The organism is Collinsella sp. AF29-7AC (genome assembly GCF_003475665.1).
In the GTDB taxonomy this organism is placed as follows: Bacteria; Actinomycetota; Coriobacteriia; order Coriobacteriales; family Coriobacteriaceae; genus Collinsella.
Map to the genome: position 1 here is coordinate 1 of NZ_QRQX01000009.1, position 57,671 is coordinate 57,671.

General features: G+C 59.5%; 42 protein-coding genes and 1 tRNA gene. 37 read left to right on the forward strand and 6 right to left on the reverse strand.

The genetic code is table 11. From position 1 onward, the window contains the following. Positions 1–167: 167 nt before the first annotated feature. Both DWZ15_RS05325 and DWZ15_RS05330 read left to right on the forward strand, forming a co-directional pair. Positions 168–2,609 (forward strand): lipopolysaccharide assembly protein LapB, encoded by a 2,442-nt coding sequence (locus tag DWZ15_RS05325; RefSeq protein WP_118449819.1) that lies wholly within the window; start codon positions 168–170, stop codon positions 2,607–2,609. 92 nt (positions 2,610–2,701) lie between these two features. Continuing rightward, positions 2,702–2,792 (forward strand) — tRNA-Ser (locus DWZ15_RS05330). A 323-nt stretch (positions 2,793–3,115) separates the two neighbouring features. Here the strand turns inward: DWZ15_RS05330 and DWZ15_RS05335 are convergent. Then, the gene (locus DWZ15_RS05335) at positions 3,116–4,456 is read right to left on the reverse strand and encodes a D-alanyl-D-alanine carboxypeptidase family protein (RefSeq protein WP_157758021.1); all 1,341 of its coding nucleotides are present in this window, start codon (positions 4,454–4,456) and stop codon (positions 3,116–3,118) included. Positions 4,457–4,653: 197 nt separating this feature from the next. Between DWZ15_RS05335 and DWZ15_RS05340 the strand changes: the two genes are divergently transcribed. The 19 genes from DWZ15_RS05340 to larD all read left to right on the forward strand — a co-directional run bounded on the left by DWZ15_RS05340 (position 4,654) and on the right by larD (position 31,389). Continuing rightward, entirely contained in the window at positions 4,654–5,349 is a 696-nt protein-coding gene (locus DWZ15_RS05340) for a response regulator transcription factor (RefSeq protein WP_117736216.1), read from the forward strand. Positions 5,350–5,374: 25 nt separating this feature from the next. Then, positions 5,375–6,613: a sensor histidine kinase KdpD gene (locus DWZ15_RS05345; protein WP_118449821.1), complete on the forward strand. Its 1,239-nt coding sequence runs from the start codon at positions 5,375–5,377 to the stop codon at positions 6,611–6,613. Between the two features lie 103 nt (positions 6,614–6,716). Next, positions 6,717–7,592, forward strand: a complete 876-nt coding sequence (gene pstB, locus DWZ15_RS05350; protein ID WP_199410983.1) for a phosphate ABC transporter ATP-binding protein PstB — start codon at positions 6,717–6,719, stop codon at positions 7,590–7,592. A 64-nt stretch (positions 7,593–7,656) separates the two neighbouring features. Further along, positions 7,657–8,385: a response regulator transcription factor gene (locus DWZ15_RS05355; RefSeq protein ID WP_089572665.1), complete on the forward strand. Its 729-nt coding sequence runs from the start codon at positions 7,657–7,659 to the stop codon at positions 8,383–8,385. 3 nt (positions 8,386–8,388) lie between these two features. After that, positions 8,389–9,813, forward strand: coding sequence for a cell wall metabolism sensor histidine kinase WalK (locus DWZ15_RS05360; RefSeq protein ID WP_118449823.1), 1,425 nt, complete (start codon positions 8,389–8,391; stop codon positions 9,811–9,813). 195 nt (positions 9,814–10,008) lie between these two features. After that, on the forward strand, positions 10,009–10,665 hold the full coding sequence (locus DWZ15_RS05365) for a YveK family protein (protein WP_055250503.1): 657 nt from the start codon (positions 10,009–10,011) through the stop codon (positions 10,663–10,665). 2 nt (positions 10,666–10,667) lie between these two features. After that, positions 10,668–11,405, forward strand: a complete 738-nt coding sequence (locus tag DWZ15_RS05370) for a CpsD/CapB family tyrosine-protein kinase (RefSeq protein WP_117736214.1) — start codon at positions 10,668–10,670, stop codon at positions 11,403–11,405. Positions 11,406–11,422: 17 nt separating this feature from the next. Further along, positions 11,423–12,073, forward strand: coding sequence for a tyrosine-protein phosphatase (locus tag DWZ15_RS05375; protein ID WP_055250497.1), 651 nt, complete (start codon positions 11,423–11,425; stop codon positions 12,071–12,073). 39 nt (positions 12,074–12,112) lie between these two features. Beyond that, entirely contained in the window at positions 12,113–12,613 is a 501-nt protein-coding gene (locus DWZ15_RS05380; protein ID WP_055250496.1) for a GNAT family N-acetyltransferase, read from the forward strand. Positions 12,614–12,815: 202 nt separating this feature from the next. After that, positions 12,816–14,840 (forward strand): molecular chaperone HtpG, encoded by a 2,025-nt coding sequence (gene htpG / locus DWZ15_RS05385; protein WP_055250494.1) that lies wholly within the window; start codon positions 12,816–12,818, stop codon positions 14,838–14,840. Positions 14,841–15,323: 483 nt separating this feature from the next. Then, positions 15,324–18,089, forward strand: coding sequence for a YhgE/Pip domain-containing protein (locus DWZ15_RS05390; RefSeq protein WP_233544643.1), 2,766 nt, complete (start codon positions 15,324–15,326; stop codon positions 18,087–18,089). Further along, positions 18,090–20,279 (forward strand): YhgE/Pip domain-containing protein, encoded by a 2,190-nt coding sequence (locus tag DWZ15_RS05395; protein ID WP_118449827.1) that lies wholly within the window; start codon positions 18,090–18,092, stop codon positions 20,277–20,279. Between the two features lie 201 nt (positions 20,280–20,480). Then, a complete protein-coding gene (locus DWZ15_RS05400) occupies positions 20,481–21,464 on the forward strand; it encodes a DMT family transporter (RefSeq protein WP_117637368.1) in 984 nt (327 codons plus the stop codon). A 117-nt stretch (positions 21,465–21,581) separates the two neighbouring features. Next, positions 21,582–22,877 carry a M20 family metallopeptidase gene (locus DWZ15_RS05405; protein WP_118449829.1) on the forward strand — a complete coding sequence of 432 codons (1,296 nt, stop codon included), beginning with the start codon at positions 21,582–21,584 and terminating at the stop codon, positions 22,875–22,877. Between the two features lie 39 nt (positions 22,878–22,916). Continuing rightward, the gene (locus tag DWZ15_RS05410; protein ID WP_118449831.1) at positions 22,917–24,221 is read left to right on the forward strand and encodes an MFS transporter; all 1,305 of its coding nucleotides are present in this window, start codon (positions 22,917–22,919) and stop codon (positions 24,219–24,221) included. 304 nt (positions 24,222–24,525) lie between these two features. Beyond that, a complete protein-coding gene (hisS, locus tag DWZ15_RS05415) occupies positions 24,526–25,839 on the forward strand; it encodes a histidine--tRNA ligase (RefSeq protein ID WP_117645931.1) in 1,314 nt (437 codons plus the stop codon). A 258-nt stretch (positions 25,840–26,097) separates the two neighbouring features. Continuing rightward, positions 26,098–28,911 carry a phosphoenolpyruvate carboxylase gene (locus DWZ15_RS05420; protein ID WP_369833234.1) on the forward strand — a complete coding sequence of 938 codons (2,814 nt, stop codon included), beginning with the start codon at positions 26,098–26,100 and terminating at the stop codon, positions 28,909–28,911. Positions 28,912–29,330: 419 nt separating this feature from the next. Further along, complete coding sequence (gene larA / locus DWZ15_RS05425; protein ID WP_117647964.1) at positions 29,331–30,608, forward strand: nickel-dependent lactate racemase; 1,278 nt, start codon at positions 29,331–29,333, stop codon at positions 30,606–30,608. A 49-nt stretch (positions 30,609–30,657) separates the two neighbouring features. Beyond that, positions 30,658–31,389 (forward strand): D/L-lactic acid transporter LarD, encoded by a 732-nt coding sequence (larD, locus tag DWZ15_RS05430; RefSeq protein ID WP_117765423.1) that lies wholly within the window; start codon positions 30,658–30,660, stop codon positions 31,387–31,389. Positions 31,390–31,692: 303 nt separating this feature from the next. Here larD and DWZ15_RS05435 read toward each other — a convergent pair whose 3' ends face one another. The 4 genes from DWZ15_RS05435 to serB form a co-directional block, all read right to left on the reverse strand. Next, the gene (locus DWZ15_RS05435; RefSeq protein ID WP_118449835.1) at positions 31,693–32,232 is read right to left on the reverse strand and encodes a TetR/AcrR family transcriptional regulator; all 540 of its coding nucleotides are present in this window, start codon (positions 32,230–32,232) and stop codon (positions 31,693–31,695) included. Positions 32,233–32,234: 2 nt separating this feature from the next. After that, on the reverse strand, positions 32,235–33,152 hold the full coding sequence (locus DWZ15_RS05440) for a LarC family nickel insertion protein (protein WP_118449837.1): 918 nt from the start codon (positions 33,150–33,152) through the stop codon (positions 32,235–32,237). Between the two features lie 10 nt (positions 33,153–33,162). Continuing rightward, the gene (gene larB / locus DWZ15_RS05445; protein WP_118227178.1) at positions 33,163–33,945 is read right to left on the reverse strand and encodes a nickel pincer cofactor biosynthesis protein LarB; all 783 of its coding nucleotides are present in this window, start codon (positions 33,943–33,945) and stop codon (positions 33,163–33,165) included. Positions 33,946–34,059: 114 nt separating this feature from the next. Beyond that, positions 34,060–34,695 carry a phosphoserine phosphatase SerB gene (gene serB, locus DWZ15_RS05450; protein ID WP_118449839.1) on the reverse strand — a complete coding sequence of 212 codons (636 nt, stop codon included), beginning with the start codon at positions 34,693–34,695 and terminating at the stop codon, positions 34,060–34,062. A 256-nt stretch (positions 34,696–34,951) separates the two neighbouring features. On the opposite strand from serB, the gene aspS reads away from it, so the two are divergent. Continuing rightward, positions 34,952–36,739 carry an aspartate--tRNA ligase gene (gene aspS, locus DWZ15_RS05455; RefSeq protein ID WP_118227174.1) on the forward strand — a complete coding sequence of 596 codons (1,788 nt, stop codon included), beginning with the start codon at positions 34,952–34,954 and terminating at the stop codon, positions 36,737–36,739. Between the two features lie 305 nt (positions 36,740–37,044). Here the strand turns inward: aspS and DWZ15_RS05460 are convergent, their stop codons facing one another. Continuing rightward, entirely contained in the window at positions 37,045–38,061 is a 1,017-nt protein-coding gene (locus DWZ15_RS05460) for a LacI family DNA-binding transcriptional regulator (RefSeq protein ID WP_118449841.1), read from the reverse strand. Between the two features lie 376 nt (positions 38,062–38,437). On the opposite strand from DWZ15_RS05460, the gene DWZ15_RS05465 reads away from it, so the two are divergent. The 15 genes from DWZ15_RS05465 (at position 38,438) to DWZ15_RS05535 (ending at position 57,610) form a co-directional block, all read left to right on the forward strand. Further along, positions 38,438–41,446: a glycoside hydrolase family 2 TIM barrel-domain containing protein gene (locus tag DWZ15_RS05465; protein ID WP_118449843.1), complete on the forward strand. Its 3,009-nt coding sequence runs from the start codon at positions 38,438–38,440 to the stop codon at positions 41,444–41,446. Between the two features lie 3 nt (positions 41,447–41,449). Further along, the gene (locus DWZ15_RS05470) at positions 41,450–41,905 is read left to right on the forward strand and encodes a hypothetical protein (protein WP_117736198.1); all 456 of its coding nucleotides are present in this window, start codon (positions 41,450–41,452) and stop codon (positions 41,903–41,905) included. Positions 41,906–42,058: 153 nt separating this feature from the next. Then, on the forward strand, positions 42,059–43,522 hold the full coding sequence (locus tag DWZ15_RS05475; protein ID WP_118449845.1) for an amino acid permease: 1,464 nt from the start codon (positions 42,059–42,061) through the stop codon (positions 43,520–43,522). A gap of 420 nt (positions 43,523–43,942) precedes the next feature. Further along, entirely contained in the window at positions 43,943–44,191 is a 249-nt protein-coding gene (locus DWZ15_RS05480) for an HPr family phosphocarrier protein (protein WP_117634215.1), read from the forward strand. Positions 44,192–44,376: 185 nt separating this feature from the next. Further along, positions 44,377–44,619 (forward strand): FeoA family protein, encoded by a 243-nt coding sequence (locus tag DWZ15_RS05485; protein ID WP_231500839.1) that lies wholly within the window; start codon positions 44,377–44,379, stop codon positions 44,617–44,619. Positions 44,620–44,658: 39 nt separating this feature from the next. Further along, entirely contained in the window at positions 44,659–44,880 is a 222-nt protein-coding gene (locus DWZ15_RS05490; RefSeq protein ID WP_006234774.1) for a FeoA family protein, read from the forward strand. Between the two features lie 123 nt (positions 44,881–45,003). After that, on the forward strand, positions 45,004–47,331 hold the full coding sequence (locus tag DWZ15_RS05495) for a ferrous iron transporter B (protein WP_118449847.1): 2,328 nt from the start codon (positions 45,004–45,006) through the stop codon (positions 47,329–47,331). 175 nt (positions 47,332–47,506) lie between these two features. Beyond that, the gene (locus DWZ15_RS05500) at positions 47,507–47,707 is read left to right on the forward strand and encodes a hypothetical protein (protein WP_117634210.1); all 201 of its coding nucleotides are present in this window, start codon (positions 47,507–47,509) and stop codon (positions 47,705–47,707) included. 102 nt (positions 47,708–47,809) lie between these two features. Beyond that, complete coding sequence (locus DWZ15_RS05505; RefSeq protein ID WP_118449849.1) at positions 47,810–49,759, forward strand: NAD(P)/FAD-dependent oxidoreductase; 1,950 nt, start codon at positions 47,810–47,812, stop codon at positions 49,757–49,759. Positions 49,760–50,126: 367 nt separating this feature from the next. Then, entirely contained in the window at positions 50,127–51,380 is a 1,254-nt protein-coding gene (locus DWZ15_RS05510) for an ATP-binding protein (protein ID WP_158555275.1), read from the forward strand. A 540-nt stretch (positions 51,381–51,920) separates the two neighbouring features. After that, a complete protein-coding gene (locus tag DWZ15_RS05515) occupies positions 51,921–52,613 on the forward strand; it encodes a GntR family transcriptional regulator (protein ID WP_117736193.1) in 693 nt (230 codons plus the stop codon). Positions 52,614–52,733: 120 nt separating this feature from the next. Beyond that, a complete protein-coding gene (locus tag DWZ15_RS05520; RefSeq protein ID WP_158572501.1) occupies positions 52,734–53,756 on the forward strand; it encodes a LacI family DNA-binding transcriptional regulator in 1,023 nt (340 codons plus the stop codon). 134 nt (positions 53,757–53,890) lie between these two features. Beyond that, complete coding sequence (locus tag DWZ15_RS05525) at positions 53,891–55,228, forward strand: glutamine synthetase family protein (RefSeq protein ID WP_118449853.1); 1,338 nt, start codon at positions 53,891–53,893, stop codon at positions 55,226–55,228. A gap of 50 nt (positions 55,229–55,278) precedes the next feature. Then, positions 55,279–55,941 (forward strand): response regulator transcription factor, encoded by a 663-nt coding sequence (locus DWZ15_RS05530; protein WP_006234733.1) that lies wholly within the window; start codon positions 55,279–55,281, stop codon positions 55,939–55,941. Positions 55,942–56,149: 208 nt separating this feature from the next. Next, positions 56,150–57,610, forward strand: a complete 1,461-nt coding sequence (locus tag DWZ15_RS05535; RefSeq protein WP_118449855.1) for a S1C family serine protease — start codon at positions 56,150–56,152, stop codon at positions 57,608–57,610. Positions 57,611–57,671 lie beyond the last annotated feature (61 nt).

The following is a 57,671-nucleotide window of genomic DNA, read 5'->3' on the forward strand; positions in this document are numbered from 1 at the left end:
CACCATTTGAGATTAAAGCTCCCGGCAACGGGGGCTTTTCTTTTACGCCAGCTTGAGTGCTTTCGTCCAAAGGGACGATTTCCTGTCGACTCGTGTAAGATTCCGAGTAGATGTCGCGACTTATTCGCGACCACTCCTTCTCAAGCGACCGATCAGGGTGATATTTCGTGGCAGAGCGTCCGACATACAAGCTCAGGTTTCTCGATCCCAAGAAGCGCTTTCCGGCGATGCCCGAGCAGCCTGCGGGACGCTCGTATGGCGTGGTCTGGAAACTCTTTGGCGAGGATCAGCATGAATCTTGTTATGTCGTCGAATTCGTTGGCAAAAGCCGTGTGTCGCTTTTGGGCTACGTAAGCGTTTCGGGTGAGGTGTACAAGGTGGACCGCCCCGTCAGCGAGGCTCCGCTGCCCAACGATCCCGACATGGAACTGGTCCTTGACGAGTCGGACTCCGGTATTGGTGAGATTATGGTGAGGGGAGCAAACGGCACGATGCGCGTGCGCGCGCGAACCGTCGGCTCTCCCGAAGGTCCCATGCGCGAACAGTCCGATCACGAGACATGGAATTCGACCCGCTCCCTTCCTTACGGTGAGTTCATGGCATCGATGTTCCTGCGCTACGTGATATTCGCTGACTCCGAAAATACCATTGCGAGCACGGCGGACGCCGACGGACTCGACGAGGGTATGCAAAACGTTGTCGACAAGATCAAGCTCGTAAAGTTGCCCGAGCCGGTCGAGGTGTTTTTGGGCTTTAACACGACACCGCTACCTGACGCTATCGAGACGCTGCTCTACCGCGTTGACCATGCCGAGAATCCGAGCGGTATCGAGCGCTATGCCGCCGCCCTTATGAGTGAAATTGACTTGCCTCGCTTGCGCACCATCGCCGCTAAGTCCGAGATGAGCCTGGCTCGCATCGATCGCTCAAAGCTTTTCTATCTCAATTTTGATCGCAGCCTGCTGGACCAGGACGAGATTGACATGCTGCTTGCCATCGAGTGCCGTCTTAACCGTCTCTCCGGCATCCTTGAGCACATCGGGGCCGGATTGGTCCCTGCGGCATCCTCGCCGAGCCTTGAGGGCTGCGCGCTCTTTGATGCGTGGCATATCGCCAAGACGACCAACGATGTTCCCCGACCGCTTGATACGGCCTCGAGCGATAACCCGTGGGGCAAACCGGGTACGGTGGCTTGCCAGCCGGGCGGTGAGTGGGATGTGCGTACCCGCTTCGCGCGTATTGTCGAGGCACTTAACGTGGTCACGCGGCTCGACTATACCTATCGGGCAAACGTTGCCGAAGGGATCATGCTCGTTCGGTTTGGGCAGTCTGTCGTTGATGCCATGCCGCAACGTGAATACGACGCTCAAGATGACGCCTGGCGCGAGTTGGACGAGGACGCGCGTGCGATCTGGGCCGCGGAGCACGATGCGCGCGTGGCACTCACGCTTGCGGCAGCGTGTTTTGCCGCGGGCACCTGCATCACGCGCTGCTATGTGCAGATTGCTGCTCCCGACAGTGAGCAGGGCGAGTGCGTTGTTGCAACGTATTTCTTTGGGCGCGCGGCCTATCTGGCCGATTGCGTGCCTGTCGCCAAGGATCTTGAGAGCATGGACATGGACGATATGCCGTGCAAGCGTGTGCTTGAGGCATATGAGTCAACCGCTCCGGAGACGATTGAACCTGCGGAGGTTCATGCTCGTCCGCGTGATGACCATCGCATGCTGCCGCCGGCGCTGCGCGATCTGCTGCTTGCCGATACGGCTGACGAGCTGGAGGTCATGGAAGAGGACGACGACCCATACGTGGCCCGTGTTGTTGAATTGCGCGAGCAGGCAAAAGTCGACCGTACAGGTGCTTTTGAAGGCTTTTCCCGTCTTGTTGAGGAGTTGGAGGCTAAGTGCGCCGTCGCCGAGCTTTTGGCGACAGGTCCGGTTCAAACGCAGTTTTGCGATAACCAGCTGGTGCGCATGGTGCTACCGGTGTTGGAAGAAGACCGCTCTGTGCGAATCCTTCGTGCGCCCGATGCGCTGTACTTTGCCCAGCACGAGATCTGCAGCTTTTACGCCGAGCAAGAGGACTTTGAACGAGCACTGCCCGAGGTGCGCCATCTTTACGATCTGGCGCGCTCGTCCATGCAGTCGCACTTTGCGCTCATCAACGTGCTTGCGCGTCTGGAGCGCTTTGACGAGATTATCGAGGTGGCGCGCCACGGCCTACGTATTGCCAGCGATCGTTCTGCAATCGGCTACCTGTTCTATCGCTTGGCGTTTGCCTATTGGAATTGCGATCAGCTCGACCTGGCGCTGGCTTGTTACCGTCTGGTGCCGCGCGGCGAGGAGTCGGGCAGCAGCGCGCTGGAAGAAATGCAGGGCCTTATGAACGAGATGGGCGTCAGCGAGCCTCCGACGTTCGAGGAAGCGGTCGAGACCATCCACAAGGCTGGACTAGAGCTGCCGCCAGTGTCTGCCGTGACGAATCAGCTGGCAGATGCCGCTGTGCAACTGGTCGATAACGGTTTCTTTTTCCTGGCGCGCGGTTGTATCTTCCAAATGTGGCGCACCATGGGCAACGACGAGCTCGGCTCCCTCAACCGCTCGCTGGGGTAGGCGAAGCTTTCAAGAAGGAAGGGCTGCTAGGCAATTAGAAAATTTCCTCTTGCTCATCCTTGGCTGTTTGGTTACTATAGAACGGCTGTTACGGAGAGCTGACCGAGAGGCCGAAGGTGCTCGCCTGCTAAGCGAGTATGCCCCAAAAGGGCATCTGGGGTTCGAATCCCCAGCTCTCCGCCAGTACGAATTTGAAGAAGGGTCCCATTTGGGGCCCTTTTTATTATCAAGAATGGCGGCTGGGGATTCGAACCCGAGAGGGCACGGGCGTTAAGCAAACGCGAAAGCGTTTGTAGCCCGTGGGCGAAAAGCCGCCAGGCTTTGAAGCCGGAGGGCATGCGCAGCATGCCCGGACATCCCCAGCTCTCCGCCAGTATGAATTGAAAGAAGGGTCCCATCTGGGGCCCTTTTTTGGTGCGGAGAAAGGAGGCTGGGGATTCGAACCCTCAAAAAAAGGAGGCATCCTTTCGGACGCCTCCTTTCAGTGGACTTATTATTCTTGCGCCCTACACCTCGGGCGCCTTGGCGACGGTCTCGCTTTCTGCCGTGAGTGGGCGGTTGTCGATGCGACGGCCCAAGCGATCGAGCTTCACGAGCAGCCATTCAATGGGATTCGGCCCTGCGCCTTCCTCGTCGGCAACCAGGTCCATGACGGCGATCTTGGTGCCGTCCTGCTTGAGCGTGACGCTACCCACCTTGTCGCCCACATGCACCGTGCCCGAAAGATCGTCGTAGCTAACCTTTTCGGTCACCTCGCCGGCAAGGGAAAACACGGTCGCTTGCGCCGTGGGATCGGCGAGTGTGGCGTCGATCGTCTTATCCGTCCAGTCGGTTTGGCCAATGCGCGCCATAAGCGGGTTGCCGTTGGCGGTCTTTTCCTGTGTGTTGGCGATTGCGACCGTCACCTTGTGGCCGTAGTACCAGTTGGCAAGGGTGGCGGTATCGGTAAAGCGCTGGTCGGTGGTGGTGGAGTTCAAAACGACGGTGTAGATCTCGTCGCCGTCGCGGTTGTAGGCGCTCGTGAAGCAGTAGCCCGCGTCGTCGGTGGTGCCGGTCTTGCCGCCAATGTTGCCATCTTGGCCCAGCAAATAGTTATGCGTGTCCATGGAATGCGAATGGTCGGTGCCGTCGGCGCCCGTGACCTCGATCCAGGAATCCTCGCTCGCTACGACCTCGCGGATCGTATCGTTTTTCATGGCCTCCTGCATCATCAGTGCCACGTCATGTGCGGTTGAGTGCATATCGCCAGCCCACTCATCAAAGTCCAGACCATGCGGGTTTTCAAAAAGCGTACCGGTGCAGCCGAGCTTCTTAGCGCGCTCGTTCATGGCCTTCACAAAGGTTGCCTCGGCGTCTTTGGTCTTAGGGTCGATCTTCTTGCCCACATATTCGGCGAGCACGATGGCGGCGTCGTTGCCCGAGGGAATCATCAGGCCGCGCAGTGCCTGCTCCACGGTAAGCTCGTCACCTTCGAGCAAGCCGGCGGTCGAATTACCCACGGTGGCTGCGGCGTTGCTCACCGTGACCTTCTCGTCCATCTTGCAATTCTCGACGGTTAGGATTGCGGTCATGACCTTGGTGATCGAGGCGATTTTGACCTGCTCATCGGCGCCGCGGGCATAGTAGACGGTGCCGTCTTTGCCCATGACGAGGGCATTGGTCGCATCGATATCGGGCAGGTTTTCTGCCGTGATGCCGCGCGCATCGGCGGTTTTGCCGCAGACATTGTCGGTCGTGAGCACTTGGGCGCCGGCGACGGTGGGCACGCCAGCGGCAAGGGCGATAGCGCAGACAAAGCCGGCGGCAAGCTGGGCTGAGCGCTTTGCAAAAGAGGTGAGGGACTTCACAGATTTCGCTTTCGACGGGACGGTCTCTTCTGGAACTAGAGTATATCGTTTACCGGTGTCGGCGATCATCGCGTGCGCGCGTGGCCCACATCCGCGCCCGAACGGGCACAAGGGTGCTTAAGGCCGACTTAATCACCCACGCTTGTTGTGTGTGGCGTGCGCCCCCTCGGGCATAATGGAGCGCGAGAGGAGCACGCATGAACGAGCGCATTTTGGTAGTTGATGACGAAAAGGCCATCGCCGACTTGGTTGGTATCTACCTTACAAAAGAAGGCTTTGACGTACAGGTCGCCTATAGCGGGGCCGATGCTGCCAAGGCAATCTTGGAGCAGGAGTTCGATCTTGCGCTGCTGGATGTCATGCTGCCCGATATCGATGGGCTTGAGTTGCTGCGTACGATCCGTTCCAGCCATACCTATCCCGTGATCATGCTGACGGCGCGCGATGCCCAGCAAGACAAGATCGAGGGCCTTTCGCTTGGCGCGGACGATTACGTGGTTAAGCCGTTCCGCCCGCTGGAGCTCATCGCGCGCGTGCACGCTCAGCTTCGTCGCTACACCAGCTACGGTAGCCGTGCGCAGGCGGCCGAGTCGCCGACCATCCAGCTCGACGGCCTAGAGATCAACCGCGATGCCCGTTCCGTAACGGTGGACGGTGCGCCGGTTCGCCTCACGCCCATCGAGTATTCCATCTTGCTGTATCTGGTCGAGCATCGCGGCAGTGTGGTGGCCGTGGAGGATCTGTTCCGCGCGGTATGGAACGAGGATTTTATGCCCGGCTCCAACAATACGGTGATGGTGCACATTCGCCACCTGCGCGAAAAGATCGGTGACGACGCTCAAAAGCCGCGCTTTATCAAAAACGTCTGGGGCGTCGGCTACATAATCGAATAAGGCCTTTGATGGTGGGGAAGTGGATATGACAAAAGACGATAGGCAGGCATTCGAGGTGCCCGATCGACTCTTTGAATACGTGAGGTCGGTCGTCGACAACCGCGCGCTTGCAACGGTGCTGCTCTTTTTGCTGAGCCTGCTGCTGATTGGCATCGATAGCATCGCTGGAATCTTGGCGGTGCTGCTTGTCGGCTTTTTGCTGATCGATCGATTTGAAGTCGTGCGCCGCTGCGTGGTGATTGGCGGTGCCGCGTGGGCCATGACGTTGGCGATTGGCGCCATGGCGCTCGGCGGCATCGAAGGGCCGGTGCTGTTCGATGCCGTCTTTGTATTCAACATGCTTGGCTTTGTGCTGGCGCTTGCCGTGTGCGTGCTGTTCTTTTGCGGCCGCGCCCTGTACTACCAGGGCTACGAGCAGGGCGAGCAGCATGCCGATTGTGTGCTGGCCGCTCGTATTCAAGATCGCCTGATCGATCACCCCGACACCTGGGATAACATCGACGGCGACTTCCTGGAGGTCGAGGGCGCACTCAACCGTGTGCGTGATCGCGAGCGCAAGGTGCAACAGGCCTTGCGTGACGAGTCTCATCGCAAGGACGATCTGGTCACGTACTTGGCACATGACCTACGCACCCCGCTTGCCAGTGTGGTGGGCTATCTTTCGCTGCTGCAAGAGGCTCCTGAGCTGCCGGTTGAGCAACGTGCGCACTTTACGGGCGTGGCGCTCGACAAGGCGCACCGGCTCGATGCGCTCATCGAAGAGTTCTTCGATATCACGCGCTTTGACTTCCACGATATCGTGCTCACGCGCGGCTATGTTGATCTGGGGTTGCTGCTGGCTCAGGTGGCTGACGAGTTCTATCCCATCCTCAACGAGCAGCATGAGGAAGCCCAAGTTGATATTCGCGAGGACCTGACGGTGCTCGTGGATGGCGACAAGATGGCCCGCGTGTTCAACAACATCATGAAAAACGCCGTCGCCTATAGCTATGAGGGTTCGACTATCACGATTGAGGCCAGGCGCCAAGACGATGGCGGCGTGCGCGTGCGCTTTATCAATCAGGGCGATCCTATCCCTGCGGCTAAGCTCAAGGTGATCTTTGAGAAGTTCTATCGCCTGGATGCGGCGCGTGCGACCAATCGCGGTGGTGCCGGTTTGGGCCTTGCTATTGCCAAGGAGATCATCGCGGCACACGGCGGTACCGTTGCATGTGAATCGACGCCCGAACACACGATATTCACCATCGAGCTGCCCGCCGCATAGCTAGCGTGCCCTTACAAACACTTGACAATGTGCTCACGTGCGTATGAGCCGCGATTCCTACTATCGATACTGCTGAATTGATATCGATATGGAGGTGTGCGGTATGACGGCTGCTGCGGCTGTGGAGCCCACGAAGCTTGAAGAACTCATGGAAGCGCAGGCCGAGGCCGCGCATGAGCGCGAGGTTGGGGATGCGACTCGCCCCACGGCAGAGGATCTTGCCGCCTCGCCGACGCGCATCGACGTCGAGGGCCTCGACCTGTTCTATGGCGACCACCATGCGCTCAAGGACGTGAATATCAAGATCCGCGACAAGCAGATCACCTCGTTCATCGGGCCTTCGGGCTGCGGAAAGTCCACGTTGCTGCGCTGCTTTAACCGCATGAACGACGGCATCAAGGATTGCCGCATCGAGGGCAAGATTGCGCTCGATGGTCAAGATATCCTGGGCGATTGCGACATCTGCCGTTTGCGCCAGCGCGTGGGCATGGTGTTCCAACGCCCCAACCCATTTCCCATGAGCATCTACGACAACGTCGCCTACGGTCCTCGCGGTATGGGTGTGCGCGACCGCGCCGTGCTCGATGAGCTGGTCGAGGACTCCCTGCGTCGCGCTGCCCTGTGGGACGAGGTCAAGGACAAGCTCAAAGAGTCGGGCCTGGGTCTTTCGGGTGGACAGCAGCAGCGCCTGTGCATCGCCCGCGCACTTGCCGTGCAGCCCGACATTCTGCTGATGGACGAGCCGACTTCGGCACTCGACCCTGTGTCGACGTTGGTGGTGGAGCAGCTGGCCTGCGAGCTCAAGGAGACCTGCACGCTGGTGGTCGTGACGCACAACATGCAGCAGGCCGCGCGTATTTCCGATTCGGTTGCGTTCTTTTTGCTGGGTGAGCTGGTGGAGCACGCGCCCACCGCGCAACTCTTTAAGAATCCGTCCGATCCGCGCACCGCGGATTATTTGACGGGGCGTTTTGGCTGACGCTGTCTTTTACAGGTGCCTTTAGGGTTAAGATGCGGTCATATCGGCCGCAAAGGGGTTCAACATGATCTATTACGTCGAGGACGATGACAACATCAGGGATTTGACAGTCTACGCGCTGCGCAAGCAGGGAATCGAGGCCGAGGGCTTTTCGTGTGATGGCGAGTTTAAAGCTGCCGTGGCGCGACGGGTGCCCGATGCTGTGCTGCTCGATATCATGCTGCCCGACACCGATGGCTTGGCGATTATGCGTCGCCTGCGTGCCGATCGCCTGACGGCGACGGTGCCCATCATGATGCTTACCGCCAAGGACACCGAACTCGACAAGGTGATGGCGCTCGATGGCGGTGCCGACGATTACCTGACTAAGCCGTTTTCGCTCATGGAGCTTGCGAGCCGCTGCCGCGCACTGCTGCGTCGCGGCGGCATGGTCAAGCAGGCGAGCGATGTGCTCAGCGTGGGCGACATCGTGCTTTCGCCCAGCCATCGCGAGGTGACCGTTGCCGGCGAGCCGCTTAAGCTCACCCTGCGCGAGTTCGACCTGCTCGAGTACCTCATGCGCAAGCCCGGCGTGGTCTTTACCCGCGAGTCGTTGCTGCAGAGCGTGTGGGGCTGGGACTTCGACGGCGGTTCGCGCACCGTTGACGTGCACGTGCAGACGCTTCGCCAAAAACTGGGCGAGCATGCCAGCGCCATCGAGACCGTGCGCGGCGTGGGTTATCGCCTGGCCGAGCCTTCTGCCGGTGATGGTGCCGAAGGCGACGACACCGCGGCCACCGCATCGGAGGAGTAACCCGTGGTCTTCGCCCCCCAGGGAAAACATACGCTGTCGCACCGCGTTTTTGTGACGATCTTTGTCTGCGCCATGGCAGTTATCGTGGCGTTTACGGTGCTGGGTGCGTTCTTTGTGCAAAACACTTTGGCGGATGCCACGAGTGCCAATCTGGCGCAGGAAACCGAGCTCATTGCTGCCGCCCTCGACGAGCAACAGGAGCCCATTCCGTTCTTGCGAAGCCTCGATCGCGAGGATCTTCGTATCACGCTGATCAATAAGGACGGATCTGTTGCCTACGACAACGAGGCGTCGCCTTCCACACTGCCCAACCATGGCGATCGCCCCGAGGTCATCGAGGCCTTTGAGAGTGGTTCGGGTTCCGCGGAGCGCGCAAGCTCTACACTCGACGAGATTATGCTGTATCGCGCCGTCACCCTTGATAACGGCCAGGTCGTTCGCTTGGCGCAGGCCCAGCCTGGCGTTGCGGCGATTTTGCTGTCGATGCTGGCGCCGATGCTGCTTATCGCAGCAGCGGGTGCAGTACTCTCGTTTTTTATGGCGCGCCGTGAGTCCCGTGCCATCATCGCGCCGTTGCAAGAGGTGGATTTGGATCACCCACGCCGTAGCTATGAGCACGCCTATGCCGAGATGGTCCCCATGCTTGAGCGCATCGAGTCGCAGCGCCAGGAACTCAAGCGCCAAATGGCGGTGCTAGCGGACAACGACCGTATGCGCCGCGAGTTCACGGCGAATATCACCCATGAGCTCAAGACGCCGCTTACGGCGATTTCGGGCTATGCCGAGCTCATCGCAAATGGCATGGTCGAGGGCGAGGACGACCTGCGCAACTTTGGCGGTCGCATCTATCGTGAGGCGGGCCGCTTGGCAGCGCTTGTCAACGACATCCTTACGCTGTCTAACTTGGACGAGGCCGAACGTGCAACTGAAGGCGAGGCAGTGCCCATTGGGTCCACGGAGCCTATTGAGCTCTCGCGTGCGATCTACGCGGTTGAGCAGCGTCTTGAACAGGTTGCCCGTCAGGCGAATGTGACGATAAGTCATGAGACCAAGCCTGTGGTCATCGAAGGCGTTTCGCGCTTGATCGACGAGCTCATCTATAATCTGGCAAGCAACGCCATCCGCTACAATCGACCCAGCGGTACGGTTACGTTGCAGTGCGGCACCAACGACGAAGGCCGTCCGTTCCTCGCTGTCGCCGACACGGGAATCGGTATCGCGCCTGAAGAACAGGGCAAGGTATTTGAGCGGTTCTATCGCGTGGACAAGAGTAGGTCCAAGGCGCGCGGCGGAACCGGCCTGGGGCTTGCCATTGTCAAGCATGCGGCCCTGTATCATCACGCCACGCTCGATCTGTCGAGCGAGTTGGGCGTGGGAACCACCATTACGGTGACGTTTCCCATACAGCAGGACGAGCCATTCGCATAGCGATGCAACATAGATATTGATGTAGACGCCGCATCGGGCTTTCGGGTGCGGCGTTGTTGTGCAATTTTACGATTGCTTCCGACATTTTTACAGGAGAGCCTGTTTCTTATGTATAGAGTTTGGTCTCGGTAAAAAGATGCGATAACATACGGACAGTTTTGTCAATCCGAACTGGGGAAATGAAAGGCAAGCTGCATGACCCTTCTCGAACTGTTCCAGCTGCTGAAGAAGCACCTCAAGCTGGTCATCACCCTTCCGGTGGTCTGCGCGATCGCCATGGGCATCGTGTCCTTCGTTGCGATGGACAACACCTATACCGCGACGACGAGCATGTACATTCTCGCCAAGACCGACGATAGCGGTCAGATGAGCTACAACGATCTCTCGGCGAGCCAGATGCTTTCCAATGATATCGCCACGCTGCTGGATAGCGATAGCGTTAAGAGCGGCGCCGCCAAAGAACTGGGCCTCACCGATCTGGATGACTACAAGGTGTCTGTTTCCTCCGAGACCACCACGCGTGTCATTACGCTTTCGGTTACCGGCACCGATGCCAAGGAGACGGCTGAGGTCGCAAAGGCAATTGCCAGCTCGGTGAGTACGGTCGCTCAGAACGTCGGCGCTGCCCAGAGCATCAACGTTATCGACGAGGCTAAGACCCCCGAAGCCCCCAGCGGCCCCAAGCGCACGCTGTATATTGCCGTCGCGTTCCTCGCCGGTATCTTTATCGCAGTTGCCTATGTCGTTTTGGCAGACATGCTCAATACCCGCATCCGCGGTGCCGAAGAGGCAGAAGAGCTCCTGGGTATTCCCGTTGTTGGCCGAATTCCGGCTATGAAAGGTGGTAAATAGGCATGGCTAAGGCAAAGAACACCGATAAGCTCGTTGTGCAGAATGCCGCCAAGACCCTTCTGGCCAACATCCGCTTTGCGAGCGTGGACGACCCCATTCGCACCATCACCGTTACCTCCTCGATTCCCAACGAGGGCAAGTCTACGGTTTCCATTAATCTTGCTCAGGCAATCGCCACGAGCGGCAAGAGTGTCCTGCTGGTCGAGGCTGATATGCGTCGCAGGTCCCTTGCCGATATGCTCGGCGTCCGCTCCCGCGGCGGACTCTATGCAGTCCTGTCCGAGCAGGTTTCTATCGACCAGGCGATTGTCGAGACGGGTCAGAAGAACTTCTACTTCCTCGATGCCGAGCCGCACATTCCCAATCCTGCCGACATCATCGTCTCCCATCGCTTTGCCAAGCTGGTAAAGGCACTGTCCGCCAAGTTCCAGTACGTCATCTTCGATGCTCCTCCGGTCGGCACCTTCATCGATGCTGCCGAGATTGCCAGCTTGACCGACGGCGCGCTGTTCGTGGTGCGCGAGGACTTTACCAAGCGCGAAGAGGCGCTCAACGCTATCGCCCAGCTTAAGAAGTCCGAGAAGGTCAAGCTCATCGGTACCGTCATGAATTACTGTGAGACCGAGACCAGCGAGTACTACTATTCTTACTACACCAAGGACGGTAAGAAGGTTAAGAAGGGCTCCGACGATCAGGGCACTTCCAAAAAGGGCATCTTCACCAACCGAGCAAACGTTTAGTTGATTAAGGCTGACCTATGCGTGACATTCATTGCCATATCTTGCCGGGTGTAGACGACGGCGCCGCCGATCTCGAAGAGAGCTTGGCGATGCTCGAGGCTGCCAAGCGGGCCGGTGTAACCAGAATCGTTTGCACTCCTCACTGCCGTGATCCCTATTTTGATTACGACAAGATGTGGGATGCCTTTGAGCTGCTGCGCGATAACGCTGACGGTTTTCCGCTCCAGATGGGCTTCGAGGTCAACCATCGAAAGCTCGTTGAGCTTGGTATCGATGCCGCGGATCACTTGCATTTCGATGGGACCAACGAGTTTCTGCTCGAGCTTTCGACGCATGCCGATGCGTATGCGTTTAGAGAGTACGAGAACACGATTTACGATTTGCAGTGCCGTGGCTACCAGGTGATCATCGCTCATCCTGAGCGCTATCGTGCGGTTCAAAAGGATGTAAGCGTGGCGGAGCGCCTGGTCGATATGGGCTGCAAGCTGCAGGCTTCGGCGGACTTTATTGCCGGCGGTCGCTTTGGTCGCGAGAAAAAGCCGGCACAGCGCCTGTTCGATCAGAACCTGTACAGCTTCATCGCGAGCGATGCCCATAACGTGGGTCATTACGACTGTCTGGCGAAGGCTCGCGCGAAGTTTAGCGTGCGCGGAGCTCATTTTCGCTAAAATCTGTCCCTAACGTTCGCGTTGAATGAAAGGGCAGCTATGGATATCCAACTTAAGACGGGATGCTTTGATGACGCGGCGTTGGTGCGCCGCGTCGTTTTTATGGACGAGCAGGGCTACGAGAATGAGTTTGACGCTATCGACGAGGATCCGAACTGCATCCATGTGACGCTCTATGTAGACGGTGAGCTTGCCGGTTGCTCGCGCGTGTTTCCCGAAGAACTCGAGCGCGCAGCTGACGCAGAGGCTCCGGTGTCGCCGGCGTGCGACTTGGACGAAGGCGTCGCGGCGGGGGAGACCTACATTATGGGGCGCGTGGCCGTGCTGCCGAGCATGCGCCGTCGCGGTTTGGCGAGCAAGATTGTCGAGGCCAGTGATACGTGCGCGCGTGATGCCGGCGCCAAGCTCATTAAGCTGCACGCGCAGGAATACGTGCTGCCGCTCTATGCCAAGGCGGGTTACACGCAGATTGCCCCGGTGGACTACGAAGACGAGGGCCAGCCCCATGTTTGGATGGCCAAGCGCGTAGATGGCAGATAGGGACGTTCCTTTCCTGCCGGCAGTCGGGGACACTCCTTGGCAATTGGCGCATCAGAGCGTTTGGACATACAGTTTTTCGATTCCGTATGTATATATGCGCGCTAATGGGTTATAAAATCTAAGTCTGGACATAGCAGGTCTGCGATGCGGCTCGGGCAACCGGGCCGTTTTTGCGGACGGGGGTAGCGCGAAAGGACTGCACATGCGTCAATTTAAGACCGAGAGCAAAAAACTGCTCGACCTCATGATCAACTCCATCTACACCAATAAGGAAATCTTCCTGCGCGAGCTTATCTCCAACGCGAGCGACGCCGTCGACAAGCTCAACTTTAAGAGCCTGCAGGACCCGAGTGTCAAGCTCGACCAGGGCGACCTGGCTATTCGCGTCTCTTTTGATAAAGACGCCCGCACCATTACCATCTCGGATAACGGCATTGGCATGACCGCCGAGGAGCTCGAGCGCAATCTGGGCACCATCGCCCATTCCGGCTCCGAGGAGTTTAAGACCGAGAACGCCGAGCAACAGGGCTCCGATGTCGACATCATCGGCCAGTTTGGCGTGGGCTTCTACTCTGCCTTTATGGTTGCCAGCCACGTAAAGGTTGTCAGCCGCGCCTATGGCGAGGACACCGCTCACGTGTGGGAGTCTGATGGTCTTGAGGGTTACACCATCGAAGACGGCGAGCGCGCCGAGCACGGCACCGATGTCATCCTGACGCTGCGCGAGAACGAGAAGCTCGACGCCGACGGCGAGGCCGAGACCTACGATCGCTTCCTGACCGAGTGGGGCCTCAAGAGCCTGATTCAGCAGTACAGCAACTATGTGCGCTACCCGATTCAGATGATGGTGAGCAAGAGCCGCCAGAAACCCAAGCCCGAGGACGCCGGCGACGACTACAAGCCCGAGTACGAGGACTACCAGGAGCTCGAGACCATCAACTCCATGACGCCGATCTGGAAAAAGCGCAGCTCCGACGTTGAGCAGAAGGATTACAACGAGTTCTACAAGTCCACGTTCCACGACTTTGACGATCCCGCGCGCACTATCAGCTTCCATGCCGAGGGTACGCTTGAGTACGATGCGCTGCTGTTTGTGCCGGGTCGCGCCCCGTTCGATCTGTACAGCAAGGACTACGAGAAGGGCCTGGCGCTCTACAGTTCCAACGTGCTGATTATGGAGAAGTGCGACGACCTGCTGCCCGACTACTACAACTTTGTGCGCGGTGTCGTGGACTCTGCCGACGTGACGCTCAACATCTCGCGTGAGACGCTGCAACAGAACCGTCAGCTCAAGGCCATTGCCAAGCGTGTCGAGAAGAAGATCACTGCCGATCTTGAGGACATGCGCGACAACGACCGCGAGGCCTACGAGAAGTTCTTTGAGAACTTTGGCCGCGGCCTTAAGTACGGCATCTACTCGAGCTATGGCATGAAGGCCGATGAGCTCGCCGACCTGCTACTGTTCTGGTCTGCCAAGGAGCAGAAGATGATTACCCTGGCCGAGTATGCCAAGGGCATGCCCGAGGATCAGAAGGCCATCTACTACGCCGCCGGCGACTCGCGTGAGCGCTTGGCCAAGATGCCCGTGGTAAAGGGCGTGCTCGAGCGCGGCTATGACGTGCTGTTGCTGACGCAGGATGTGGATGAGTTCACGTTCCAGGCTATGCGTGAGTACGTGGCCGCCGATATGCCCAAGATCTACGAGGACGACGCCGCCCGCGAGGCTGCCGAAAAGGCCGTTGCCGACGGTGCCGAGCCCGAGGTCGAGGATCGTCACCTGGAGCTCAAGAACGTTGCGACTGGCGATCTTGATCTGGCGACCGAGGACGAGAAGAAGGAGGCCGAGGACGCCACCAAGGAAAACGAGGACCTCTTTAGCGCTATGAAGGAGGCGCTCGGTGACAAGGTCGAGAAAGTTGCCGTCTCCGCGCGCCTGACCGATGCCCCCGCTTGCATCACCACCGAGGGTCCGCTTTCGCTCGAGATGGAGAAGGTGCTCCAGAAGGGGCCCGAGGGCGCGCCCGACGGCATGCCCAAGAGCCAGCGCGTGCTCGAGCTCAACGCCAAGCACCCGGTCTTTGACAAGCTTGTCGCTGCCCAGAAGGCAGGTGACGCCGACAAGATCAAGCAGTACTCCGGCCTGCTCTACGATCAGGCCCTGCTGGTCGAGGGTATCCTCCCCGAGGACCCCGTTGCCTTCGCGGCGGCTGTTTGCAACTTGATGTAGTTAAGTAGTTACGCCTTTGGGTCCGCCGTTCTAACGAACCTATTGGTTCCGTCGTTCTAACGAACGACGGACCGGTCGACGCTGCAAACGCCCCTAAGCGGCAATCTGACGTTCAATCGTCGGTCGCGTACCAAAGTACGCTTCCCTCCTCTTTCACGTCACCTTGCTCGCTCAGGGGCGTTTTCGCTGACTTATGCTCAACCTGCGACGCTTTCGTGGCCCTAAGTAGTCATCGGGGACGTTCTTGTTTGACTAGTCGTTTAAGAACGTTCCCAATGACTATTCGGATTGCTAATTTGTGCGGGCTGTGGTTTTGTGACCTGCTGAAATTAAAGATACTGTACAACTGTACACTAACTCATCTTCGTAGTATATTGCTACCCGCAAAACTCAGCACCATTGTGCCGCGAGGCACTAAAGCGCCTACGTACAATGGTTGTCGATAGTACGATTCGATTCAACGACAGGATGGATGGTCCAAGCGTGAGTCTCGGCAGCAAACTATCCAACGCAAAGGTCTCCTTTGCGATATTCAAGCGCGACATTAAGCGACTGCTTGTGAACCCCGTCGCCTTGGTGGTTACCCTGGGCGTGTGCGTTATCCCCTCGCTGTATGCCTGGTACAACATCGTGGCAAACTGGGATCCGTACGGAAACACCCAAGGTATCAAGATTGCCATCGCCAACAACGATCAGGGCACTCAGAATGACTTGGTGGGCGAGCTCAACGCGGGCGACCAGGTCGTCGATCAGCTCAAGGAGAACGATCAGCTGGGCTGGACCTTCGTCGATTCGGCCGCCGATGCCAAAGAGGGCGTCGAGAGTGGTGAGTACTATGCGGCCATCGTAATCCCCAAGAACTTCTCCGACAATCTTGTTTCGATGCTCGATGGCAATTACCATCAGCCGAAGCTCACCTATTACGTCAACGAGAAGAAGAGCGCTATTGCGCCCAAGGTCACCGACACTGGTGCCAATACCATCGAGGAGCAGATCAACTCGGAGTTTGTCTCCACGGTGGGCGAGACCGTCGCGGGCATTGCCAAAGATGCTGGCATCGACCTTAAAGACAAGGCGACCCAGACCCGGGATTCGCTGGCGGGCTCGGTGTCCGAGGCGTCTGATACCCTGGGCGAAGTACGCGATTCCATCGGCGACATGAACACCGCCATCGACAAGACGAGCAGCTCGATTGCTTCGGCCGATGCTGCGCTGGCGGGCCTGCAGGGGCAGGCGCCCTCTCTAACGCAGGCGATCTCCCAGGGCAACGACCTGCTGGGCGAGGCTCGCGCCACGGCGGGCAACTCTATCACCTCGCTCTCCAAGGCACTCTCGGAAGGTAGCCTTGCACTCACCAAGACGTCAGCCTCCGCGAACGCTGCGATTGGCAAGCTAACGGGTACGGTCACATCTACGACCACCCGCATCGACAACTCGCTCGAGTCTCTCCAGGCGACGATCGATCACAATAAGGCCGTTATCGGGCACTTGGAGATTCTCGTTAATGACACGTCGACAGGTTCCGAGGAAATTGACGCGCGCATTGTATCGACCATCGATTCGCTTCGCGAGCAAAACCAGAAGCTGCAGAGCATCAAGGATGGCCTTTCTGCGCAGTCGAGCGCCATGGCAAATGACGCCACGGCCGTCTCGAACGCGAGCAACGCACTCAACGCGGCAATTCAGACCGGTACGGCTAACCTCGGTCAGGCTCAGACCGATCTGGGTCAGAACGCACTTCCGAAGGCTTCGAGCGCGCTTGACTCCTTTGCCGCCGTTTCGGGCGATTTGACCGGCATTGTATCGGGTATGACCCCCACGATAGCGAGCGCGCGCGGCACGCTGGCGCAGCTCGGCGCCACGCTCAAGCAGGCAAAGACCACGCTGTCCCAAACCGACGCCTCCCTTGCCAAGGTTCAGGACAAGCTCGCGACCGCCGCCAATGACATTGCGGCGTTGCAGACCTCTGGGTCTATGGGCGAGTTAGCCGACCTCATGGACGTCGACGTCAATGACGTGGCAGATTTCATGGCATCTCCGGTTGAGCTGACATCCAAGTCAATCTATCCGGTCAAGAGCTTTGGCTCGGGCATCGCGCCCTTCTACACCAATCTGGCGCTGTGGGTAGGCGGCTATGTGCTCATCGCTATCTACAAACTCGAGGTCGACCGCGAGGGCATCGGTAGCTTTACGGCGCGTCAGGGCTACTTTGGCCGCTGGCTGCTACTGGTGATCCTGGGCGCGTTCCAGGCCATCATCGTTACGGTGGGCGACCTAGTCATTGGCGTTCAGTGCGTCAATCCGCTGCTCTTTGTGCTGGGCGGCATCGCTATCTCGTTCACCTACGTCAATATCATCTATGCGCTGTCCACCACCTTTAAGCATATCGGTAAAGCCATTGGCGTCATCCTCGTCATTGTGCAGATCCCCGGCTCGTCGGGCATGTATCCCATCGAGATGATGCCCGGCTTCTTCCAATGGCTGCATCCGCTGCTGCCCTTCACCTATGGCATCAACCTGCTGCGCGAGACCGTCGGTGGCATGTATTCGTTCAACTACCTGTTCAACCTGTGCATCCTGGGCGTGTTCCTTATCATCGCGCTCTTTATCGGTCTGCAGCTGCGCCCGTTGCTGCTCAACCTCAATCTGCTCTTTGATAAGCAGCTTTCCACGACGGGCCTCATGATCTGCGAGTCCAACGACCTGCCGCGCCAACGTTATTCGCTGCGTACGGCCATGCGCGTCATGCTCGATTCGGATTCGTACCGTCGCGAACTGCTCGATCATGCGGTCGCCTTTGAGCATCGCTACCCGTACTACATCAAGGGCGGTTTCGCTGCTGTAGTCGGCGTGCAGGTGCTGCTCTTCATTCTGTCGACGGTTCTCGATATCGACAACAATGGCAAGATCATTCTGCTGGTTATCTGGATTATCTCGGTCATTGCCATCTGCGGCTGGCTCATCAACATCGAGTACATCCGTGCAAGCCTCAACACCCAGATGCGCATCTCGGCGCTTTCGGATGAGGATCTTCGCCGCGAGATGCGCGAGCACACGGCTGCCATCCCTGCCGCCCGTCGCATGTTTGGTCTCAACGCCAGCGAGCGGGGCACCAAGGACAGCGAACAGCCCACGAGCCGTCTGCCGCATATCGGTGCGCATCGTAAATCTCAGGGCAGCGACAGCACAGCTACAAATGATGGAGATACCACCCCGCTTGGCAAGCACTCTAAAGGAGGTGAGGCATAAATGAAGAACATCCTGCACCTGTTTAAGCGTGATGTCCAAAACGTGTCTCGCTCCGTGATCGGCATGGTCGTCGTGATGGGCCTCATTATCGTGCCGTGCCTGTACGCGTGGTTTAACATCGCCGGCAGCTGGGATCCGTACGGCAATACCGGCAACCTTAAGATTGCAGTGGTCAACACCGATGAGGGCTACGAGAGCGACCTGATTCCCGTCGAGATCAACGTGGGTGAAAACGTGACGGCGACCCTGCGCGGTAACGAGAACTTTGACTGGGTTGTCCTCAACGACCGCGATAAGGCGATTGAGGGCGTTAAGTCGGGCGCATACTATGCCGCCGTCGTTATCCCCAAGACGTTTAGCGCCGACATGATGACGCTTTTCTCGACCGAGGTGAAGCACGCCGATATCGAGTTCTACGAGAACCAGAAGGCCAACGCCATCGCACAGATCGTGACTGAAAAGGGCTCGAGCGCCGTCCAGAGTCAGGTCAACGAGACCTTTACCAAGACCATCACGACCATCGGCCTTAAGACCGTGTCCAGCCTGCTCGATTACATGAGCACCGATCAGGTGAGCAACTTTATCGCCAATCTTTCCTCTACGCTGGGCGATTCGGTCGAGGACCTGCAGGACGTTCAGGCGAGCGCGACGTCGCTCGCGGGCATATTGAGCTCTACGTCCGATTCACTGATATCGGCGGGCGGCATGCTCAAGCAGACGGGCACCGTTGATGAGTCGACGAAGCAGCTCATGGAACATGCCAAAAGCGGCATCGATGATTCCAAAGAAGCGCTTAAGGCGGCAAACGATGCCATCGATGCCGCGATCGATGGAAGCGCGGGTTCGTTCGACAATGTGTCCGCCGAGCTTGCGAAGGCATTCGATGCCGCGAATCAGCATGTTGACCTTACGGTGTCTCAGCTCAACGAAGCCGCAGCGGCGCTCAATACGCGTGCTGACGATATCGATGCGATGGCCGATCGGCTCCGCAGCCTTGCCGACCAGGTGAGTGATGACAAGCTCAAAGACGGTCTCAAGTCCGCTGCTACGTCGCTGGGCAGAATCGCCGTTGAGTACCGCAACAATGCGAAGGACCTGACGGCGACCGCAAAGTCCCTTTCGGACGGCATGGCGGAGGTCAACAACTCGCGTGCCGAGGTCGACCAGGCAATCGCCGATGCCAAGGCGGGTATCTCGGGAGCCAAGTCCGACTATGATTCCACGTTCTCGGTTAAGGCCAAGGAGCTCAAGAAGACCATTTCGGGCGTTCTGGATTCCCTGAACGGTATCTCGGGCGACTTGGATAGCGCCGTGAGCGGTCTGACCGACGCCTCTGGTTCGCTCGCGAAGGGTCTGTCCAAAGCCGCAAAGCTCGTCAACAAGGCTTCTGACCAACTGGGTGAGGCGTCGGACAAGATTAGCGCTTTCAAGGACGAGCTCGACGGTGCTCTTATGTCGGACGATCTGGCCACGATCAAGACGATGATCGGCAACGATCCCGAGGGTCTGGCCGTGTCGCTTTCTGGCCCCGTTGCGCTTGACCGCAAACCGGTCTATCCGATCCGCAACTACGGTTCGGCCATGGCACCGTTCTACACGATTCTGTCGCTGTGGGTCGGCTCGATTGTACTGGCGGCCATGATGAAGGTCTCGGTTGACGATGAGCTTATCAACGAGCTCGTCCCCGTACGCCTGCACGAGATCTATCTGGGCCGTTACCTGTTCTTTGGCGGTTTGGCCCTGCTGCAGGCAACGCTCGTGTGCGCGGGCGACATTCTGTTCTTTGGCATTCAGTGCGACAACCCGCTGCAGTTTGTGCTGGCGGGCTGGGTCGCGAGTCTCGTGTTCTCCAATATCGTCTATACGCTTACGGTTTCGTTTGGCGATATCGGCAAGGCGCTCGCTGTCGTGCTGCTGGTCATGCAGGTCGGCGGTTCGGGCGGCACGTTCCCCATCGAGATGACCGGCCCCGTGTTCCAGGCAATCTATCCGTTCCTGCCGTTCACTCATGGCATCAACGCCATGCACGCTGCCATGGCCGGTGCCTACCATATGGAGTACTGGATTGAGCTGGGCATTCTGGCGAGCTACCTGATTCCGTCGCTGGCCCTTGGCGTCGTCTTCCGCCGCCCGGTCATCAAAGCCAACGACTGGATCATCGAAAAGCTGGAGTCGACCAAATTGATTTAATACAGCAACGTAAACGCCGTCGGAACATCGAGGATTTCTGTTCCGACGCTTTAGTTGAGTGAATTGCATGGGCTGCTTGGTTGTTGCTACAGTAGCGGGGCGTGCCGGGGGTCCGGTGCGCCCTGTTTTTATTTGACCATGAGGCGGCATGCGGTCACGCGCGTGCGGACACCACGCCCAGATTGAGCGCGAGGATGCCCTATGCCCCAGCATGTCACTGACAATATCGAAATGATGCCCGATGGCCCTGTGGCTCGCGAGGACCTGGGTGCGGGCGGCACCTCCCGTGGTGCCGGTGCTCGTTCGCCGTTGTTCTGGAAAGTTCTACTGCTTTCGGTGGCGATTATCTGGGGTTACTCCTTTACCACTATGAAGGACGCGCTCGACACCATTCCGGTGTTTGAACTGCTCTACGTGCGCTTTCTGCCTGCGGCGTTGGTCATGTTTGTCATCTTCCACAAGCGCATCATCGCGCACCTCAACGCCCGCAATCTTATCGTCGGACTTGGAATGGGCACACTTATGTGGGCCGCCTACGTCCTGCAGACGGTCGGTCTGGCGCACACCACGGCGGGCAAGAACGCGTTTTTGACGGGTACGTACTGCATCCTCGTGCCCTTTGCGAGCTATTTTCTGAGCGGCGAAAAACTCACCCGCTATAATCTGGGCGCGGCACTGCTGTGCTTGGCGGGCATTGGCCTGGTGGCGCTTGATAGCGTCGAGTTCAACATCGGCGATGCCATTACGCTGGGCGGCGCGGTTTTCTTCGCCATCCAGATGGCGGTGACCGCCAAGTACGGTCGCAAAATGGACATCAACGTCATCACGTTTTGGATGTTTGTGGGCAATGGCGTGCTGAGCCTGATCTCGTCGCTGCTATTCGAGACCCAGGCGCCTCTGTCCGTGTGGACGCCGAATTTTATCTGTGTGATGGCGTTTCTCTCGGTGGGCTGCACATGCGTGGCTCTGCTCATCCAAAACGTCGGCCTGGCACATGTCCCGGCCTCGACGGGCTCGCTGCTCCTTTCGATGGAGTCGCCTTCGGGCGTGTTGTTTTCGGTGCTGCTGATGGGGGAGGCGCTCACCTCGCGCCTGCTCGCCGGCTTTGTGCTTATCTTCCTGTCGATTATCTTGAGCGAGACCCACTTCGATTTTTTGCGTCGAAAGCCGCGCCCGCAATTGTAAACAACTTGTTGCGCCGCCCTCCTGGGGCGGCGTTTTTTTATGCCTCGCCTTTAAAGTTGTACCTTGCACTTTACGCTATCAAAGTACTTACTGCAAAAACGTTACTGGAGGGCATTTATGGCACCAGCTCAGTCCGATCTTCAACCGCAATCAGCGCCCAAGGCCACTGCAGCGGCGCAGGCCGCTATCGGTGACGGTCTCGTTGCAGAAGCTCAGGCTTTTGCAGACGAGCTCGCTGCGTGGCGACACGATTTACACCAGATGCCCGAGCTGGGTAATAGCCTCCCACAGACCTCTGCGTATATTCAAGCGCGCCTGACCGAGATGGAAATCCCATTTGCCACGCTCGTCGATGGTTCCTGTGTCGTGGGCCTTGTCGGCGCCGGTGCCGCCGCGGCCCAGGGCAATGGCGTCTGCACGGACGAACAGGCCGGTACGGTCATCATGCTCCGTGGCGACATGGATGCCCTGCCCGTTGCCGAAGAGTCAGGCGAGCCTTTCGCCTCTACGAACGGCTGCATGCACGCATGTGGACACGATATGCACGCGACGGCGTTGCTTGGAGCGGCGCGCCTGCTCAAGACCCGCGAGTCTGCACTTGTCGACGCCAACGCCACGGTTAAGTTGCTGTTCCAGCCGGGCGAGGAAACCTTTGAGGGTGCCCGCGCCGCCATCGCCGACGGTCTGCTGCAGAACCCGCGTCCCCAGGCCGCCTTTGCCATGCATGTCAATAGCCAGTCGCCGCTTGGCCTGGTGCTTTACGGCAGTCCGGCGCTCTCGGGCGTGTACGGTTTCCGCATCACGCTGCAGGGCAAGGGCGGTCATGGCTCGAGCCCCGAGATCTGCATCGACCCCATTACGGCGGGTGTGCACGTGCATCTGGCACTTCAGGAGCTTATCGCTCGCGAAGTGCCGGCGGCCAAGGAGGTCGCGCTTACCGTTGGCAAGTTCGCCGGCGGTCAGGCCGCAAATGTCATCCCTGATACTTGTGTGCTCGAGGGAACGCTGCGTGGCTTCGATGTCGAGCTCATGGAGCACCTCAAGGCCCGCATCGCGGAGGTCGTCAAAGGCGTTGCCACGACCTATCGTACGCCGGCGACTATCGAGACACTCTCGGATGTTCCCCCGCTCGTACTCGACGACGGCATGACGCAGGCGTCGCTTGGCTACGTGGGCGCGGTGCTGCCCAAGTCCGCCTTCCTGCCGCTGTTCCACGCCATGGCGAGCGAGGACTTCGCGTTGATCTCGAGCGAGATCCCGAGCGCGTACTTTACCGTGGGCGCTGCTGTGACTGATACGGACGAGCATTTTGCTCAGCATCATCCCAAGGCACGTTTTAGCGATGCCGAGCTTCCCCTTGGCGCCGCGGCTTATGCCGCCGTCGCTTTGGGCTACATCGCCGACCACCGGTAGCACCCAATCTTGCTACTCGTTTGCTTAAAAAGGAACAGTATGTCTCAGCAACGTAAGTTCTTCCCCGGCTGGCTCGTGGTGGCCTCCGGCTTTGTGATCATGGCCACGTGCTACACCATTTTCGTCAACTGCATGAGCCTGTTCCAGCCGCTCATCGTCAGCGACTTGGGGATATCTCTTGCGCAGTACAACATCTCCAATGCGATCTCCACGGTGGTGAGCGTTATCGGATCGCTTGTCATTGGCCATGTTGCCGACAAGGTTAGTGGTCGTATTTTGGGTTCGCTTACCGTCATCGCCACCTCGGCGGTGCTCGTGGGCATGAGCTTTGTCGGTGAGCTGTGGCAGGTCTACGTGCTCTTTGCCGTCTCGGGCTGCTTCGCCGTCGCATCGACCCGTCTGCTTATTAGCCTGGTGACCGCTAATTGGTTTACCGCCAAGCGCGGTCTTGCCATCTCCATCGCGCTTTCGGGCTCGGGCTTTGGCGGTGCCATCCTTTCGCCGATTGTGAGTTCACTTATCGTGAGCGTGGGTTGGCGCTCCGCCTTTCTGGTGCTTGCCGCCGTCTGCATGGTGGCGGCGCTGCCCATCACGGCGTATTCCTTCCGCACCAAGCCTTCCGAGATTGGCCTTAAGCCGCTCGGCGAGAACCCGGGCGATCCGTCCGTCTCGACGGCTGGCGACAAGGACGAGCACACGGCGCCCGAGGTTAGCGTCGGCTGGTCGCGTATCAAGAAGAGCCCGGCGTTTTGGCTGCTCGTCGTTGCCTTCCTCTTTATGGGCTTGGTCAATGGCGCCATCCTGCCCAACCAGGTTACCAACATGACGAGTGTTACCGTCAACGGCGCCAAGATTGTCACGGGAGGCCACGATCCCATGTGGGCGGGTACCGTACTTTCGGCCTACATGGTCACCGTCGTTATTGCCAAGATTTCGCTCGGTGCAATCTATGACCGCTTTGGCCTGCGCTTTGGCAATATCCTTGGCTCCGTTGCGTGCATTATCGCCTGCGTGGCGCTGTGCTTCCCGACGACGGACCTCGGTCCTATTGTCGCCGCTGTGAGCCCTGGTGTTGGAACGTGCATGGGCACCATCACGCCCACGATCGCGGCTTCCAAGCAGTTTGGCATGGCCGACCTGGGTAAGGTAACGGGCACCATCACCTCGCTCGAGATGGTTGGCGGCACGGTGGGCGCCATCGTCTCGGGAATACTGTTCGATGCCACGGGCTCCTTTACGAGCACATGGATCGTGTGCCTGGCGTGCTCGGTGGCAATGCTGGTGTTCCTGCTGGCGTCTGAGCCCATCGCGGCTAAGCTGCGCGCGAGCGTGGCGGGGGAGTAGGGACGACGTCGCTCGTAGCTCTTTGCCCCGTTTTGTCCGTGGCTGCCTTGGAAGCCGAATGGATGCTCGTACCGTCATTCGGTTTCCCATGCAGCCACGGGCTCAAGAGATGACCCGAAGTCTTTCCGTCCAACGGATTTTGTGATCCGAAGAGGCGGAAGGATTGCAGATTGCACACCGCGGCGGTGCATCTGGCCGAACGAGTCCCCATACCCTCGTTCGGTCAGATGCACCGCCGCTGTTTGTGTTTGTGCCGTATAATGACCACTACCTATGACGCGATACAAAAGAAAGGTGTTTGCCCATGCAGGCACAGAAGGCGGAGGGAACCCGCGACCTTATCGGCGCCGAGATGCGCGCTTGGCAAAAGATGCAGCAGATCGCTGCCGGCGTGTTCGAGCCGTTTGGCTTTAAGCCCATCGAGACGCCCGCGATCGAGCAGGTGGACGTCTTTGTCCACGGCATCGGCCAGTCGACCGACGTCGTGCGCAAGGAGATGTTCCGCGTCTTTAGCGGCGCCAACCTGGAGCGCGTCTTTGCTGAGGGCACCGATAGCAAGCTCAAGCCCAAGCAGCGCCTGGCGCTTCGTCCCGAGGGCACGGCCGGTGTGGTGCGCGCCGTCGTGGAGAACAACCTGGTGCCCCAGGGCTCCACGCCGTTTAAGGCTTATTATGCCGAGGCCATGTTCCGTGGCGAGCGTCCCCAGAAGGGTCGCCTGCGCCAGTTCCACCAGGTGGGCATCGAGTGGCTCGGCGCTCCCGATCCGGCAGCAGACGCCGAGTGCATCATCATGCTCATGGAGTTCTACAAGCGCCTGGGTTTCGATCTTTCCAAGCTCCGTCTGCTCATTAACTCGATGGGCGATGCCCAATGCCGCCCGGCCTATCGCGAGCAGGTCAAGCAGTTTATCCTCGATCACGCCGACGAGATGTGCGACGAGTGCCGCGAGCGCGCCGAGCTCAATCCGCTGCGTGCCTTCGACTGCAAGAACGACCACTGCCGCGAGATCATGGCCGACGCACCGCTGATGGGCGACAACTTGTGCGATGAGTGCCGCGAGCACTACGAGCAGGTCAAGCGCTATTTGGATGCGGCGGGTATCGAGTATGTCGAGGATCCCACCTTGGTGCGTGGCTTGGACTACTACACCCGTACCGTCTTTGAGGTCGAGGCTCCCGGCGCCGGCGTCGGCTCCATCGGTGGCGGCGGTCGCTATGACGGCTTGGTCGAGCTCGAGGGTGGCAAGCCCACGGCAGGCGTCGGCTTTGCCGTCGGTTTTGAGCGTGCGCTGCTGGCCCTGCAGGCCTTTGGCAGCGACCTGGGTGCCGAGGAGGCCCCGTGCGTCTACGTCGCCAATGCCGGCAAGGAGCTGCGCCAGAACGTCTTTGCCATCACGCAGGAGCTTCGCGCCGCTGGCATCGTGACCGAGGCCGACTACCAGGGTCGTTCGCTCAAAGCTCAGTTTAAGCAGGCCGACAAGGTTGGCGCCAAGCTCATTTTGGTCCTGGGTGGCGACGAGCTTGCCGCCGGCAAGGTCAAGGTGCGCGACATGGAGAGCCATGACGAGGCCCTCGTCGATCTGGCCAACGTGGTCGAGGCGGTTCGCGAGCGCCTGTAGCGCATGATTGTTGAGCTGTAGTGCCGCTGAGGTGCCCAGCTCATTGAGAGCGATTGTTACGGGGGTGTTTCGCATTTATGCGGAATGCCCCCGTTTGCATATGCCGTCCACCGAGAAATACGACCATTTGGGGCAAAAAGCCTTGCAATGCAGAAAATACTTTTGTGTGGTAAAGCGCAATCAGCGTCGAAAGTTTTTGCCGAGTGCCTATAATAAATACCGCATGTTACGTGCATAGAAGGAGGAATGGGAGGAAACGTGGCTGAGAACCTAAGCAACCAGTCTGTACCCGAAGCCGCGGCGCGCGTCGCTGCCGTGGTCAACCGCCTCGTTAACCGAATCGGCTCGAATGCCGAATCCAAGGAGCGTCTCGCCGAGATCGAGATCCCCGAGGAGCTGCGCGACAATCTGGCGCTGTTCTTGCGCCTGGAGCGCCGTGTGCTTAGCGAGTATGATCCCGAGATCGCGGACCTGTTCGACAAGATTTTGACAGCCGAGATTGTGGCCAATGCCGGAAACCCCGGCACCCGTGCTGCCGACGAGTCCGTCGACGAGCAGGGCGTGCCCACTGCCGACGAGCCCACCGCCGTGGCGTTTCGCGAGGTCGTTGATCTGATCGACAGTCTGCCGCTCGATAAGCAGCAGGTTATCGTCCGCGCCTTTACGAGCTTCTTCCATCTGGCAAACCTGTCGGAGGAGAACTACCGTGTGGCGCAGCTGCGCGAGCGCGAGGCCGGTGCGTCGACCGATACCGAGGTCGATCCCGCCAACGAACTCACCGTCGCCTATCACCAGTTGGTAAACGAGATGGGTGTCGAGGGTGCCAACGAGCTGCTCGGCAAGCTTGAGTTCCACCCTGTCTTTACCGCACATCCCACCGAAGCCCGTCGCAAGGCCGTCGAGGGCAAGATTCGCCGTATCTCCAACCTGCTGGAGGAGCGTCCGCGTCTGGGCGGCTCCGACCTGGTGGAGAACGAGCGCCATATGCTGCAGGAGATTGACGCCCTGGTGCGTACGAGCCCCATCGCGCTCAAGAAGCCCACGCCGGTCGAGGAAGCCGATACCATCATCGACATCTTCGATAACACGCTGTTCGACGTCATTCCCGTCATCTATCGTCGTTTTGACGACTGGGTGCTGGGCGACAAGGCCGGTACCGTGCCGCCGCTGTGCCCGGCGTTCTTCCATCCCGGCAGCTGGATCGGTTCCGACCGCGACGGTAACCCCAACGTCACCGCCAAGGTGAGCCGTGAGGTCGCCGCCAAGTATTTCACCCATATGGTGCTCAAGCTCGAGGACAAGTGCCGCCGCATCGGCCGCAACCTCACGCTCGAGGCCACCTACAGCAAGCCGTCTGCCGAGCTCATCAACCTGTGGAACCATCAGGTCGAGATGAGCACCCAGTACACGGCACGCGCCGAGCTGATCTCCGAGCACGAGCCGCATCGCGCCGTCATGCTCGTCATGGCAGACCGACTCAACGCCACCGTCCGTCGCATCACCGACACCATGTACCACAGCGCCGATGAGTTCCTGGATGACCTGCGCGTCGTCCAGCGCTCGCTGGCCGCTTGCGGTGCTGTCCGTGCTGCCTACGGCCCGGTCCAGACCATCATCTGGCAGGTCGAGTCCTTCGGCTTCCATATGGTCGAGATGGAGTTCCGTCAGCACTCTGTGGTGCACGCCCGCGCCCTCAAGGATATCCACGAGAACGGTATCCATGGCGACCTGCAGCCCATGACACGTGAGGTCATCGATACCTTCCGTGCTATCGGCTCCATCCAGAAGCGCTACGGCAAGAAGATGGCGCATCGCTACATCATCTCGTTTACCAAGAGCGCCCAGCATGTGGCCGACGTCTTTGAGCTTGCCCACCTGTCCTTTGCACACGAGGAGGATGTCCCCGAGCTCGACGTGATCCCGCTGTTCGAGCAGCTCGAGGACCTCGAGGGCTGCGTCGACGTGCTCGACCAGATGCTTACGCTGCCCGTGGTGCAAAAGCGCCTTGCCCAGACCAACCGCCGCATGGAGGTCATGCTGGGCTACTCCGACTCCTCCAAGGATGCCGGTCCTACCACGGCTATGCTCGCGCTGCACTCCGCGCAGGAACGTATTGCCAAGTGGGCCGAGAAAAACGATATCGACTTGGTGCTCATGCACGGTCGCGGCGGTGCCGTGGGCCGTGGTGGCGGCCCGGCCAACAAGGCCGTGCTGGCGCAGCCCAAGGGTTCGGTCAACTGCTTCTTTAAGCTCACCGAGCAGGGCGAAGTCATCTTTGCCCGTTACGGCAACCGCACGCTGGCTCAGCGCCATGTTGAGTCCGTTGCCGCCGCAACGCTTTTGCAGTCGGCCCCGAGTGTCGAGAAGACCAACACCGAGACCACGCAGAAGTTCTGGGATATGGCCGAGAAGCTCAACGCCGCAAGCCACGAGCGCTATCTGGACCTGCTGAACACCGAGGACTTCACGCCGTGGTTCTCGACCGTGACGCCGCTGACCGAGGTCGGTCTACTGCCGATCGGCTCGCGTCCCGCCAAGCGCGGTTTGGGTGCCAAGTCGCTCGACGACCTGCGTACCATTCCGTGGATCTTCAGCTGGAGCCAGGCTCGCATTAACCTGGCCGCTTGGTACGGTCTGGGTACCGCCTGCGAGCAGCTGGGCGATCTTGACCAGCTCAAGGCTGCCTACCAGGAGTGGCCGTTCTTCCGCACCTTTATCGACAACATCGAGATGTCGATCGCTAAGACCGATCAGCGCATCGCCAAGATGTACCTGCACCTGGGCGATCGCCAGGATCTGTCCGAGAAGGTCTTCACCGAGATGCAGCTCACCCGTAAGTGGGTCCTTGCCATCGTCGGTGACGAGTGGCCGCTGCAGCGCCGCCGTGTGCTCGGCTGCGCCGTCCGTGTGCGTAATCCCTACGTCGACGCCCTGTCCATCGCCCAGGTTCGCGCCCTTCGCGAGGTGCGTATGAACCAGGACGAGATGGCCGAGGAGAAGAAGGCCGAGTACATGAGCCTGATTCTTTCGACTGTGACCGGCGTCTCGGCAGGATTGCAGAACACGGGGTAATCGATAGCCCTGTGGCTCTCACCGGGACCCGATGGGTTTCCCTCTGAATGCGTCCTCGCACTTGAAGCCCCCTTATCCTGCTCCTTCGGAGCTGCGGATAAGGGGGCTTCATGCTGCGGAATGCATTCAGAGGGAAACCCATCGGGTCCCTTCGTCCTCGGTCTTCAGGGATTAGAGTTGAGGAGAAGAATGGCGCGCTTCGCGCGTTTTGGAGGGGGTCTATCCTGGTGGCGCATTTGGCGCTTCTCGCCTTACGACTGTTCCGGCCGCGGTCCTGTTTGGGATCGCGGTTGTTTTGTTGTAGGTCAAATATGAACGTTGTGTTAATGAGTCGGTAGACGGTGGTGTTTTTCGGTGAGCGGCGTATCCTTCCAACGGTTTATCTAGTGTGTCAGTTGAAAGGAAGAGGGCGCTCGTCATTGTTTGAATGTGAACTGCCGTTTGACCACAAGACGTTGCATCTGGAGCTCGAGGATAAGAACTTCGCGGGTGTGATGGAAGGTCATCAAAACGAGTTTAAGACCACGAAATCGCAGGAGGAGCTAGTAGAGGAGTCGCTTGCCAACCCTTATGGCTCGCCTTCGCTCGAGGAGCTTTGTGCTGGCAAGAAGGATATTGTCATCATTAGCTCCGATCATACGCGTCCCGTTCCCTCTCGTGTGACGATGCCTATTCTGCTGCATCACATCCACTCCGCTGCGCCTGAGGCGCGCGTTCGCATTCTGGTTGCTACGGGTATGCATCGTCCGTCGACGCACGAGGAGCTCGTCAACAAGTACGGCGAGGAGATCGTTGCCAACGAAGAAATCGTTATGCACGTCGCGACTGACGACAGCATGATGAAAAAGATCGGCACCCTGCCTTCTGGTGGCGAGTGCATCATCAACAAGATCGCTGCCGATTGCGATCTGCTGCTTGCCGAGGGCTTTATTGAGCCGCACTTCTTTGCCGGTTTCTCTGGTAGCCGCAAGTCCGTCCTGCCTGGCATCGCCAGCTACAAGACCATCATGTACAACCACAACGGTCAGTTTGTGAACGATTCCCACTCGCGTGCCGGCAACCTGTGCCACAACCACGTGAGCGAGGACATGTTTGCCGCCGCCGAGATGGCTCACCTTGCCTTTGTGCTCAACGTGGTGCTCAACGGCAAGCACGAGGTCATTGGCTCCTTTGCCGGCGACATCCACAAGGCGCACGAGGCTGGCTGCGAGTTCGTGAAGAGCCTTGCCGGCGTTGAGCCCGTCGAGTGCGAGATCGCCATTACCACTAACGGCGGCTACCCCCTCGATCAGAACATCTATCAGGCTGTGAAGGGCATGTGCGCTGCCGAGGCCACGCTTCCCGAGGGCGGCGTGATCATCGACGTCGCCGGTTGTGCCGACGGTCACGGCGGCGAGGGCTTCTATCACAACATCGCCGACAACGATCCGGCAGAGTTTGAGCGCGCCTGCATCGATCGTCCTAAGGACGAGACCCTGCCCGATCAGTGGACGAGCCAGATCTTTGCCCGCATCCTGGCGCATCACCCTGTGATCATGGTCACCGACCTGTGCGATCACCAGATGCTCAAGGATATGCACATGACGCCGGTCAACACTATCGAGGAAGCCCTCAAGCTCGCCTTTGAGATGAAGGGTGCCGATGCCAAGGTCGCCGTCATCCCCGATGGCCTGGGTGTTGTTGTCGCACAGCACTAGTGCGCGGCTTAAACGAATCGTTTATAACCGACAAGAAAGATAAGGTTTTATGCTTACCAAACTCCTCTGCGAATTCGGCGCAACGGCCCTCATGATCGTCTTTGGCGTGGGTGTTCACTGCGATACCGTGCTCAAGGGCACCAAGTATCAGGGCTCCGGCCATATGTTTGCCATCACCACCTGGTCCTTTGGCATCTCGGTCTGCCTGTTTGTCTTTGGTGGCGCTGTGTGCATGAACCCCGCCATGGTGCTTGCCCAGTGCATCGTCGGCCTGGTGCCGTGGGGCAACTGCATCCCCTTCATGCTTGCCGATATGCTCGGCGGCTTTGTGGGTGCCGTGATCGCTTGGTTTATGTATGCCGATGAGTTCAAGGCTTCCGAGGGCGTCGTCGACCCCATTGCCCAGCGCAACATCTTCTCGACCAACCCCACCACCGAGGGCACGAACTATGCTCGTAACTTCTTCTGCGAGGCTATCTGCACCTTCGTGTTCATCAGCGCCATCCTTGCTGCCGCTAGCCGCGCCGGCGAGAACGTTCTGATGCTCGCAATCTGCGTCGGCCTGATCGTTTGGGCTGTCGGCATGGGCATGGGCGGCATCACCGGCTTCGCCATGAACCAGGCTCGTGACCTTGGTCCTCGCATGGCCTATCAGGTGCTGCCGATTAAGAACAAGGCCGATAACAACTGGAAGTATGGTCTGCTTGTTCCTGGCATCGCGCCGTTTGTCGGTGCTATTGTGGCCGCGCTGTTTGTGCATGGCTTCTTGGGCATGTTCTAGTCTGAGGCTACATAGGTTGTCCGCCGTCCGCATGGGGTAACTTCCCAGCGCGTCCTCGGACATGCAAAAAGGCTCGCTGCGCACTTCGTGCGGCGAGCCTTTTTGCGTCCTGCGGAATGCGCTGGGAAGTTACCCCATGCGGCCAGCTGCGGGATCTTAGTCGCGTTGGAACAAGCAACCCAACATATATATCTGAATATGGATGGGAGGGGCGCTTTGTTTTTGGGTGCCCTTACAAGAAAACGTGACTTGGGGAAGGGATGGGCGCTTTGCTGGGATGGCGCTTTGGGATGGGGGGCTTACTTAGCTGAAGAGGGGCTGTATGGCTGATAGGTAGTCTTTGGCTACTTCGGCCCTATCTGCTTGGAAGTTGTGCCAGGCCCACCATTGGACCATTCCTACGAAGCTTGAGGCTATGTGGTGTAGTAGGAAGCTTCGGTCCATGGTGCCGGCGGGGCCTGTGGGGTCGACGGGGACGGTTTCGGCTGCTCGTGACATGATGGTCTTGCGTAAGCAGTCGGCGAAGACGCGTGAGCCGGCGCCGGCTACCAGCGCTCGGACGCCCTGGCGACGTTCCCATAGATTGTTGAGAATATGCTCGACCTGCACGAGTGGGTCGTCGAGTGGTGTGCCGTCGTCGTCGAGGGCGTGGGTGCAGATGTCGCTCACGAGTTCGGACAGTAGGTCATCCTTGCTCTTGAAGAGACCGTAGAACGTGGCCCGACCCACATGGGCGCGAGCGATGATGTCGCCGACGGTGATCTTGCCATAATCTTCCTCGCGCAGGAGCTCGGAGAATGCTGCAACGATGGCGGCGCGGCTTTTTTCCTTGCGGGCATCCATGGCTATGCGTCCGCGTGAACGAGCAGGCAGCGGAGCGTGCCGGAGCAGCCCTCGTAGGGGCGCTTGCCGGCGCCGTAGCCGACGGCATCGATACGATAACGGAGCGGAAGGTGCTCGGACGTGCGCAGCGCGGCGACGATGGCGGCGCCCGTGGGCGTCACGAGCTCGCCGGCGACCGGTGCCGGCGTGAGAGCGATATTGCCTGCCTGGCACAGGTTGACGACGGCGGGCACGGGAATGGGCATGTGGCCGTGGGCGCAACGAATGGTACCGTGGCCCTCAGAGAGCGACTCGACCACAATATCCTCAACGCCCAGGTCGTCGAGGCAGATGGCGACAGAGCAGACATCGACGATGGAGTCAACGGCGCCCACCTCGTGGAACATGACGGTCTCGGTCGTTTTGCCGTGGGACTTGGCCTCGGCGGCGGCGAGCGCGGTAAAGATGGCGAGCGCGCGATGCTTGGCGCCATCGCTTAGCTGCGAGTCATCGATGATGGCGGTGACATCCGCCAAAGAACGGTGGTGATGGTGGTGGGCGTGATGGTGACCCTCGTGGCCATGACCGTGGGCCTCATGGTCATGCTCGTGGCAGTGCTCGTGTTCGTGCTCGCCATGATCATGATGGTAGTGCTCATGCTCATGTGTGTGCTCGGTGCCCGCTTCGTTGCCGTAGAGCCAGACCATGTCGTGGTCGTGGTTCTCGAGCTCCTCAGCCAGCTGAACATCAAAGTCGCAGGCGTCGATGCCATGCTTGTTTACGCGTGTAACGGCAATCTCAAAGCCGCCGACCGGCAGCGTGGCGAGCTGGTCGCGCAGATGCTCCTCGCTGGCGCCCAGGTCGAGCAGGGCCGCGACGGTCATGTCGCCGCTGATGCCCGAGGTGCCGTCGATGATAAGCGTGTGCTGATGGTTGGACATGAAATGCTCCTTAGCGGGCGCAGGACGTGCCGGCGCTCAGATGATTGATAAGACTTGCCTGATAGGCGGCGCCAAAGCCGTTGTCGATATTGACGACCGAAACGCCGCTGGCGCAGGAGTTGAGCATGGCGAGCAGTGCGGCCATGCCGCCAAAGTTCGCGCCATAGCCCACGCTGGTGGGGACGGCGATGACCGGACAGCTCACAAGGCCTCCGATGACGCTCGCCAGGGCGCCCTCCATGCCGGCGATGGCGATGACCACCTGCGCCTGGGCAAGTTCCTCAGCATGAGCGAGCAGGCGGTGCAGGCCGGCGACACCCACGTCGTAGAGGCGATCGACCTCGTTGCCGTAGAACTCGGCCGTCAACGCGGCTTCCTCGGCAACGGGCAGGTCGCTCGTGCCGGCGCAGGCGACGACGATGCGTCCGTTGCCGTTGGGGGAGGGCTTGCCACCCACCAGGGCGAGCTGGGCGTCCGGGACATATCCCAGGTCGATGCCGTTGCCGAGGAGCTCCGAGGTGCGGGCTGCCTTTTCGTCGTCCAGGCGCGTGACCAGGATGCGCTCCTGGCCGGCATCGAGTAATGCTTTGATAATGGCGGCAATTTGCTCGGCGGTTTTACCGGCGCCGTAGACAACTTCGCCGGCTCCCTGGCGCACCCCGCGCGAAAGGTCTAGCTGCGCAAAGCCCAAATCGGCGGTCGGAGCCGTCTGGATGCGCGTGAGGGCGTCGGCAGGGGTGACTGCTCCGCCGGCAACATCGCTCAGCAGCTGCTCTAGATCTCGCTTATCCATATATGTTCCCTTCGACGGCGCAAAGTTTAGCACTCAAAGGGTATGTTTCCGAACACTAAGACAGAATTGTTCGGAAACTATAGGACAGACTGATTCAATTGCTAGACGGATTGGCTAGTCGCGCAGGATGATGTCCATGGCGAGCATCAGATTGCGCTCGTCGATGGCAAACGGGGCGGCCTCGCGCGTCTTGGGCTTGGCACAAAACGCGATGCCCGTGCCCGCGGCCTGAATCATGGGGATGTCGTTGGCACCGTCGCCGATCGCGACGGTGTGGGCCATATCGACGCCGCACTCAACTGCCCAGTCCAGCAGCTGGATGAGCTTGGACTCCTTGGTCACAATGTCGGCAGCCAACTTACCGGTGAGCTTGCCGTCCACGACCTCCAGACGATTGGCCAGGCAAAAGTCGATGGCCGCGGCGGCCACGATCTTATCGGCGACTTCGTGAAAGCCGCCACTCACGACGCCGACCTTCCAACCCTTGCTGTGTGCCGAGCGCACAAGCTCCAACGCGCCGGGGGTAAATGTCACGCGCTCAAAGGTGCGCTCGAACACGCTCTCGTCCAGGCCGGCGAGCAGCCCCACGCGCTCCTCGAGCGCCTGCTTAAAGTCAAGCTCGCCGCGCATGGCGCGTTCGGTGATCTGTGCCACCTGCTCGCCCACGCCGGCCTCTTCGCCCAACAGGTCGATGACCTCCTGGTTGATGAGCGTGGAGTCGATATCCATAACGATGAGGCGTGCAGTCATGGCGGGCCTTTCCGAGTGCTGTTTTATTGGGGCATATTGTCGCACGTGACGAGCGCGGGCGGGTGTCACGGCGCGTCAATTGTTTCGTCTCCGTCAAGTCTTTGGGCAGGAGCCACTTTTTCGCGGCACATCGACGCGAGTGCGATAAGATAGAACGCCATGTCTGGCTGCGCGGTTTACGCAGGCTGGGCAAATCTGTACGACGCCGCCCGGAACGACACGGGGCGGCACAGATCCATAAAGGAGGATCACTGGTATGAGCCAGACCCGTCCCATCGATGAGCATTCCATGCACACCCGTACCTGCGGCGAGCTTCGCTTCGAGAACGTGGGCGAAGAGGTCACCCTCACCGGTTGGGTGAGCCGTCGCCGCGACCACGGCGGCCTTATCTTCTGCGACCTTCGCGACCGTGAGGGCATCACGCAGCTTACCTTCGACCCCGAGCACTCCGACGGCGACGCCTTTAAGATCGCCGAGACCATGCGTCCCGAGTGGCCCATCAAGATTCACGGCGTCGTGCGCGCCCGTGGCGAGGAGACCACCAACACCAAGCTCGCCACCGGCGAGATCGAGGTCCTGACCGACCACGCCGAGGTGCTCAATACGTCCGTCACCCCGCCGTTCCAGATCGAGGACGGCATCGAGACCAGCGAGGACACCCGCCTGCGCTATCGCTATCTGGACCTTCGTCGTCCCGAGATGATGGCCAACCTCAAGCTGCGCTCCGACTTTACCTTTGCCATTCGCGAGGCGCTGCACAACCGTGAGTTCATGGAGGTCGAGACGCCCTCCCTGTTCAAGTCCACGCCCGAGGGCGCCCGCGACTTCATCGTCCCCAGCCGCATCCAGCCGGGCAACTTCTACGCCCTGCCGCAGTCCCCGCAGCTCCTGAAGCAGCTGCTTATGGTCGGTGGCGTCGAGCGCTACTATCAGGTTGCCAAGTGCTTCCGCGACGAGGACTTGCGTGCCGACCGTCAGCCCGAGTTCACCCAGGTCGATATCGAGATGTCCTTCGTGGACCAGAACGACGTTATGAGCGCGCTCGAAGAGGTTCTTGCCGATGCCTTCGGCCGCATGGGTGTCGAGATGCCCACGCCGCTGCGTCGCATGAACTACTGGGAGGCCATGGACACCTATGGCTCCGACAAGCCCGATACCCGCTATGGCATGCACTTGGTCGACCTGACCGACATCTTCGCCAACTCCAAGTTCAAGGTCTTTGCGACTGCCGCGAACGAGGAGGGCTCTGTCGTCAAGGCCATCAACGCCAAGGGCGCCGGTGCCTGGGCTCGCGCCAAGATCGATAAGCTTGCCGGCGTGGCTTCCACGTTTGGCGCCAAGGGCCTGGCCTGGATCGCATTCCGCGAGGACGGCTCCATCAACAGCCCCATCGTCAAGTTCTTCTCGGACGAGGAGATGGCCGCCCTGCGCGAGCGCATGGACGTCGAGCCCGGCGACCTTGTGATGTTCGCCGCCGGCCCGCGCCTGCTCTCCGACGAGATCCTGGGCGGCATGCGTTCCCACATGGCTAACGCGCTCGAGATCAAGCGCGAGGGCCACGACTTCCTGTGGGTCGTCAACTTCCCGCTGTTCCACTGGGACGAGGACCGCAAGGCTTACGCTGCCGAGCACCAGCCCTTCACCCTGCCGACCGAGACCGACATCGCCAAGATCGAGGCCAATCCGTTGGCAGCCGGTTCTTGCACCTACGACTTTGTCATGGACGGCTTTGAGGCCGGTGGCGGCGGTATGCGTATCCACAACGCCGAGATGCAGATGTCCATGCTCAAGCTCCTGGGCTTTACCGAGGAGCGCGCCGAGTCTCAGTTTGGCTTCCTCATGGAGGCGCTCAAGTTTGGTGCGCCCCCGATGGGCGGTTTCGCTCTGGGCCTGGACCGCGTGTGCATGCTGCTCACCGGTTCCGACTCCATCCGCGACGTCATGGCGTTCCCCAAGACGGCCAGCGGCTCCGACCTCATGTCGGGCGCCCCGAGTGCCGTTAGCGGCGCCCAGCTCAAGGACGTCAGCCTGCGCCTGATGTAGGCAAGCGGCTACATATTGCCCGTAACGAGGGAAGGACACGTGCCATCCCTCGTTTTTTATACGCCGAGATTGTGAGGGCATGGGATGACCGGGCGTTGCGGAAAGTGCGTCCCGGAATCTGCGTCCAGAACGGGTCGCGCTTTCCCAAAGGGGGTCCTCTGGGAAAGCGCGACCCAGAATTCGGCAAAATAATGGGACACAGTTTCCGCTTGAGCGGTCTAACGGAAACTGTGCCCCAGAATGAGCGCTCAAAACGGGGCAGGCTTTCCGCAACAACTGTCTGGCGAAAAGCCCGGCCCAGTTTCCTACAGCGAGTCTCTCTGAACGAGCTGCATGTGCATCACGGAGGTGGTGGGCTCGGCGCCCTTGATCATGTCGAGCGCAATGTTGGCGGCCATGTGGCCTTCTTCGCGCAGGGGCTGGCGGACGGTCGTGAGTGCGGGGACGCAGCGCGCCGCAATCTCGTGATCGTCGAAGCCGACGACAGAAACGTCCGCCGGAACGGATAGACCTGCCTCGTTGAGTGCGGTGATGACGCCAGCCGCGATACGGTCCGATCCGCAGAGCACGCCATCGAAAGCAATCTCGCGCGCGAGGATCTGGTGCATGGCCTGATAGCCGTCTCCGCTGTTCCAGCCGGTATAGATAACGTTTGCGCCTGGGAGGTCTTCGCCCAGGACGGTGCGGTAGCCGCGCAGGCGGTCGACAACAGCGGGGTTGTCTTGCGGTCCCAACACGGCGACGATATCTTTGCGCCCGCGCTCTTTCATAGCGAGTGCCGCAAAGCGTCCACCCTCTTCGTCGTCAGAGTAGACTGTCGAGAACACATCGCGATAGGGGTGGCCCTCGAGCTGGCCGCACAACACGGTGGGTACGCCCAGCTCGCGCAGCACCTCGAGCAGCTCGCTGCCCTTGTAAGGGGAGACGTCGATCACGGCGTCGAACGAGCGGCGCTCAAAGTGCTCGCGTGCGCGGTTGCGCTCATGCGTAGAAGACGCCTGCAAGATAACGGGCAGATAGGACGACTCCGACAGTTCCTCGGTAATGCCGCTCAAAAATTCGCTATAGGTGGGGTCGCTGAAGAGCTCACTCAGGGGCTCGGTCACGAGCACGGCGATGATTTCCGTGCGCCCGACAGCGAGCGCTCGGCCGCGAGCGTTGGGGACAAAATTGACTTTCTTGGCCGCCGCACGGACGCGCCTTTTGGTTTCCTCGCTAATGCGGGGCGAATCGTTGAGGGCGCGCGATGCCGTGGAGCGCGACACGCCGGCAGCTGCGGCAACCTCGGCAAGCGTAGGTGCGGTGCGAACTGGCTGGGTCATGGCGTCTCCTGGAAAATGCGGTCGATGTTGTCACTGATACGGGCTGGTGCGGATACAGCTTACTATAGTGCACCTGAACAGCGTTCATGATATCCGGTGACCGGTGTCGTTTTGCAACCAAGCCGCAATCGAATACGTCTCGTGTGGGTGAGATATCAGCGGGCGTGGCGGTTGCCTACGAGCTTAAGAACGATGTTTTGCGTTGAGTTTCGATATTCAGGGTGACATAAGTGTCGCGGTTGTACAACCGGTTGCACCGTTAATCCGGCCAAATCGACCGTTCAGCGGACAACCGGTTGCACAGTTTTTTGCATCGCCCGTAAGATAAGGACAACCGGTTGCACAAGAATCACTACGATGACGAAGGAGCATCACCATGGACGCCATTAACGATTGGGAAAACCAAGCGCTCACCCACAGGAACCGCCTGGCACCCCATGCGTACTTTATGGGTTATGAGACCGCCGATCTCGCTGCTACGTACAGCCGCGAGCTGTCGCGCGGGTTTGTCCAGCTGTCTGGCTCGTGGCAGTTCCGCCTCTTTGAGGGGCCTGCTGCCGTCTCCAACGAGGAGCTCTCCACGTACAAGTCCGAGTGGGATCACGTGGAGGTTCCGCACCTGTGGCAGGTAGACGGCTATGGCAACCTTGCCTATACCGACGAGGGTTTCCCGTTTCCGGTGGATCAGCCGTTCGTTCCCTCCGACGACCCCACGGGCGTCTACCAGCGCATCGTCAACCTTCCCGCCGTTCCTGCCGGCGCCCGCGAGATCATTCGCTTCGACGGCATCGAGAGCTATGGCGAGCTGTACGTCAACGGCCAGTTTATCGGCATGACCAAGGGCTCGCGTCTGTCCGCCGAGTTCGACGTGACCGACGCGCTCGTCGAGGGCGACAACCTGTTTGCGGTCAAGGTCCTGCAGTACAGCGATGGCAGCTATATCGAGGATCAGGACATGTGGTGGGCTTCGGGCATCTTCCGCGATGTGTACCTTATGCAGCGTCCCGCCGCGCACCTGGTCGACTTTAGGTTCCGCACGCACCGCGAGGGCGATGCCGCTCTGATCACGCTCGATACGGTGGCCGAGGGCGCTACCCGCGTCGTGTTTACGCTCAGCGATGGCGAGAACATGGTCGCTACGGGCGAGTGCGTCGACGGCCATGCCGAGTGCAGCGTTGCCGATGCCCACTTCTGGAACCCCGAGGACCCCTTCCTCTATGACCTTACGTTTGAGGTCTACGACGGTGACGAGGTCAGCGAGTACGTTCCGCATCGCCAGGGCCTTGCCGAGGTGACGGTCGAGGGCAATCATATCTACCTCAACGGCACCTACTTTAAGATGCATGGCGTCAACCGCCACGATCACGACGATCACAAGGGCCGCGCCGTGGGCCTCGATCGCATGCGCCGTGACCTGGAGCTCATGAAGCGACACAACATCAACGCGGTGCGCACCTCTCACTATGCCAATGACCCGCGCTTCTACGAGCTGTGCGATGAGTATGGCATCATGCTGGTCGCCGAGACCGATATGGAGAGTCACGGCTTCGAGAATATCGGCAATATCGCCCTGGTCACCGACAACCCGGCATGGGAGCCGGCCTACGTCGACCGAATTGAGCGCCTGGTGATGCAGGAGCGCAACCACGCCTGCATCATTATGTGGTCGATGGGCAACGAGAGCGGCTATGGCTGCAACATCCGCGCGATGTACGCCAAGGCTCACGAGCTCGATGATCGTCCGGTCCATTACGAGGAGGACCGCAACGCCGATACCGTCGACGTCATTTCCACGATGTACTCCCGTGTGTCGCAGATGAACGACTTTGGTGAGCATCCGTTCCCCAAGCCGCGCATCAACTGCGAGTACGGCCACTCCATGGGCAATGGCCCCGGAGGCCTGTCCGAGTACCAGGAGGTCTTCGATCGCTGGGATTGCATCCAAGGCCAGTTTATCTGGGAATGGTGCGACCACGGTTTGGCTGCTGTGACCGAGGACGGCGTTGCTTACGATATGTATGGTGGCGACAACGGCGATTACCCCAACAACAGCAACTTCTGCATCGATGGCATGGTGTTCCCTTGGCAGCAGCCGAGCCCGGGCCTCACTGAGTATGGCCAGGTCATCTGCCCGGTTCGCATGGCTTATGACACCGAGGCGGGCGAGCTGACCGTCACGAACAAGCGCTGGTTTACTACCCTCGAGGATGTCTGCCTGTCGGCGGAGACCCTGGTAGACGGCGATGTAGTGTGCCGCAAGACGCTTATGCCCGGCGCGGTGGCTCCCGGCGAATCCGTCCAGCTGCCACTGGTGATTCGCGAGGCCGCGGTAGGCGAGACCCTGCTGACCGTGTGCGCCTACACCATGGCGGCTCACGCCTGGTGCGAGCCGATGTTCCAGCTGGGCGCAAGCCAGTTTGCCATCGCAAACCATCCGGCGCCGGCCATCGCCGCCCCCGCTCGTCCTGAGCTTACGGTCGAGGAGACCGAGCAGGAGATCCGCATTCACTCCCTCAACGGCGAGCTGACCTTCAGCAAAGTCAACGGTACCGTGAGCGAGTGGAAGGCATCCGGCCGCGACGTAATGGCCTCTGGTCCCCAGGTTGGTTTTTGGCATCCGCTCGTCGACAACCACGCTCAGGAGTATGACTCCCTGTGGAAGGACAACTTCATCGATGTGATGCAGACGTCTACCCGCAAGGTTTCTTGGAAGCAGGACGGCAATGCGGTCGTCGTTACCGTGAGCCAGCGTATCGCTCCTCCCGTCCGCGCGTTCGGCATGCGCGTCGAGCTCGTCTACACCGTGCTTCCGAGCGGTCGCGTCGACCTCAAGGTTTCCGGCGAGCCCTACGGCGATTACTCGGATATCATCCCGCGCATCGGCATCTCCTTCGAGGTCCCCGGTTGCAATCGTGCCGTCGAGTGGTATGGCCACGGCCCGGGCGAGAACTATCCGGACTCGCTGCGCGCCAACCCGGTCGGTCATTACCGCACTACGGTCGACGACATGTTTACGCCCTACGTTATGCCTCAGGACTGCGCCAACCGTGAGGGTACCCGCTGGGTTGCCCTGCGCTCCAGTCACGGTGACGGCGTGTTGGTGACTCGTCCGGCTGATGCCGCCTCCAACCCGTTCTCGTTCTCGGCATGGCCCTATAGCTGCGAGGCAATCGATAACGCCAAGCACGTCTACGACCTTGTCAAGGGCGATACGGTCACGGTCAACATCAACGACCAGCTGCTCGGCCTTGGCTCGAACTCTTGGGGTTCCGAGGTACTCGATTCCTACCGCACCCGTTTTGAGAGCTTCAGCTTTGAGGTGTCCCTGCGACCGCTGACGTCTGCCGATCTGGCTCAGGCGCTGGCACCCATTAAGGAGGCATAAGTCATGCATGTCTTTAACTCGCGCGCCGATTTCGACGCTCAGATGAAGTCTGTCAAGAAGTGGATGCGCACCGGCCAGGCGCTCGATGGTGTTGCCGACCTGCAGCACGACGTGGCGTACTCCATCGGCGACTCGTTGGTGTACTGGTGGGTGAACGCCCACGAGGCAGCTACCGCCGATCTGGTCGGTCACCGTCGCTACCATGCCGTGCTCGCCCCGCTCGACGGCGACCTGACCGTCGAGGTGGCTTCCAAGACGGATCTTACCTGCACGCGCGCCTACAGCGATATCGACGATCGCGAGCGCTTTGAGGGTACGGGGGAGACCGTGACGATTCCCGCCGGCGGCGTTGCCGTCGTCGAGATCGACGAGGCCTACCGTGTCGTGGCCGATGCCGCGGATCCCCGCGTCGTGGTACTGCACGTGACGGTTGAAGGTTATTCCTTCCCCAACAAGTAGTATTCGTCCGTTTGGACGTTTGCTTCGCGCCGTTAAGGGGGATGGCTTTGTTGACTCCCTTTTCCCCATTCCCCTTAGCAGGTGCGCCGTCCACGATTGCGCTTGCAGTCCGGACGGTTTTAGATGAGATATAACGGATGATTGGGAGGGCTTATGAGCTCTGAAAAACGAGGAACGATCGGTTCGTTCGCTCTGCTGGGCATGACGGTCGCCGCCGTGTTCGGTATCAAGAACATCATCAACAACAACGCGGCCATCGGCTTGGCAGCTGCGCCGTCGTTCTTCTTCGCCACGCTTTTGTACTTTGTCCCCTATACCCTGGTTACCGCTGAGTTCGTCGGCCTCAACAGGGACTCCGAGTCTGGCGTATACGCATGGGTTAAGACCTCGATGGGTGGTCGCTGGGCGTTCCTGACGGCATTTAGCTACTGGTTCGTTAACCTGTTCTACTTTGCGTCCGTCCTGCCCAACGTCATCATTTACGCGAGCTACGTGTTCTTTGGTGCCAATGCCGAGCTCTCGCAGCTGTGGATCACCATTATCGAGATCGTCGTCTTTGCTGTCGCCACGTGGGTTTCGACCAAGGGCGCTAAGTGGATCGGCTCCATTTCCTCCTTCGGCTCGACCGCGGCTCTCGGCCTGACTGCCGTGTTCATCTTGCTGTCCCTGGCTGCTGCCTTTGGCGGCGTCGAGTTCGCTACGGCTCCTACCCCCGCTAACATGGCTCCCGACATGAGCAACTTCGCAACTATGTGGGGCTTCTTCGGTACGCTTGCCTGGATCATCCAGGGCGTTGGCGGCGCTGAGTCTGTCGGCGTGTTCCTTAACGACCTTAAGGGCGGCGTCAAGGCCTTCGTGCGCACCGTCGTTATCGCCGGCCTGACCATCGGCCTTCTGTACGCAGGCGCTTCGCTGCTGGTCAACCTGTTCATTCCCGAGGGCGGCGTTGCCATCTCCACCGGTATCTTCGACGTATTCGGCGCTGTCTTTGCCCACTTTGGCATTCCCATGGAAGTGTCCACGCGCGTCATTGGCCTGATCCTTCTCGCTGCCACGCTGGGCTCCCTCATGATGTGGACCTCTGCTCCCATCAAGGTCTTCTTCACCGAGATCCCCAAGGGCGTCTTTGGTAGCAAGATCGTCGAGCTCAACGAGCACGGCATTCCCGCCCGCGCCGCTTGGCTGCAGTTCGCCATCGTCGTCCCCATCCTGATCATCCCGGCCTTGGGATCTGGTAACCTCGACGACCTGCTCATGATCGTCACCAACATGACGGCTGCCACTGCTCTGCTCCCGCCGCTGCTGATCCTGCTTGCCTACTTTATGCTGCGCAAGAACTTCGACGCCGCTCCCCGTGACTTCCGCATGGGCTCGCGCAGCTTTGGTCTGGTCGTTGCCGCATTCCTGCTTGTGGTCTTCTGCTTTGTGCTTGTCTGCGGCACCATCCCGCTCGATCAGCCGCTGTGGCTGACGCTGGTCTACAACGTTGGCGGTGTGGTTGTCTTCCTGGGCCTTGCCGTGATGTGGTACAACCGCTATATCAACCGCCTGCGCGAGACCGATCCCGAGGCCGCCGAGAGCGAGCTGCGCCCCTCCGTCCTCGATATGATGGAGTAGCGGCTAGGATTAATCTACGGCTGTGGAATAAATCGATTCCCTTTCCTAAGGAGGGGCCTTACGAGGCCCCCCCCTTGTGTTTTGGGGCATTGTTTTGGACCCCGTGGTCAAAAAATGCCAAATATGAGTACCGTTGCAAAAGAGGTGTCATATTATTCGGCCTGTTCTGAGCAAAAACAGGCTCAAAATCAATTTATATAACCCCCTTTAAAGGGCGTTTGACGGCTTTCAACCTCTTCGAATCGCTCAAAGTAGGCAATTTGCTCTCGATTTTGCTGCTACTAAATTGGTGACAGTACTCATATTTGCCACTTTTTGCCCACGAGGTGTTCAGAGGAGCTCTCGACAAGCATCTAACGCTACAATAACTACCACGTGGCTGGGTTTGCCGGCCGAATGTGCGATGCCGTGGGAGGGGACATGGTCGAGTTTACAAAGACGATTAAAGATCCGTTGGGACTGCATGCCCGCCCGGTTGCGCTGCTCTATGACATAATTGCCAAGCATCGTAGCAACGTATCGGTCAGCATCGGCGATCGCCATACCGACGGCCGCGATGTAATGGGGCTCATGGCTCTCTACGGCGAGTGCGGCGAGGACATCATCTTCCGCATTTCGGGCGTAGACGAGGCCTCGTGTGTCACGTCGATCAGAAACCTCTCCCTCTAAACGCAACAATGTGACAAAGGGGCTGTCCCCTTGTCACACCTGTTTCATATGGGAAACTTTTTCGAAAACTGAATAGGGACCCTTTCCAAAAAGTTAACCACGTGCTAGTTTACTGTAGCGAACATAGACGTGGTTAACTTTTGCTGCGTCGATGTTGAGGACGAACTGACGTTAGGAGCACACTCATGTCTTGCGGACCGCAGATGCCGGCCATGCCGCTTTCGATGGTGAAAGCGGGCGAAACCGTGCACGTGTCTCGTGTAAAGGGCAATGAGGACATGAAGCACCACCTCAAGGACCTCGGCTTTGTCGAGGGCAGTGAGGTTCACGTGGTGAGCTCGAGTGGCGCCAATATCATCGTCACCGTGCTGGGCGCACGCTTTGGTATCGATACCAAGGTCGCCATGCACATCATGACCGTCGGTTAGTTCGCAGCATTTCATAAAAGCTGAAAGGGGGAAAAGAATATGAAGACGTTGGGTGACGTTAAGGTGGGCGAGAGCTCTACCATCGTCAAGCTTCACGGCGAGGGCGCGCTTCGCCGTCACCTTATGGACCTGGGCCTCATCAAGGGCACTTCGTTCAAGGTCGTTAAGGTTGCACCGCTCGGAGATCCGGTCGAGATCAACGTGCGCGGCTACGAGCTTTCCATCCGCAAGGAGGAGGCTGCCGTCGTCGAGGTCCAGTAAGGGCCCGCGGCAACTATTTATGCAGATAAAGTTAGGTTTTTCTAACTTAAATTTGCAATGTTGAAGCACATTATCCAGCCCGTGCGGAGAAAGCAGCGCGGGCACACAAGGAAGAAGGATTGAATGGCGGATTCTCAGATCCATGTCGCGCTGGCGGGTAACCCCAACTGCGGCAAGACCACGCTTTTCAACCTGATCACCGGCGCCAACGGCTACGTTGGCAACTGGCCCGGCGTCACGGTTGAGAAAAAGGAAGCCAAGCTCCTGAGTGACAAGAACGTCACGATTACGGACCTCCCCGGCATCTACTCGCTTTCCCCCTACAGCCCCGAGGAGCAGTGCTCGCGCGACTACCTCATGAGCGGCGAGCCCGATGTCGTTGTCCAGGTGGTCGATGCCACCAACCTCGAGCGCAACCTGTACCTGGCGCTTCAGGTTATCGAGACCGGCCTGCCCGTGGTCGTCGCCCTCAACATGGCCGACCTGGTCGAGAAGAACGGCGACAAGATCGACACGGACAAGCTTTCCAAGAAGCTCGGTTGCCCGGTCATGATGATCTCGGCCCTTAAAAACAAGGGTATCAAGGAGCTGTTCGAGCAGGTCAAGAAGTCTGCTGCTTCCAAGGGCCAGGTGCCGGAGCACAAGTTCGATTCCTCCATCGAGGACGTTCTGGACCACATCGAGAACAACCTGCCGGCGAGCGTTCCCGCCAACAAGCGTCGCTACTACGCTGTCAAGCTGTTTGAGCGCGACGCGGACGCCTGCAAGCTCATCAACCTCACCAAGGAGAAGGCCGCTCGCGTCGAGCAGCTGGTCGCTCAGTGCGAGCAGGATTGCGACGACGACGCCGAGTCCATCATCACCGGCGAGCGCTATAGCGTGATCGCCCACATTATCGACGAGTGCATGACCAAGGCTCCGGCCAAGATGAGCACCTCCGAGAAGATCGACCGCGTGGTTACCAACCGTATCCTGGGCCTGCCGATCTTTGTGGTCATCATGTTCTGCGTGTACTACATCGCCGTTTCCACCCTGGGCGGCACGGTGACCGACTTCACCAACGACCAGCTCTTCGGCACCGACGGCTGGTACGTGCTCGGTCAGGGTCGCGACGCCTATGACGCAGCTGTTGAGGCTGCGGGCGACAACGCCGACTCGGTCGATCCAGCACAGTACGGCCCCTATGTCCCGGGTATCACCACCGCGGTGCATGACGCTCTCGTGGCGGGCGGTACCGAGGACGGTGGCCTCGTCGATTCGCTGGTCTGCGACGGCATCGTGGCTGGCATCGGCGCCATCATGGGCTTCGTCCCGCAGATGTTCCTGCTCTTTGTGATGCTGTCCTTCCTGGAGGACTGCGGCTACATGGCCCGCGTCGCCTTCATCATGGACCGCGTGTTCCGCCGCTTTGGCCTGTCCGGTAAGTCCTTTATCCCCATGCTCGTGTCCTCGGGCTGCGGCGTCCCCGGCGTCATGGCCACCAAGACCATCGAGAACGAGAAGGACCGCCGCATGACGGTCATGACCACCACGTTTATTCCCTGCGGTGCCAAGCTGCCGATCATCGCCCTGCTCATGGGTTCCATCATCGGCGATTCTTCCACCACCGCCGCATGGATCAGCCCGCTGTTCTACTTCTTGGGCGTCTTTGCCGTCATCGCCTCGGGCCTCATGCTCAAGAAGACCAAGCTCTTCGCCGGTCGCCCGACGCCGTTCGTTATGGAGCTTCCCGCCTATCACTTCCCGGCAATCCGCTCTTGGGCGCTGCATGTATGGGAGCGCTGCTGGGCCTTTATCAAGAAGGCCGGCACGGTCATCTTTGCGTCCACCGTCGTCGTTTGGTTCCTCTCCAACTTTGGTAGCTACAACGGCGCCTTTGGCTACCTGCCTTCCATGGAGGGCATCCCCGAGGAGTTCATGGATTACTCCGTGCTTGCCATGTTCGGCAACCTGGTCGCTTGGATCTTCGCCCCGCTCGGCTTTAGCACCTGGCAGGCCACCGCACTGACCGTCTCGGGTCTCGTTGCCAAGGAGAACGTTGTCGCCACCGCCGGCTCGCTGCTGTCCGTTGCCGACGCCGGCGAGACCGACCCGAGCCTGTGGACCGCGTTTGCGGCTATGTTCCCGACCATGGGCGCTTGCGTCGCCTTTGGTGCCTTCAACCTGCTGTGCGCTCCGTGCTTTGCCGCTATCGGCACCATCCGTAACCAGATGAACTCCGGTAAGTGGACCGCGATTGCCATCGGCTACGAGTGTGCCTTTGCTTGGGTCATCGGCCTGTTCATCAACCAGTTCTATAACCTGCTTGTTCTTGGGCAGTTTGGTATCTGGACGGTTGTGGCCATCGTGCTGCTGGCTGCGATGCTCTTCCAGATCTTCCGTCCCATGCCCAAGCATGCTTGGACCGACGAGGACGAGACCAACACCTCTTCCGCCGCAGTTTCCGCTTAAGTCCAAATAAGGATTAGCCCCTTTCCACGAGCCCGGGTGTCCCAGCGACACCCGGGCTTTTTGGTGAGGGAGATGTGGCGTTTCCGCAGATAAAACCGACCAAAATAAACCTGCCCCTTTTTGGTAGGTGGAGAATGGGGTAAAGTAAGTGATGGTTAACTAGAGGAGGCTTGCTATGGCACCTATCGATATTGTTGTACTGGCTGTTATCGGCATTGCGTTTGTCGCCGTGTGCGTGCGCATTTATCGTAAGGGCACTTGCGCCGACTGCGCTCAAGGTGGCGTTTGCACGGGACATTGTTCCAATAAAAAAACCTGCGCCGCGCTTAAGGGCGTGGACAAAATTGCCGAAGACCTGGGCCGCGGTATTCATTAGCCGACCGGCGTTTGGGTATGTTTGACTGCGGATACGGCAGTTGCTGATACGATATGTACGTTAGCAACTGCCGCCGAGCGGCTCAAACGAAAGGAACCCTGTATGGAGTCCTCCGCCTATCCGATGCTCTTTAGCCCGATCAAGGTCGGTACAACCGAGGTCAAGAACCGCGTCTTTATGCCGCCGGTATCTACCAACCTGGCCGATCATGGCTATGTGACCGACGACTTGGTCGATCATTACCGTGCCCGCGCCAAGGGCGGCGTGGGCCTCATCATCACCGAGGTCGTGACGGTCGAGCCTACCTATACCTATCTGCCGGGTGACATGTGCTGCTACGACGACACGTTTATCCCCGGCTGGGAAAAGCTCGCCGCGGCCGTCCACGAGTACGGCTGCAAGATCATGCCGCAGCTCTTCCACCCCGCCTACATGGCCTTTAACATTCCGGGCACGCCTCGCCTGATCGCTCCGTCCTTTGTGGGCCCGTCTTACGCCCGCGAGGCACCGCGCCCCATCACGGTCGACGAGATCCACGAGCTCACGCACCAGTTTGGCGACGCCGCCGTGCGTATGCAAAAGGCTGGCGTCGATGGCGTCGAGGTCCACGCGGCGCACGCCCACGGCATGCTCGGCGGCTTTTTGACCCCGCTCTACAACAAGCGCACCGACGAGTACGGCGGCTCGCTCGACGCCCGCATGCGCTTCCTGCTCGAAGTCATCGCCGAGATTCGCGAGCGCTGCGGCAAGGACTTTATCATCGACGTCCGCATTTCGGGCGATGAGTACACCGATGGCGGCCTGACCCTCAACGACATGATCTACGTCTCGCGTCGCCTGGAGAAGGCCGGTGTCGACATGATTCATGTGTCGGGCGGCACCACCATCAAGCGCGGCTCTGCGATTCCCGCCGCCGGAACGCAGCAGGCCTCGCACGCCGCCTGCTCGCGCGAGATCAAAAAGCACGTCAACATTCCCGTCGCCACCGTCGGACGTATCAACGAGGCCTGGATCGCCGAGGAGCTGATCGAGGACGGCGCTGCCGACATCTGCATGATGGGCCGCGCCAATCTGTGCGATGCCGAGTTCTGTAACAAGGCCGCTGCCGGCAACGCCGATGATATCCGTCCCTGCATCGGCTGCCTGCGCTGCCTGAACGGCATCATGTTTGGCAAGCGCATCTCCTGCACCGTCAACCCGGACGTGGAGCGCGACGAGGCCGGCTACGAGCCTGCCGCCGAGGCCAAGAACGTACTGGTTGTGGGCGCTGGTCCTGCGGGCATGGAGGCAGCCTACATTGCCGCCAAGCGCGGTCACAATGTGGTGCTCGTGGATAAACAGGACGAACCGGGCGGCGAGATGCGCATCGCGGCCGTTCCGCCGGCAAAGCAGGAGCTCACGCGCGTGATCAAGTACCAGTATCGTCGCCTGGCCGAGGCCGGCGTGAAGTGCGTATTTGGCACCGAGCTTACTGCCGAGGACATTCAGAGCGATTACGCCGGCTACGAGGTTGTCCTGGCTTATGGCGCCGAGCCCATCGCTCCGGCCTTCATGCAGGGCTTTAAGCAGGTTATGACGGCCGACGACCTGCTGGGCGGCAAGGCTTTCCCGGGTAAGAAGATCGTCATCGTGGGCGGCGGCACCGTTGGCTGCGAGACGGCCGATTACCTGGCCCCGTTGGTCAACGACCTTTCGCCGGCCAATCGCGACGTCACCGTTATCGAGATGACCAAGACGCTCGCCGCCAACGAGGGTGGTGCCGGTCGCGCGGTGCTCATCACGCGCATGCTCTCCAAGGGCGTCCACGTGCTGACCGAGGCCAAGGTGACCGAGATCACCGAGGATGCCATCAGCTACGAGAAGGATGGCGAGGCCCACACCATCGCCGATGCCGATACGCTGGTGCTCGCCATGGGCTATCGTCCCAATACCAAGTTGGCCGACGACCTTGCCGCTGCCGGTATTGCCACCCACGTGCTGGGCGATGCCAACAAGTGCGGTAACATCCGCGATGCCATCGGCGATGGCTACAAGGTTGCCTGCGAGCTCTAGTCAACCCCTTGTTGCGTGGGGGCAGGTTACTTTGCACCAACTTGGTGCATGTAAATCTGGCCCCATTGCACCATTGCGGCTTCATGGAGTAGCGCCCGTACGCATCGAATTTCTCCTCTCATAGATGTGCGGCACGAAGAGCCCCGAGTTCATACGAGCTCGGGGCTCTTTTCGTTTGGATTGCAGGCGTATTGACAGACGAAAACAGTCTGTGTCCGGTATTGAGCCATACGAAAGCGAAATTATGCGTCTTAATTCCGTACGCAAATAAAGACGAAAACCGTTTGCGTCTTTGATAAATCAGTACGCAAACGGTTTTCGTCTTATAATACGGTTATGAATGGTACGAAACGAGAGGGTTGTGCATATGGTTGTTAGAGAGAACCCTACAGTCGAATACAAGGAAAGCGTTACGCCGACGTTTCTTAAAACGGTGAGCGCCTATGCAAACTACGGGACGGGCAAGATTGAGTTTGGCGTTGATGACGAGGGCGTGGCTGTCGGCCTTGCAGATCCGGTCGCAGAGTGTCTCCGCATCGAGAACATGATTAATGACAGCTTGGATCCCGCTCCCCGTTACACGCTCGAGCGCGATGAGAAACACGGGACCGTAATCCTTACGGTTTATGAGGGCCAGGACAAACCCTATCGAAGCAAGGGAAAGGCCTACAGGCGAAACGATTCGGCAACGGTGGAGGTCGACCGGTTTGAGTATGGCAGGCTGACGCTCGAAGGCAGCAACGTAACGTTCGACGCGCTCACGTCGGCTCGCCAGGACTTGAGTTTTCACACGCTCGAGCATAAGTGTGTTGAACATCTCGGCATTTCCGAGCTAACGCCGGATATTATGCGCACGCTTCGCTTGCTCGGCAAAGATGGCTATACCAACGCTGCGGCGATTTTGGCGGATAAGAATGATTTTCCGGGCATCGACTGCGTCCGTTTTGGCGAAACCGAGGATGTGATCTTGGACCGTGAGACGGCGACAAATGTATCCGCAATTGAGCAGGTGGACAGGGCGGTGGCTATGTTTGCACGCTACTACCGTTTTGAGCGTATCGAAGGGATGGAGCGCGTCCAAACCGATCGAATTTCTCTTGAGGCATTCCGCGAAGCTGTTGCAAACGCTTTGGTGCATCGGACGTGGGACGTTCGAGCGAATGTTCAAATTGCCTTGTACGACGATCGTGTTGTTGTGACTTCGCCCGGATCACTGCCTGCCGGTTTGACGACGGAACAATACCTGTATGGGCAGATATCCGTGCTCAGAAACCCAATTGTCGCCGAGGTCTTTTTAAAGCTGGATTACATCGAGAAATTTGGCACGGGAATCGCGCGCATTAGACGTGCCTATCGCGATTCGATCAATCAACCAATTTTTGATGTTCGCGGCGGCATGGTGGCCGTCACATTGCCCGCTACCGATGCCTTTGAAGGGTCCGAGGAAGAGATTCGGGTTCTCAATGCCTTGTCGGGCGGGCGAATTATGTCGCGAAGCGAGATTGAAAAACAGACGGGGCTGAGCCGCATGCGGACGTTGGCGGCACTCGAATCTCTGCTTGAACGGAATGCAATCGTAAGGCAGGGAACCGGGCGGGCCACGAAATACGAGCGCTCATAGTCCAAAAGAGCCATGGTACAAGACGGACCCCAAGCCAGCGTTGGCTTGGGGTCCGTTATATCCCGGATGGTAACGGGCCGATTATTGTCAAGTTATAGCAAAGTATAGCGACGTACAGCAAAGTATAGTGAAATATGGCAAGCCGTATAGCGCGCCTTGATTATCAACCCTTGATTATCAACCGTCCGTATTTCACAGCAACTTATAACAGGCTCGGGGTGCCAATTTGGGGTGCGGTAGTGCTGCGTCACGAAAAGGGCCTATCTACTACGTTTAAGCCGCAGGGGCCAACCATAGTTGGCTTTTACGAAAATCGACAAGCTGTCTACCTGCGGTTTTGTTTTCACGGTTTTCGGTATGGCCGAGGCTATCCGTGTTAACGTAGTAGATGGGCCACTTTTGTGGCAAGGGGGCCGATCTGCGGGCCAGGGTAGCTAAAAGAGCCCCGTCCCAAAAAGACTGATTGGGAGCTGGGGCGTGTCGATGCGATAGTATTACGTGGTGGAATTCGACAAACCGTGAGCTTCATACGAGGGCTTTATGGAACAACACCAGCATTATCAGAGCCTGCAAGATCAGGCATATAACGCATTGCGCTCCAAGATTATCTATGCTGAGCTCAAACCCGGCACGCGCCTTTCGGCGATTGGTCTGGAAAAGGAGACAGGAATCGGGCGCACGCCCATTCGCGAGTCTTTTGTGCGCCTGCGCGAGCAGGAGCTGGTGGAAACGCGTCCCAAAAGCGGCACCTATGTCTCAAAAATCAGCATGGAGCACGCCGAGAACGCCTGCTTCTTGCGCGAGAAACTCGAGAGAAGCGTGCTTATTAAATGCTGTTCGGCCGCCACGCCCGAGCAAAAGCAGCGGCTTGAGCAGATTCTTGCCGAGTCCGAATCGCTCGACCATCGCGAAACGCGTCGCTTTTTCGACTTGGATAACCTGTTTCATGAGACGTGTTTTGAGATTGCCGGCCGCCATATGTTGTGGGATTGGATGAAGAGCGTCAACACGCATTTTGAGCGATACAACTGGTTGCGTATGGTGTCGCAGGATCTGGATTGGGAACCGATTCGTCGGCAGCATCGCCGGATTCTCGAGGCCATTAAGAAGGGCGACACCGACACGGCGAGCTATTTGGCAGAGACGCACTTGCATCTGATGCCCGAGGAGCAGGGCCCGGTTATCGCCTTGCATCCCGACTATTTCGAGCTGCCCAAAGACTCGGCTATCTAACTCGCGCCCTTTATTAGCTGCGGTGAAATTAAGATCGCTCTGCGGGTCTGGTGGCGTAGGCAGTTCGCATAAATGCCTAAAATGGCCCAGACTGCCGACAATTGGGAAACGGGGTGCGCTATGGCGCAGATGAGAATCAAGGACATTGCCGCCGAGGCGGGCGTGAGCCCGGCCACGGTCTCGCGCTATCTCAACAACCGTCCCGGGCAGATGACCGAGGAAACCCGCGCTCGCATCGCGGCGGTTATCGAGCGCACCGGCTATCGTCCACGTGCCGCCGCGCGCAATCTGCGCAGCTCGCGCACCAACCTCATCGGCGTGATCTTGGCCGACATTGCTAACCCGTTCTCCAGCGCCATGCTCGAAGGGCTTTCCGCTAGTGCCGCCGCGCGCGGCTGCTCGCTTATGACTGCCATTAGCGGCAATGATTCCGCCAAGGAAGCAGAGTCGCTCACCAGACTTATCGATGCCGGCGTGGACGGTCTGGTCGTCAATACCTGCGGAGGCAACGACAAGGCGATCGCCGCGGCTGCGGGACGCCTGCCCGTCGTGCTGCTCGACCGCGATGTTGCCGACGGCGGTGTCGATCTGGTGACCTCCAACAACCGTGAGCTGGTCGCCGGCCTGGTAGACGCCTTGGCCTCTGCGGGCAGCGAGCGCCTGTGCCTGCTCACCGAGGCAAGCGACGACAGCCCCGTGCGTCGCGAACGCGCCGAGGCGTTTGCCGATGAGCTCTCGCGCCGCGGCCTGGCCGGCGAGGTCGTCACCTTGGCGGACGGTGGTGTCGAGGGTGTCAGTCGCCTGGACGAGACCATCCGCGGCTATGCGGGTAAAAAGCTCGGCCTCATTGCCGTCAACGGTCTGGTCTTCCTGCGTCTGACCGAGGCGCTGGCACAGCTGGGTCCCTCGCTGCCGGCGGGCCTCAAGATCGCGACGTTTGACGATTACCCTTGGAACCACGTGCTCTTTGGCGGTGTGACCACGGCCGCGCAGGACACCCTCACCATTGCCGAGCGCGTGGTCGAGCGCCTGTCCGAGCGCATCGACGTCGTTACCACTACGGTGGGCGACGCCGCAAAGCTCGCCCCCAAGCGCATCGAGGTCCCCGGCCACATCGAACACCGCGCCTCGACCTCGCGCTAACCATTCGTTCGTGACGGCTTGTTCGCGCACGTTTTTTGAGCGCTTGATACGCTTTAACCCTGCGGAAACATTTTTCTGCGATAGTATCTGCGATATAGACCAGTCGAAACCCGCCCGAAAGAAAGGGGAGCGACATGAACCAGCAGAACATCGATTACGTACTCCGCTCCGTAGAGCAGCGTGACATCCGCTTTGTGCGTCTGTGGTTTGTCGACATTCTCGGCCGCCTCAAGAACTTTGCCATTAGCCCCGAGGACCTCGAGGTCGCTTTTGAGGAGGGTATTGGCTTTGACGGCTCCGCTATCGAGGGCTTTGCCACGCCCGAGGAAGCCGACATGCTGGCGTTCCCCGATGCTTCGACCTTCCAGATCCTGCCGTGGCGCCCGAGCCACAACGGCGTAGCCCGCGTGTTCTGCGATGTGTGCACTCCCGATCGCAAGCCGTTTGCCGGCGACCCGCGCGATGCCCTGCGCCGCATGTTCCGCAAGGCCGAGAAGGCTGGCTATCTGCTCAACGTGGGTGCCGAGCTGGAGTATTACTACTTCCCCGACGAGCACACGCCCGAGCCGCTCGACAACGTGGGCTACTTCGATCTTTCGGTGAGTGACGCAGCCCGCGACCTGCGCCGCAACACGGTCCTCACGCTCGAGAAGATGTCCGTGCCCGTGGAGTACACCTTCCACGCCGCCGGTCGCTCGCAGCACGGCATGAGCCTGCGCCACGCCGAGGCCCTGAGCATGTCCGATGCCATCACCACGGCCAAGCTCATCATTAAGCAGCAGGCCTACGAGAGCGGTTGCCACGCCTCCTTTATGCCCAAGCCGTTGGCGGGCGAGGATGGCAGCGCTATGTTCCTGTGCCAGTCGCTATTCGACCACGACGGCAACAACGTGTTTTGGGGCGAGGACGACGAGAAGTACCATCTCTCCGAAATCGCCAAGCACTATATGGCCGGCATTCTGGCGCATGCCCGCGAGATCAGCGCCATCACCAACCCCACGGTCAACTCGTACAAGCGCATCACCACGGGTGGCGACTCCGTGCCGCAGTACGCCACGTGGGGCCTGCGCAACCGCGCGAGCATGGTCCGCATCCCGGTCTACAAGCCCGGCAAGCAGCTGTCCACGCGCATCGAGCTTCGTAGCCCCGACCCCATGGCCAACCCGTACCTGGTCAACGCCGTCACGCTGGCGGCTGGTCTGGACGGCATCGAGCGCAAGCTGGAGCTCCCGCCCGAGGCCACGGCCGAGACGCTCAAGCTCACCGACCGTCAGATGGTCGAGGCCGGCTACACGCCGCTGCCGCGCTCGCTCAAAGAGGCGCTCGACGTCTTTGAGGACTCGCAGTTTATGAAGGATGCTCTCGGCGAGCACATCCACAGCTTCTTCCTCAAAAAGAAGCGCGACGAGTGGCATAAGTTTGAGTCTACGATCACCGAGTGGGAGATCAAGCACTACCTGGCGAACTCCTAATCGCGCTGGCTTGTTCCAGTACGATTGAGCTCATTTCTTTGGAGGCCGATATGTCCGAAAAGAGTGCCCTGTTCATGGCGCGCACGACGCGCTTCCACGAGTTTGCCCGCAGCTTGACGACTACCCTGGGTGTCGAGGTGAGCCTGGCAACCCCTGATTCGCCAACTGCGGCGCACGACTTTGACCTGCTGATTCTCGATTCCGATGGCATCCGCAGCGACCGCATCGATCAGATTGCCAAGTGGCTTGACGACCGCGGCGGCGTTCCCATGCTGGTGATCGTCGACGACGAGGCGCTCGGCACCCTGCGCCTGCCGAATCACGCGCATGCCGACTTTGTATGCCCCACGGCGACGCCCAACGAGCTCAAGGCTCGCGCGCAGCGCCTGATGGGCGAGGAGGAGACCGTCACCGCCGACGATGTGCTCAACATCGATAACCTCGAGATCAACCTGGCTACCTACCAGGTGACGCTCGATAACGAGCCCATCGACCTGACGCTGATGGAGTACTCGCTGCTGAGCTTTTTGGCGACGCATCCCAACCGTGCCTACAGCCGCGAGGTGCTGCTGCACCGCGTATGGGGCTTTGAGTACTGCGGCGGCACGCGCACCGTCGACGTGCACATCCGACGCATCCGCTCCAAGGTGGGCCCGCAGATCGCGGCGCACATCACCACCGTCCGCGGCGTGGGCTATCTGTTTAAGGACTAGATTTCCACCACAAAGGGGACAGACACCTTTGTGGTGGTTTTGACGCAGGTGCGGGCTCCTTTCGAGTTTGCAGCAGAACTTAAGCCTTCCTAAAAGATTGCGTTCTCGTACACGTACGCCCGCATATTGGGGTACAACTCAACGTGAACAATGATGGCCCGCCACATGTTTGGCGGGCCTTTGGTTATTTGACGAAAGGATCGCAGCCATGAGCGAGAACGATTCCCAGCGTCCCCAGGATGCGGGCAACGCCGGCGAGACTCAGCAGCAGCCGCGCGTGCAGGTGGAGTCGACGCCTGCCGACAGCAACATTCCCTACGTGCAGGCCTACGATACGCAGACCGGCAAGCCGCTGGGCGGCCAACAGGTCGTGAACAAGCACACGGTGGTCAAGACCAAGACCAAAAAGCTACCGATCTTTATCACAGCGCTTGCCGGCTGCGCATGTGGTGCCCTGCTGGTCATCGCGCTCATTATGAGTGGCACGCTCGATATCGGTGGCGGCAAGAATGCCGTGACGGCGGGCGCTTCGGGTTCGTCGACGCAAAAGATCACGATCGACTCCGAGGACACCACGCTGGCCGAGGCCGTTTCTGCCAAGGCCCTGCCCTCCGTGGTTTCCATTACCGCCACTTCGAGCGGCAGCCAGAATGGCTCGCTTTCGCAGTCTGCCGACGAGTCGGACAACTCGGGCAGCGTCGGTTCGGGCGTGGTGCTCGATACCGAGGGCCATATCCTCACCAACAACCACGTGGTCGATGGCTATGACCAGTACGTGGTGACCATGGATGACGGCACTACGTACGAGGCCGAGTTCGTGGGCAACGATGCCTCGAGCGACCTGGCCGTCATCAAGCTCAAGGACGCCGATGCTTCCAAGCTCACCCCGATCGAGATCGGCGACTCCTCCAAGCTCAACGTGGGCGAGTGGGTCATGGCGATCGGTTCGCCGTTTGGCAATGAGCAGTCTGTCTCCACGGGCATTGTGTCGGCGCTGTATCGCTCCACGGCCATGAGCTCTACCAGCGGTAACACCATCTATGCCAACATGATTCAGACCGATGCCGCCATCAACCCGGGCAACTCCGGTGGCGCGCTCGTTAACGACAATGGTGAGCTGGTGGGCATCAACTCGCTCATCGAGAGCTACTCGGGCTCCAGCTCGGGCGTGGGCTTTGCTATTCCCGTTAACTACGCCAAGAACATTGCCGACCAGATCATCGACGGCAAGACGCCGGTGCATCCGTACATGGGCGCCACGCTTTCGAGCGTCAATGCGCTTAACGCCCGCACCAACAAGCTGAGCACCGATAGCGGCGCGTACGTGGCGAGCGTCGTCGAGGACGGTCCCGCCGCCAAGGCTGGCATCCAGGAGGGCGATGTCATTACCAAGCTGGGCGACGATGAGATTTCGAGCGCCGATGGTCTGATCATCGCGCTGCGCAGCCACGAGGTGGGCGAGAAGGTCGAGATCACGCTCATGCGCGGCAAGGAAGAGAAGAAGGTCACGGTCGAGCTGGGCTCCGACGAGGAGCTGCAGAACCAGCAGCAGAATGACAGTGCAACCGACACTGGCAACGGCGGTATTACCGATGAGCAGCTGCGCCAGTACCTGGAGGAGCTGCTCGGCCAGCAGGGCCAGGGCCAGGGCTACGGCCAGGGTTTCTAACGAGCTGTATCGCACATATCGAAGCCAGAGGGGCTGTTCCGCCAACGCGGGACAGCCCCTC

Bases quoted from the DNA above. Each gene is read 5' to 3' on its own strand.
- DWZ15_RS05375 (WP_055250497.1), top strand. From the start codon at position 11,423: ATGCGTGACATTCATTGCCATATCTTGCCGGGTGTAGACGACGGCGCC.
- pstB (WP_199410983.1), top strand. From the start codon at position 6,717: ATGACGGCTGCTGCGGCTGTGGAGCCCACGAAGCTTGAAGAACTCATG.
- DWZ15_RS05340 (WP_117736216.1), top strand. From the start codon at position 4,654: ATGAACGAGCGCATTTTGGTAGTTGATGACGAAAAGGCCATCGCCGAC.
- DWZ15_RS05530 (WP_006234733.1), top strand. From the start codon at position 55,279: ATGTCCGAAAAGAGTGCCCTGTTCATGGCGCGCACGACGCGCTTCCAC.
- aspS (WP_118227174.1), top strand. From the start codon at position 34,952: ATGAGCCAGACCCGTCCCATCGATGAGCATTCCATGCACACCCGTACC.
- DWZ15_RS05525 (WP_118449853.1), top strand. From the start codon at position 53,891: ATGAACCAGCAGAACATCGATTACGTACTCCGCTCCGTAGAGCAGCGT.
- DWZ15_RS05475 (WP_118449845.1), top strand. From the start codon at position 42,059: ATGAGCTCTGAAAAACGAGGAACGATCGGTTCGTTCGCTCTGCTGGGC.
- DWZ15_RS05510 (WP_158555275.1), top strand. From the start codon at position 50,127: ATGGTTGTTAGAGAGAACCCTACAGTCGAATACAAGGAAAGCGTTACG.
- DWZ15_RS05440 (WP_118449837.1), bottom strand. From the start codon at position 33,152: ATGTCCAACCATCAGCACACGCTTATCATCGACGGCACCTCGGGCATC.
- larB (WP_118227178.1), bottom strand. From the start codon at position 33,945: ATGGATAAGCGAGATCTAGAGCAGCTGCTGAGCGATGTTGCCGGCGGA.
- DWZ15_RS05490 (WP_006234774.1), top strand. From the start codon at position 44,659: ATGAAGACGTTGGGTGACGTTAAGGTGGGCGAGAGCTCTACCATCGTC.
- DWZ15_RS05395 (WP_118449827.1), top strand. From the start codon at position 18,090: ATGAAGAACATCCTGCACCTGTTTAAGCGTGATGTCCAAAACGTGTCT.
- DWZ15_RS05400 (WP_117637368.1), top strand. From the start codon at position 20,481: ATGCCCCAGCATGTCACTGACAATATCGAAATGATGCCCGATGGCCCT.
- DWZ15_RS05405 (WP_118449829.1), top strand. From the start codon at position 21,582: ATGGCACCAGCTCAGTCCGATCTTCAACCGCAATCAGCGCCCAAGGCC.
- DWZ15_RS05495 (WP_118449847.1), top strand. From the start codon at position 45,004: ATGGCGGATTCTCAGATCCATGTCGCGCTGGCGGGTAACCCCAACTGC.
- DWZ15_RS05480 (WP_117634215.1), top strand. From the start codon at position 43,943: ATGGTCGAGTTTACAAAGACGATTAAAGATCCGTTGGGACTGCATGCC.
- serB (WP_118449839.1), bottom strand. From the start codon at position 34,695: ATGACTGCACGCCTCATCGTTATGGATATCGACTCCACGCTCATCAAC.
- DWZ15_RS05465 (WP_118449843.1), top strand. From the start codon at position 38,438: ATGGACGCCATTAACGATTGGGAAAACCAAGCGCTCACCCACAGGAAC.
- DWZ15_RS05535 (WP_118449855.1), top strand. From the start codon at position 56,150: ATGAGCGAGAACGATTCCCAGCGTCCCCAGGATGCGGGCAACGCCGGC.
- DWZ15_RS05515 (WP_117736193.1), top strand. From the start codon at position 51,921: ATGGAACAACACCAGCATTATCAGAGCCTGCAAGATCAGGCATATAAC.
- DWZ15_RS05410 (WP_118449831.1), top strand. From the start codon at position 22,917: ATGTCTCAGCAACGTAAGTTCTTCCCCGGCTGGCTCGTGGTGGCCTCC.
- DWZ15_RS05365 (WP_055250503.1), top strand. From the start codon at position 10,009: ATGACCCTTCTCGAACTGTTCCAGCTGCTGAAGAAGCACCTCAAGCTG.
- DWZ15_RS05485 (WP_231500839.1), top strand. From the start codon at position 44,377: ATGTCTTGCGGACCGCAGATGCCGGCCATGCCGCTTTCGATGGTGAAA.
- DWZ15_RS05370 (WP_117736214.1), top strand. From the start codon at position 10,668: ATGGCTAAGGCAAAGAACACCGATAAGCTCGTTGTGCAGAATGCCGCC.
- DWZ15_RS05500 (WP_117634210.1), top strand. From the start codon at position 47,507: ATGGCACCTATCGATATTGTTGTACTGGCTGTTATCGGCATTGCGTTT.
- DWZ15_RS05520 (WP_158572501.1), top strand. From the start codon at position 52,734: ATGGCGCAGATGAGAATCAAGGACATTGCCGCCGAGGCGGGCGTGAGC.
- larD (WP_117765423.1), top strand. From the start codon at position 30,658: ATGCTTACCAAACTCCTCTGCGAATTCGGCGCAACGGCCCTCATGATC.
- DWZ15_RS05380 (WP_055250496.1), top strand. From the start codon at position 12,113: ATGGATATCCAACTTAAGACGGGATGCTTTGATGACGCGGCGTTGGTG.
- hisS (WP_117645931.1), top strand. From the start codon at position 24,526: ATGCAGGCACAGAAGGCGGAGGGAACCCGCGACCTTATCGGCGCCGAG.
- DWZ15_RS05505 (WP_118449849.1), top strand. From the start codon at position 47,810: ATGGAGTCCTCCGCCTATCCGATGCTCTTTAGCCCGATCAAGGTCGGT.
- DWZ15_RS05345 (WP_118449821.1), top strand. From the start codon at position 5,375: ATGACAAAAGACGATAGGCAGGCATTCGAGGTGCCCGATCGACTCTTT.
- DWZ15_RS05460 (WP_118449841.1), bottom strand. From the start codon at position 38,061: ATGACCCAGCCAGTTCGCACCGCACCTACGCTTGCCGAGGTTGCCGCA.
- DWZ15_RS05355 (WP_089572665.1), top strand. From the start codon at position 7,657: ATGATCTATTACGTCGAGGACGATGACAACATCAGGGATTTGACAGTC.
- DWZ15_RS05435 (WP_118449835.1), bottom strand. From the start codon at position 32,232: ATGGATGCCCGCAAGGAAAAAAGCCGCGCCGCCATCGTTGCAGCATTC.
- DWZ15_RS05470 (WP_117736198.1), top strand. From the start codon at position 41,450: ATGCATGTCTTTAACTCGCGCGCCGATTTCGACGCTCAGATGAAGTCT.
- htpG (WP_055250494.1), top strand. From the start codon at position 12,816: ATGCGTCAATTTAAGACCGAGAGCAAAAAACTGCTCGACCTCATGATC.